This window comes from Acidicapsa borealis (assembly GCF_059115245.1).
The window spans coordinates 1,438,038-1,494,024 of sequence record NZ_JCACNY010000001.1 but is presented as its reverse complement, the minus strand read 5'-3'; the positions used below and the strand labels follow the sequence as shown (position 1 = coordinate 1,494,024).

At 59.1% G+C, this 55,987-nt stretch carries 62 protein-coding genes (2 of these 62 only partly in view); 13 read left to right on the top strand and 49 right to left on the bottom strand.

The window, feature by feature from the left end; all coding sequences use genetic code 11:
• The 3 genes from infB to rimP form a co-directional block, all read right to left on the bottom strand.
• Positions 1-1,766, bottom strand: the 5' portion of a protein-coding gene (gene infB / locus AC5S27_RS06025; protein WP_493933656.1) for a translation initiation factor IF-2. It extends 1,657 nt beyond the left edge of the window; the window shows 1,766 of its 3,423 coding nt (coding positions 1-1,766); the start codon lies at positions 1,764-1,766; the stop codon falls past the left edge of the window.
• A 117-nt stretch (positions 1,767-1,883) separates the two neighbouring features.
• On the bottom strand, positions 1,884-3,530 hold the full coding sequence (nusA, locus tag AC5S27_RS06020) for a transcription termination factor NusA (protein WP_493933655.1): 1,647 nt from the start codon (positions 3,528-3,530) through the stop codon (positions 1,884-1,886).
• A 111-nt stretch (positions 3,531-3,641) separates the two neighbouring features.
• On the bottom strand, positions 3,642-4,280 hold the full coding sequence (gene rimP, locus AC5S27_RS06015) for a ribosome maturation factor RimP (RefSeq protein WP_493933654.1): 639 nt from the start codon (positions 4,278-4,280) through the stop codon (positions 3,642-3,644).
• 375 nt (positions 4,281-4,655) lie between these two features.
• On the opposite strand from rimP, the gene AC5S27_RS06010 reads away from it, so the two are divergent.
• Genes AC5S27_RS06010 through AC5S27_RS06000 form a run of 3 tightly spaced genes read left to right on the top strand, consistent with a single transcriptional unit; the run spans position 4,656 to position 5,579 of the window.
• Complete coding sequence (locus AC5S27_RS06010) at positions 4,656-4,892, top strand: BrnT family toxin (protein ID WP_493933653.1); 237 nt, start codon at positions 4,656-4,658, stop codon at positions 4,890-4,892.
• Positions 4,876-5,172 (top strand): hypothetical protein, encoded by a 297-nt coding sequence (locus AC5S27_RS06005; protein ID WP_493933652.1) that lies wholly within the window; start codon positions 4,876-4,878, stop codon positions 5,170-5,172. Before AC5S27_RS06010 ends, AC5S27_RS06005 begins: the two co-directional genes overlap by 17 nt.
• Entirely contained in the window at positions 5,169-5,579 is a 411-nt protein-coding gene (locus AC5S27_RS06000; RefSeq protein ID WP_493933651.1) for a DUF4424 family protein, read from the top strand. Before AC5S27_RS06005 ends, AC5S27_RS06000 begins: the two co-directional genes overlap by 4 nt.
• Before the next feature lie 62 nt (positions 5,580-5,641).
• Here AC5S27_RS06000 and AC5S27_RS05995 read toward each other — a convergent pair whose 3' ends face one another.
• On the bottom strand, positions 5,642-6,253 hold the full coding sequence (locus AC5S27_RS05995) for a hypothetical protein (protein ID WP_493933650.1): 612 nt from the start codon (positions 6,251-6,253) through the stop codon (positions 5,642-5,644).
• Positions 6,254-6,282: 29 nt separating this feature from the next.
• The gene (locus tag AC5S27_RS05990) at positions 6,283-6,468 is read right to left on the bottom strand and encodes a hypothetical protein (RefSeq protein ID WP_493933649.1); all 186 of its coding nucleotides are present in this window, start codon (positions 6,466-6,468) and stop codon (positions 6,283-6,285) included.
• Between the two features lie 195 nt (positions 6,469-6,663).
• On the opposite strand from AC5S27_RS05990, the gene AC5S27_RS05985 reads away from it, so the two are divergent.
• The 6 genes from AC5S27_RS05985 (at position 6,664) to AC5S27_RS05960 (ending at position 14,216) form a co-directional block, all read left to right on the top strand.
• Positions 6,664-7,449, top strand: a complete 786-nt coding sequence (locus AC5S27_RS05985) for an SDR family oxidoreductase (protein WP_493933648.1) — start codon at positions 6,664-6,666, stop codon at positions 7,447-7,449.
• Positions 7,450-7,564: 115 nt separating this feature from the next.
• Positions 7,565-9,229, top strand: a complete 1,665-nt coding sequence (locus tag AC5S27_RS05980; protein WP_493933647.1) for a M20/M25/M40 family metallo-hydrolase — start codon at positions 7,565-7,567, stop codon at positions 9,227-9,229.
• 287 nt (positions 9,230-9,516) lie between these two features.
• Positions 9,517-11,040 carry an IMP dehydrogenase gene (gene guaB, locus AC5S27_RS05975; protein ID WP_493933646.1) on the top strand — a complete coding sequence of 508 codons (1,524 nt, stop codon included), beginning with the start codon at positions 9,517-9,519 and terminating at the stop codon, positions 11,038-11,040.
• Positions 11,030-11,533, top strand: coding sequence for a VanZ family protein (locus AC5S27_RS05970; RefSeq protein ID WP_493933645.1), 504 nt, complete (start codon positions 11,030-11,032; stop codon positions 11,531-11,533). Before guaB ends, AC5S27_RS05970 begins: the two co-directional genes overlap by 11 nt.
• Positions 11,534-11,754: 221 nt before the next feature.
• Positions 11,755-12,312, top strand: a complete 558-nt coding sequence (locus AC5S27_RS05965; protein WP_493933644.1) for an Abi family protein — start codon at positions 11,755-11,757, stop codon at positions 12,310-12,312.
• A 236-nt stretch (positions 12,313-12,548) separates the two neighbouring features.
• Positions 12,549-14,216: a DHA2 family efflux MFS transporter permease subunit gene (locus AC5S27_RS05960; protein WP_493933643.1), complete on the top strand. Its 1,668-nt coding sequence runs from the start codon at positions 12,549-12,551 to the stop codon at positions 14,214-14,216.
• Between the two features lie 75 nt (positions 14,217-14,291).
• Here the strand turns inward: AC5S27_RS05960 and AC5S27_RS05955 are convergent, their stop codons facing one another.
• The 40 genes from AC5S27_RS05955 to AC5S27_RS05760 form a co-directional block, all read right to left on the bottom strand.
• Entirely contained in the window at positions 14,292-14,522 is a 231-nt protein-coding gene (locus AC5S27_RS05955; RefSeq protein WP_493933642.1) for a hypothetical protein, read from the bottom strand.
• 189 nt (positions 14,523-14,711) lie between these two features.
• Positions 14,712-15,188: a 50S ribosomal protein L17 gene (gene rplQ / locus AC5S27_RS05950; RefSeq protein ID WP_493933641.1), complete on the bottom strand. Its 477-nt coding sequence runs from the start codon at positions 15,186-15,188 to the stop codon at positions 14,712-14,714.
• A gap of 100 nt (positions 15,189-15,288) precedes the next feature.
• Entirely contained in the window at positions 15,289-16,380 is a 1,092-nt protein-coding gene (locus AC5S27_RS05945; RefSeq protein WP_493933640.1) for a DNA-directed RNA polymerase subunit alpha, read from the bottom strand.
• 143 nt (positions 16,381-16,523) lie between these two features.
• Entirely contained in the window at positions 16,524-17,153 is a 630-nt protein-coding gene (gene rpsD, locus AC5S27_RS05940; RefSeq protein ID WP_493933639.1) for a 30S ribosomal protein S4, read from the bottom strand.
• A gap of 209 nt (positions 17,154-17,362) precedes the next feature.
• On the bottom strand, positions 17,363-17,782 hold the full coding sequence (gene rpsK, locus AC5S27_RS05935; RefSeq protein ID WP_493933638.1) for a 30S ribosomal protein S11: 420 nt from the start codon (positions 17,780-17,782) through the stop codon (positions 17,363-17,365).
• Positions 17,782-18,162, bottom strand: a complete 381-nt coding sequence (gene rpsM / locus AC5S27_RS05930) for a 30S ribosomal protein S13 (protein WP_493933637.1) — start codon at positions 18,160-18,162, stop codon at positions 17,782-17,784. Before rpsM ends, rpsK begins: the two co-directional genes overlap by 1 nt.
• A 252-nt stretch (positions 18,163-18,414) precedes the next feature.
• Positions 18,415-18,528, bottom strand: coding sequence for a 50S ribosomal protein L36 (gene rpmJ, locus AC5S27_RS05925; RefSeq protein ID WP_263356837.1), 114 nt, complete (start codon positions 18,526-18,528; stop codon positions 18,415-18,417).
• 116 nt (positions 18,529-18,644) lie between these two features.
• A complete protein-coding gene (gene infA / locus AC5S27_RS05920; RefSeq protein ID WP_263354040.1) occupies positions 18,645-18,863 on the bottom strand; it encodes a translation initiation factor IF-1 in 219 nt (72 codons plus the stop codon).
• 56 nt (positions 18,864-18,919) lie between these two features.
• A complete protein-coding gene (gene map, locus AC5S27_RS05915) occupies positions 18,920-19,672 on the bottom strand; it encodes a type I methionyl aminopeptidase (RefSeq protein ID WP_493933636.1) in 753 nt (250 codons plus the stop codon).
• 89 nt (positions 19,673-19,761) lie between these two features.
• A complete protein-coding gene (locus tag AC5S27_RS05910; RefSeq protein WP_493933635.1) occupies positions 19,762-20,490 on the bottom strand; it encodes an adenylate kinase in 729 nt (242 codons plus the stop codon).
• Positions 20,490-21,875 carry a preprotein translocase subunit SecY gene (secY, locus tag AC5S27_RS05905; protein WP_493933634.1) on the bottom strand — a complete coding sequence of 462 codons (1,386 nt, stop codon included), beginning with the start codon at positions 21,873-21,875 and terminating at the stop codon, positions 20,490-20,492. Before secY ends, AC5S27_RS05910 begins: the two co-directional genes overlap by 1 nt.
• A gap of 175 nt (positions 21,876-22,050) precedes the next feature.
• Positions 22,051-22,533: a 50S ribosomal protein L15 gene (gene rplO / locus AC5S27_RS05900; protein ID WP_493933633.1), complete on the bottom strand. Its 483-nt coding sequence runs from the start codon at positions 22,531-22,533 to the stop codon at positions 22,051-22,053.
• A 133-nt stretch (positions 22,534-22,666) separates the two neighbouring features.
• On the bottom strand, positions 22,667-22,852 hold the full coding sequence (gene rpmD, locus AC5S27_RS05895) for a 50S ribosomal protein L30 (RefSeq protein ID WP_493933632.1): 186 nt from the start codon (positions 22,850-22,852) through the stop codon (positions 22,667-22,669).
• Positions 22,853-22,854: 2 nt separating this feature from the next.
• Positions 22,855-23,361: a 30S ribosomal protein S5 gene (gene rpsE, locus AC5S27_RS05890; RefSeq protein WP_493933631.1), complete on the bottom strand. Its 507-nt coding sequence runs from the start codon at positions 23,359-23,361 to the stop codon at positions 22,855-22,857.
• Positions 23,362-23,407: 46 nt separating this feature from the next.
• Positions 23,408-23,764: a 50S ribosomal protein L18 gene (rplR, locus tag AC5S27_RS05885; RefSeq protein ID WP_493933630.1), complete on the bottom strand. Its 357-nt coding sequence runs from the start codon at positions 23,762-23,764 to the stop codon at positions 23,408-23,410.
• A gap of 130 nt (positions 23,765-23,894) precedes the next feature.
• On the bottom strand, positions 23,895-24,434 hold the full coding sequence (rplF, locus tag AC5S27_RS05880; protein ID WP_493933629.1) for a 50S ribosomal protein L6: 540 nt from the start codon (positions 24,432-24,434) through the stop codon (positions 23,895-23,897).
• A gap of 136 nt (positions 24,435-24,570) precedes the next feature.
• On the bottom strand, positions 24,571-24,969 hold the full coding sequence (gene rpsH, locus AC5S27_RS05875; RefSeq protein ID WP_263356827.1) for a 30S ribosomal protein S8: 399 nt from the start codon (positions 24,967-24,969) through the stop codon (positions 24,571-24,573).
• 163 nt (positions 24,970-25,132) lie between these two features.
• On the bottom strand, positions 25,133-25,318 hold the full coding sequence (locus AC5S27_RS05870; RefSeq protein ID WP_493933628.1) for a type Z 30S ribosomal protein S14: 186 nt from the start codon (positions 25,316-25,318) through the stop codon (positions 25,133-25,135).
• Positions 25,319-25,473: 155 nt separating this feature from the next.
• Entirely contained in the window at positions 25,474-26,022 is a 549-nt protein-coding gene (gene rplE, locus AC5S27_RS05865) for a 50S ribosomal protein L5 (RefSeq protein ID WP_493933627.1), read from the bottom strand.
• A 155-nt stretch (positions 26,023-26,177) separates the two neighbouring features.
• Positions 26,178-26,510, bottom strand: coding sequence for a 50S ribosomal protein L24 (gene rplX, locus AC5S27_RS05860; protein WP_493933626.1), 333 nt, complete (start codon positions 26,508-26,510; stop codon positions 26,178-26,180).
• A 76-nt stretch (positions 26,511-26,586) separates the two neighbouring features.
• On the bottom strand, positions 26,587-26,958 hold the full coding sequence (rplN, locus tag AC5S27_RS05855; RefSeq protein WP_493933625.1) for a 50S ribosomal protein L14: 372 nt from the start codon (positions 26,956-26,958) through the stop codon (positions 26,587-26,589).
• Positions 26,959-27,025: 67 nt separating this feature from the next.
• Positions 27,026-27,373 carry a 30S ribosomal protein S17 gene (gene rpsQ, locus AC5S27_RS05850; protein ID WP_493933624.1) on the bottom strand — a complete coding sequence of 116 codons (348 nt, stop codon included), beginning with the start codon at positions 27,371-27,373 and terminating at the stop codon, positions 27,026-27,028.
• A gap of 2 nt (positions 27,374-27,375) precedes the next feature.
• On the bottom strand, positions 27,376-27,648 hold the full coding sequence (gene rpmC / locus AC5S27_RS05845; RefSeq protein ID WP_493933623.1) for a 50S ribosomal protein L29: 273 nt from the start codon (positions 27,646-27,648) through the stop codon (positions 27,376-27,378).
• Between the two features lie 92 nt (positions 27,649-27,740).
• Positions 27,741-28,184 (bottom strand): 50S ribosomal protein L16, encoded by a 444-nt coding sequence (gene rplP / locus AC5S27_RS05840; protein WP_493933622.1) that lies wholly within the window; start codon positions 28,182-28,184, stop codon positions 27,741-27,743.
• A 107-nt stretch (positions 28,185-28,291) separates the two neighbouring features.
• Complete coding sequence (gene rpsC, locus AC5S27_RS05835) at positions 28,292-28,966, bottom strand: 30S ribosomal protein S3 (RefSeq protein ID WP_493933621.1); 675 nt, start codon at positions 28,964-28,966, stop codon at positions 28,292-28,294.
• A gap of 68 nt (positions 28,967-29,034) precedes the next feature.
• Positions 29,035-29,502, bottom strand: a complete 468-nt coding sequence (gene rplV, locus AC5S27_RS05830) for a 50S ribosomal protein L22 (protein ID WP_493933620.1) — start codon at positions 29,500-29,502, stop codon at positions 29,035-29,037.
• Between the two features lie 82 nt (positions 29,503-29,584).
• Positions 29,585-29,872: a 30S ribosomal protein S19 gene (gene rpsS / locus AC5S27_RS05825; RefSeq protein WP_493933619.1), complete on the bottom strand. Its 288-nt coding sequence runs from the start codon at positions 29,870-29,872 to the stop codon at positions 29,585-29,587.
• Between the two features lie 18 nt (positions 29,873-29,890).
• A complete protein-coding gene (gene rplB / locus AC5S27_RS05820; RefSeq protein ID WP_493933618.1) occupies positions 29,891-30,715 on the bottom strand; it encodes a 50S ribosomal protein L2 in 825 nt (274 codons plus the stop codon).
• Between the two features lie 115 nt (positions 30,716-30,830).
• Positions 30,831-31,124: a 50S ribosomal protein L23 gene (locus AC5S27_RS05815; RefSeq protein ID WP_493933617.1), complete on the bottom strand. Its 294-nt coding sequence runs from the start codon at positions 31,122-31,124 to the stop codon at positions 30,831-30,833.
• Positions 31,124-31,813 carry a 50S ribosomal protein L4 gene (rplD, locus tag AC5S27_RS05810; RefSeq protein WP_493933616.1) on the bottom strand — a complete coding sequence of 230 codons (690 nt, stop codon included), beginning with the start codon at positions 31,811-31,813 and terminating at the stop codon, positions 31,124-31,126. Before rplD ends, AC5S27_RS05815 begins: the two co-directional genes overlap by 1 nt.
• A gap of 114 nt (positions 31,814-31,927) precedes the next feature.
• Positions 31,928-32,656 carry a 50S ribosomal protein L3 gene (gene rplC / locus AC5S27_RS05805; protein ID WP_493933615.1) on the bottom strand — a complete coding sequence of 243 codons (729 nt, stop codon included), beginning with the start codon at positions 32,654-32,656 and terminating at the stop codon, positions 31,928-31,930.
• A 166-nt stretch (positions 32,657-32,822) separates the two neighbouring features.
• On the bottom strand, positions 32,823-33,140 hold the full coding sequence (gene rpsJ / locus AC5S27_RS05800) for a 30S ribosomal protein S10 (protein ID WP_493933614.1): 318 nt from the start codon (positions 33,138-33,140) through the stop codon (positions 32,823-32,825).
• Between the two features lie 137 nt (positions 33,141-33,277).
• Positions 33,278-34,465: an elongation factor Tu gene (gene tuf, locus AC5S27_RS05795; RefSeq protein ID WP_493933613.1), complete on the bottom strand. Its 1,188-nt coding sequence runs from the start codon at positions 34,463-34,465 to the stop codon at positions 33,278-33,280.
• A gap of 93 nt (positions 34,466-34,558) precedes the next feature.
• Complete coding sequence (gene fusA, locus AC5S27_RS05790) at positions 34,559-36,643, bottom strand: elongation factor G (RefSeq protein ID WP_493933612.1); 2,085 nt, start codon at positions 36,641-36,643, stop codon at positions 34,559-34,561.
• 107 nt (positions 36,644-36,750) lie between these two features.
• Positions 36,751-37,221 (bottom strand): 30S ribosomal protein S7, encoded by a 471-nt coding sequence (gene rpsG / locus AC5S27_RS05785; protein ID WP_493933611.1) that lies wholly within the window; start codon positions 37,219-37,221, stop codon positions 36,751-36,753.
• A 50-nt stretch (positions 37,222-37,271) separates the two neighbouring features.
• Entirely contained in the window at positions 37,272-37,679 is a 408-nt protein-coding gene (gene rpsL, locus AC5S27_RS05780) for a 30S ribosomal protein S12 (protein WP_263358927.1), read from the bottom strand.
• A gap of 575 nt (positions 37,680-38,254) precedes the next feature.
• Entirely contained in the window at positions 38,255-39,193 is a 939-nt protein-coding gene (locus AC5S27_RS05775) for a toll/interleukin-1 receptor domain-containing protein (protein ID WP_493933610.1), read from the bottom strand.
• Positions 39,194-39,707: 514 nt separating this feature from the next.
• Positions 39,708-42,215, bottom strand: coding sequence for an ABC transporter permease (locus AC5S27_RS05770; RefSeq protein ID WP_493933609.1), 2,508 nt, complete (start codon positions 42,213-42,215; stop codon positions 39,708-39,710).
• Positions 42,216-42,452: 237 nt separating this feature from the next.
• Positions 42,453-44,324: a S8 family serine peptidase gene (locus tag AC5S27_RS05765; RefSeq protein ID WP_493933608.1), complete on the bottom strand. Its 1,872-nt coding sequence runs from the start codon at positions 44,322-44,324 to the stop codon at positions 42,453-42,455.
• 103 nt (positions 44,325-44,427) lie between these two features.
• On the bottom strand, positions 44,428-44,886 hold the full coding sequence (locus AC5S27_RS05760) for a DUF3617 domain-containing protein (RefSeq protein WP_493933607.1): 459 nt from the start codon (positions 44,884-44,886) through the stop codon (positions 44,428-44,430).
• A gap of 159 nt (positions 44,887-45,045) precedes the next feature.
• Here AC5S27_RS05760 and AC5S27_RS05755 point away from each other — a divergent pair, with 159 nt between their 5' ends.
• A complete protein-coding gene (locus tag AC5S27_RS05755; RefSeq protein ID WP_493933606.1) occupies positions 45,046-47,199 on the top strand; it encodes a winged helix-turn-helix domain-containing protein in 2,154 nt (717 codons plus the stop codon).
• A 15-nt stretch (positions 47,200-47,214) separates the two neighbouring features.
• Here the strand turns inward: AC5S27_RS05755 and AC5S27_RS05750 are convergent, their stop codons facing one another.
• The 4 genes from AC5S27_RS05750 to AC5S27_RS05735 form a co-directional block, all read right to left on the bottom strand.
• The gene (locus AC5S27_RS05750; protein WP_493933605.1) at positions 47,215-47,625 is read right to left on the bottom strand and encodes a DUF1801 domain-containing protein; all 411 of its coding nucleotides are present in this window, start codon (positions 47,623-47,625) and stop codon (positions 47,215-47,217) included.
• 22 nt (positions 47,626-47,647) lie between these two features.
• Positions 47,648-48,076: an SRPBCC family protein gene (locus tag AC5S27_RS05745; RefSeq protein ID WP_493933604.1), complete on the bottom strand. Its 429-nt coding sequence runs from the start codon at positions 48,074-48,076 to the stop codon at positions 47,648-47,650.
• Positions 48,076-48,399 carry an ArsR/SmtB family transcription factor gene (locus AC5S27_RS05740; RefSeq protein ID WP_493933603.1) on the bottom strand — a complete coding sequence of 108 codons (324 nt, stop codon included), beginning with the start codon at positions 48,397-48,399 and terminating at the stop codon, positions 48,076-48,078. Before AC5S27_RS05740 ends, AC5S27_RS05745 begins: the two co-directional genes overlap by 1 nt.
• A 118-nt stretch (positions 48,400-48,517) precedes the next feature.
• Positions 48,518-49,201, bottom strand: a complete 684-nt coding sequence (locus AC5S27_RS05735) for an HD domain-containing protein (protein WP_493933602.1) — start codon at positions 49,199-49,201, stop codon at positions 48,518-48,520.
• A 271-nt stretch (positions 49,202-49,472) separates the two neighbouring features.
• On the opposite strand from AC5S27_RS05735, the gene AC5S27_RS05730 reads away from it, so the two are divergent.
• The 3 genes from AC5S27_RS05730 to AC5S27_RS05720 all read left to right on the top strand — a co-directional run.
• Positions 49,473-52,265 (top strand): chitobiase/beta-hexosaminidase C-terminal domain-containing protein, encoded by a 2,793-nt coding sequence (locus AC5S27_RS05730; RefSeq protein ID WP_493933601.1) that lies wholly within the window; start codon positions 49,473-49,475, stop codon positions 52,263-52,265.
• A 10-nt stretch (positions 52,266-52,275) separates the two neighbouring features.
• A complete protein-coding gene (locus tag AC5S27_RS05725) occupies positions 52,276-52,824 on the top strand; it encodes a chitobiase/beta-hexosaminidase C-terminal domain-containing protein (RefSeq protein ID WP_493937276.1) in 549 nt (182 codons plus the stop codon).
• A gap of 109 nt (positions 52,825-52,933) precedes the next feature.
• Positions 52,934-55,987, top strand: the 5' portion of a protein-coding gene (locus AC5S27_RS05720; protein WP_493933600.1) for a sensor histidine kinase. Its footprint extends 288 nt past the window's final position; the window shows 3,054 of its 3,342 coding nt (coding positions 1-3,054); its start codon is at positions 52,934-52,936; its stop codon lies beyond the right edge, outside the window.

Sequence of the window (55,987 nt, the reverse complement as noted above, 5' to 3'; positions counted from 1 at the left end):
TCGAGAGCCTGGTTGGCGATTTCATCTTCGTAGCTGATGACGGTAGCGCCAGCGCCAAAGCGCGCTGCCACATCCTTCACCATCTCGGCGTCCATCGACTGGTTGACCGTAACGAAGATACCGCGCATGAGCAGCGTGCCAACGAGGTCCTTCGCGCGAATCTCCAGCTTCTCAGCCAGATCCTTGACGCTGATACCCTCAGTGACCGTGATCTGCCGCGTAATCGGCGGCGGCTCGTTGCCCATATACGCCCCACCAAAACGCGGCGGTGGCGTAAAGCCCTTCATCGGGCCTTCCTTGGTCTTCGGATATTGCTGACGGCCACGGCCACGCGACGGTCCCGTAGGACGAGGCGCGCGAGGCGCTTCACCCGGTGCAGGCGGTGCGCCACCGGGGGCTCCAAAGCCACCAGGACGAGGTCCACCGAATCCACCCGGACGTGCGCCAAATCCAGGACGTGCGCCCGGACCACCCGGGCCACCAGGACCACCCGAGCTTACAAAGCCCGGACGAGTCGGATGCTTGGGACGCGGACCGCCGGGGAACTGCCCCGGAGCACCCTGTCCCTGGAACTGATTCGGATACCCGCCACCCTGGGGCCGCGGCGTAAATCCGCCACCTGGAGCGCCCGGTCCACCAGGACGCTGGAAGATAGGGCGGCCGCGCTGAATACCAGGACCACCCGCCATATTCGTGCCCATGGAACCAGGCGCCGGAGCAGCCGAAGGCGGTGGCGGCGGAGGAGCCTTGTACACAGGACGAGGCCCGGTCTGCGGCATGACTACCTTACGCGGCTGAACCACGGGAGCAGCAGGCACAACCGGAGCAGCCTCAACCACGGGCTCAGCCTTGGTCTCAACTACAGGTGCAGCAGCAGGAGCTTCAGCTACAGGAGCAGCAACTGGGGCCGCAGCAACAGGTGCAGGCGCAGCCTCAACAACAGGAGCCGCAGCCGCGACAGGAGCAGCAGGTTTGACCGGCTCAGCAACAGCAGCAGCCTGCTGAACTGGAGCTTCAGGCTCAGCAACTACAGCCTTTGCAACTGGCGCAGATGGCGCAACCGTAACCGGCGGAGCTACCGTCGCGGCCTGAGTCGGCGCAGCTGCCGGCTTGACCACAACCGCACCCGAAGGTGGAGCCACAGCCACAGCCGGACGAGGCGCTACAGTCACCACGCCACCCGTCGGACGAGCCACAACAACACCCGAGGGCGGACGTACACCAATGGCAGGCGTAGCCGGCGGAGGAGCAACGATCGGAGGAGCCTGACGCGGCTGAGGCACAATCTTGCGCGGCTCAGGGCGCGGAGCCTGCGGCGGAGGAACAACCACACGCGCCGGCGGCACTCCCGGACGAGCAAATCCACCCGCAGGTGCCGCAGTTTGCGACGGAGCACCGGAAGGCGGACGAACGACTATAGTCGGCGGCTGCGACCCGGACTGAGACCCAGCAGGGCGCTGCGGATACTGCTGCGCACGCTCCGCTTCCTGCTTACGCGCCAGGATCGCCTTCATCACATCGCCAGGCTTCGAGATATTCGAGAGATCAATTTTAGGACGATTGTCCTGTTCGACACGCGAGTTCGAAGACGAGGACGACCGCGATCCCCGCTCGAAATACCCACGGACCTTCTCAGCCTCGCCTGCTTCAATGGAGCTCGAATGGGTCTTGCCGTCGCCCAAACCGAGACTGCCCAGAGCATCGAGAATCTGTTTACTTTTGACTTCCAGCTCACGCGCCAGATCGTTAATTCGAACCTTACTCATCCGCCTCTTTTCGTTGTCTTGCCCTATGTCGGTTAACTGGTCATAGCAACCTCGCGGCAATTCAAGCCCTGCCTATTGCTATTATCCTCTGAAACAGTGTTTATGGGGCGCCGCATGCTATGCGTCGCCCTTACTTTCGCCGGAATCGATCGTTCCCTCTTCCGCTTTTTCGGTCTCTTCAAGAATTGCTTCCGCGTTCACTTCCTCGGTATCGGGGTCTGCCGTCGGGATTACATCGTCATCATCCACCGGCCGTGCGCGCTCTGGATCAGCCTCAAGCTCCGCTTCCAGAGTTTCCGTGGCTTCGGTTCCCGGTGTTGAATCCGGCTTCAAATCAGTCGTCGCTTCCTTAGTCGGCTTGTCCGGAGTACCGGGCTCGTCGACCTCAGTTGAGATATCGCCTTCAACACCTTGAGCTTCTTCGATATCCGCTGGTGATTCGGCTGTTGTCGGGTCTGCTGCGTTGGGATTCACTTCACCCTCCTCGTACTGGCCGAAGTAGTGGCGAACCGCCACACTGATGCGCTCCAGCGTCTTTTCGCCGATGCCCGGAATCTCTTCCAGCTGCTCGGGGGTCATGTCGGCCAGATTCTCGACGGTCGTAATGCCCGCCGCCACCAGCTTCTGGATAATCGTCTCGCCCAGCTCCGTAACAGCCTCGATCGGCGTCGAAGGGCCACCGGAGAAGCCCGTCATCTGCTGCTCCACTTCCTGGCGCTTCTCTTCCTCGCTCTTGATGTCGATCTTCCAGCCCAGCAACTTCGCAGCCAGGCGAACATTCTGGCCCTTCTTGCCGATCGCCAGCGAAAGCTGCGTGTCGTCCACGATCACTTCCAGTTGCTTGTCCTGCAGATCCACAATCGAAACGCGGCTAACCTTGGCCGGCTGCAAAGCCTTCTCCGCAAAGGTCGTAATCTCCTCGTTGTACTCGATGATGTCGATCTTTTCGCCGCGCAGCTCGCGAATAATCGACTGCACGCGCATACCCTTCATGCCCACGCACGCGCCAACCGGATCCACATCCTTGTCGCGCGACATCACAGCAATCTTGGTCCGCTCGCCAGCCTCGCGGGCAATCGCGCGAATCACTACCGTGTTGTCGTAAATCTCCGGCACTTCCGACTGGAACAGGTTCGAAACCAGCTCCGGAGCCGCCCGCGAAACCACGACCTGCGGTCCCTTGGCCGCACGATCCACCTTCAGCAACACCACGCGAATGCGCTCGCCCACCGTGAACGATTCCAGCCGCGACTGCTCGCGCTTCGGCATGCGTGCTTCCGCCTTGCCCAGATCGATAATGATGTCCTGGCCTTCGATCCGCTTCACCGCTGCCGAAAGCACTTCCTTTTCGCGATGCGCATACTCGTTGAAAACCGTATCGCGCTCCGCCTCGCGAACCTTCTGGAAGATCACCTGTTTCGCCAGCTGCGCGGCAATGCGGCCCAGCGGACGCGTGTCCTTGTACAGCCGGATCTCGCTGCCCGGCTCCAGCTCCGCGCCAGCGGCCAGCGCCTGCGCCTCTTCCAGAGTGATCTGGTTGACCGGGTCTTCAATCTCTTCTTCGTCGCCCATCACCGTTTTGAACGCATAGACGGCAATCTCGCCCGTCTCCTTGTTCAACTCACCACGCATGTTCTCCTGCGTTTTGTAGTACTTGCGGGTAGCGAGGGCGATTGCCTCCTCCACTGCGGAGACGATGATTCCCGGGTCAATGCTCTTCTCACGGCTCAGAGCTTCAATGCTTTGATACAACGAGCTGGACATATCTCTGACTTTCCTTCCACGGCCGCTGCTTACCAGCCATGGCCTGCTGAACGTACTGGGGGATGGCTTTCGATGCGTTGCCGCCGAAAGCAAATTCGATAGGAACCCGGACTAGAACTCGGGAACCAGATGCGCCTTCTCGATGTTCGGGAAGGCAATTTCCACGGTGCTCACACCGGTCTTGCGCGCCTTGCTGTTCTGCTTCGTCGCGGTCAGGTCAAGCGTGATCGCGTCCGCGCTGGCCGCTGTCAAACGGCCCTGCCAACTGCGGTTGTTGGCAATCGGCTCAAAGGTCTGCAACTTCACCAGCGAACCCAGGAACCGATGAAAATCTACACTCTTCGTCAGCTTCCGGTCCAATCCCGGCGAACTGGCTTCCAGGACATACTCGCCATCCGGGCCCAGGTCCTCGACGTCGAGCAAAGTGCCAAAATCCCGGCTGAACGCAGCGCAATCTTCATGCGTAAGCCAGGAAAGATGCTCCGGATCAAGCTCGCCCTTCGCAAACTTGTCCGGCACTGAAACCAGCTCTTCCGCCGGAATTTCACTCTCCGGATTTGCCGTCAAAGCCGCCAGCTGCGACTGTGCAACCTTCGCCTGCGCCGCCCGCCCGGCAGCATTCTTCTCCAGATAGACGCACAGTACCCGGGATTTCGCTTGGCCGGTGAACTCGACGTCCACCACATCCAGCCCCAGCGTTCCCGCCACCCGTTCCGCCACCTTGCGAATTTCGTCCAGCTTCACTGCCATTTACAAACTCGATTATCGGGCCCCAAACGCCCGTTCTGCTGGTCAACTTTGTGCAATGTGGGGCTGAACGGAAGGGGTCAACAAGTACAGTGCCGAGCCCAAAGTTTAGTCCAAAGAAAAAGTGGGCTGTAAGCCCACTCCTCTCTCCGCCACCCGGATTGCACACAGCGCGGCGGACAAATTCGTCTGCATATATAGAATACGGCCAATCCGCCGGAAATTCAATGCGATCAGCGAATCAGCGCCAGCAATTGCTCTACTCTTGACTTCATCCATACAACGTATATACGTTAGCGCTTGTGGACTTTCATTTTCTCTACCAAGGACAGCGATTTGTATGGAACCTGGACAAGGCTGCTGCCAATGTAGCCAAACATGGCATCCGAATTTGAGGCCGCCTGTCAGGTGTTTCTAGATCCGTTGGTAGAGTTCGAAGATGCAACTGCATCTTCGAATCCAGAGTCAGAATCGCGAGAGGCCGCCATAGGAATGAGCAAAGATTGGAAAGTTTTGTATGTTGTCCATGTCGTGCGAGAAAACGGATTGATACGCATCATTTCTGCACGGGAGGCCACGCCGTACGAACGGAGACGCTATGAAAACAATGAGTGAACGTATCAAGTTACGCATGCGTAAAGACCGGCCAATGACAATGGTAAGCATTCGTCTGCCTGAGGACGTTATCGACGATCTTAAGGAGATTGCCCCAGCGCTTGGCTTTTCCGGCTATCAGCCTTTGATTCGTGCCTACATTGGGCAGGGCCTTCGAAAACATCTGGAGTTGCTGGAGAACTCTCCTGAAAGGTTGTTGACTGAAAGCCTGCGAAAGCACGGTGTAGACGATGAGGTGATTGCCGCAGCAATTGCAGATGCGCAACTAAAATCCGCATGACCTCAATGGAACTTCCTTTGCATCCCAAATTTGGTAAAAGCAGCCTCGGCAGCCTACTGCTCTGTCTGATAGTTGCATTGTCACCCTGCGCATCCTTTGCCGATGACGGAGCGGCATCCATCGCCGCTGGCGGCCTCGTCGCCCGCCGAGAAACTCGTGTCGTCATGGCCAAAGAGGTCCTGACGATCAGCTTTCAGAAAGTTATCGTCGATTACGACTTCCGCAATGACACCGCTGACGACGTAACCACCGAAGTCGCAAACTCTAGTCAGCTTCTGTTCCCCCGGCCCGGTCGAAAAGCTCGATGCCGATCGCTTCCGGGTACATCTCACCAACTTCATTCCGAAAGACGAATTGCACATCGGCTTTTTCGGTATGCCGACAATGAATACTCAGCCAACAGGTAAAGAAACTCCGAAGAAGTAGCAAACTTCGTAGCGGCATCGCCGGAATCTCAAGACCTTACCGCTTATTTCTGCGGCCTCCGAACCACATCACCCGGCTTCATCGAATATGGCCCAGCATTGCCGTCAATACTACTCAACATCGTATTGAAAACGGATTGCATACGATCGTCGTACCCAGCCGCATTCCCAGTGAGGTGAGGCCAAGCCACCCGCACCGTCACAGTCTCTCCCGCGATATCTTTTCTGGCGTCCAGGATCGTGTAAACCATCTGATTTTGATGCGCCGTCTGCGAGTAACAATCCCAGCCCGCGCTTTCGTGTTGCTCGACTTTGCCCTCATAACTTTTTCCCACCCGGCCCAGAGCGCGTTTGCCTTCTTCCGTATCCTTGTCGATCACGCTGACAACCGCATTCGATGAATCCGCGGTCTTCTGATCAGCCGCATTCGCCACCTGAAACGCCGTGACAGTCACAGGCGGCTTGCTCTGCATCGCAATCACCGACCACTCCCCCGGAACCGCAAAATGGACATAGCCAGTGGCAGAAATCAACGTGAATTCAACGATGGAAGCATTTGCCGACTTCGAAACCACCACATCTCCAACAGCAGGACCGTCCGGAGCCTGGAAGAACGAAGTGAAGAGGAATGCTGCAGCAAGCAAAAAGCGATACATCGGGTAACCTCGGCATTGACCGTGCCATTCTAGCTTGCGGATTGAGAGAGTGCATAGCCATGGCTCTCACGCAAAACTGCGATCACCAGCATCGTCCACTTGTCCGCCACCCGCCCGATAATCTCACGCACCAGCGCCTCGACAGCCGGATCAGTCTGTATCTCGGCCCCATGCGCAGCCCGGGAAGCAGCCAGCCGATCCTGCATCTTCCTCACCTCGGTCTCCCGCTCCGTCCAAACGCCATTGATCAGCTCATTTCAGGCCTCGCACCGCATCCACGCACTGAAAGGTAAGTAGGAATCTTTCAAGTGCCTACTTCCCCTTTGCCTCACACCATCCTACCCTTGCATCAGTGCCGGCCACCGCGCAATGCCGCACGGCGATCCCGGCCACAGGAGATTTCCCATTTCATGAAAACCACAGGCAATACCATTCTCATCACCGGCGGCGGCTCCGGCATCGGCCGCGGACTCGCCGAAGCCTTCCATAAACTCGGCAACAAGGTCATCATCGCCGGCCGCCGCAAGCAGGCGCTCCAGGAAACCGCAGACGCCAATCCCGGCCCAAACGCAATCGACACCGTAGAGCTGAACATCGAAGACCCGGCGAGCATCACCGCCGTAGCCGCGCAGCTAGCGATATCGCACCCGACGCTGAACGCAGTCATCCACAACGCAGGCATCATGCGCATAGAAAATCTATTAGCGCAGGCAGGCGACCCCTCCGCGCTTGCTTCCGCTGAGGCCATCCTGAACACCAACGTCCTGGGGCCCATCCGCCTGACCAGCGCCCTACTGCCGCAGCTCCAAAAGCAGCCCTCAGCCACCATCCTCACCGTCAGCTCCGGCCTGGCCTTCCTTCCGCTCGCTCTGACCCCCACCTACAACGCCACCAAGGCCGCCATGCATTCCTGGACGCAGTCGCTCCGCTTCCAGCTCCGCGCAACCAAAATCCAGGTCATCGAAATCATCCCTCCCTACGTCCAGACCGAGCTGATGGGCGCAGCACAGGCCGCCGACCCGCGCGCCATGCCTCTGCCGGACTTCATTACGGCAGTCATGCAAATCCTGGAAACCCAGCCGGAAGCACACGAAGTGCTGGTCGAACAGGTCAAACCCCTCCGCTTCGCCGAACACAACGGAATCGAGAACTACGAAAAATTCTTCATCCAGTTCAACGAAGCCATGACCCACTAAAAGGAATCCGGTGGCTGGACTCAATCCAGCCGCTATTCCCTATTCCCTATCCCCTATTCCCTCGTCCCTATTCCCTGCTTTCCCACGTGTATCCTGCAAGTCAGGAAACCGCCCAATGAAAACTTTCCGCGCCAGCCTTTCCGCCCTCGCCATCGCCGCCGTCACCCTCAACGCCGCATCGCAGTCTGCAACTGAATCGGACGACGCCGCCGGAAAGCAGTGGTGGGCGCATGTGCAGGTGCTCGCCGATGACTCGATGCGCGGCCGCCAGACCGGCAGCGCTGAATACATCAAAGCCGCCGACTACGTCGTTTCCCAGTTCAAAGCCGACGGCCTCGAACCGGCTGGCGTCAACGGCGGCTGGTTCCAGCCCGTAAAGTTCGACGTACAGCGCATCCTTGCCGACAAATCCTCGCTCAGCCTTGTGGCCGACGGCAAGATCACTCTGCTAGCGCTCGGCGAAGACGCCATCCTCGGCAGCCGCCTCGCCCAGCCCAAGACCATCGACGCGCCGCTGGTCTTCATCGGCTACGGCCTGCACCTGCCTGAGGCGAAGTACGACGATTTCGACTCGCCCGAACTCCCCGCCGCACAGCTCAGAGGCAAGATCGTCGTCTACATCAACGGCGGCCCCGCCGACCTGCCCGGCCCGCTCAAGTCATTCGCGCGTACGTCGCCATTTTTGAAGGCTTTACGCGATGCCGGGGCGGTTGGCGCCGTCTCAATCCCTACACCAAAATCGATGGACTTTGGCTGGCAGCGCGTCGCATCGAGCGCATCGCAGCCAGGCATGCGCCTCGCTCCATCGCCCGGCGCGGAAGCTCTCGCCAGGCGCCACCCAGCGCTTGCCGACGATCACGGCGAAATGTTCACCGCCACCTTCAACCCAGCGCAGGCCGAAAAGCTTTTCGCAGGCACAGGTCACACATTCGCCGACATCCTCGCCCTGGCAGACGCGCAGAAGCCGCTGCCCCGCTTCGCTCTTGGCAAGTCATTGAAAGCAAAGGTCGTAGCCGAGGTCTCGCATGTCGAGTCGCCGAACATCGCCGCCAAACTGACTGGCTCCGACCCGTCCCTGAAGTCCGAATACGTCCTCGTCTCCGCCCATCTAGACCATCTCGGCGTCGGCGAGCCGATCAACGGCAAAACCATCTACGCCGGAGCCATGGACGACGCTTCGGGTGTAGCCACGGTACTCGAAGTAGCCCGCAAATTCAGCGCCGCCAAAGAACGGCCGAAGCGCTCTATCCTCTTTCTTATCTTCACCGCAGAAGAAAAAGGACTGCTCGGGTCACGCTACTACGCAGGCCATCCGACCGTTCCGGAAAAGGACATTGCTGCCGACCTCAATCTCGATATGTTCATGCCCATCTTCGCGCTCAAGAAGCTGCATGTGCAGGGCTTGGAGCAGTCCACCTTAGCGAATCAGGCTAAAGCTGTCGGCTCGCAGCATCATATCGAGATCGCTACCGACCCGGAACCGGACCGTAACTCCTTTATTCGCACCGATCAGTACAGCTTCGTGCAAGCCGGAATTCCTGCGCTGGCCTTCAAATTTGGCTGGGCTGCCGGGTCGCCGGAGTACAAGGCCTGGCGCCAATGGCTGGCCCAGCGCTACCACTCGACCGATGACGACCTCACCCAGCCCGTCGATCTGACCGCCGCCGCGCAGTTCAACAGCTTCCTCGCCGACCTCGCCCGCACCGTCGCCGACAACCCCACCCGTCCGCACTACCTAGATTCCAGCTTCTTCAAGCGATTCGAGACAGTGCAGCCGTAGGACTTTGCGCAATCATCGTTGTGCAATGCGCAATCCGTGTCCATCATTGCGCAATCGGTGTTAGGACAGAGCGCAATCGGCGTCCGACGATGCGCAATATGCGCGCAGGTATTCCCCCAAAACGGACGACTGGTAACGGTTTGCAGAATTCCACTGCCATTCATCCCTTCCCTTGACGGCTCCGCTACAATAACCAGAAGCTCCTGCCACGCGCGAGGCTCGTAGCCCTACTCAACCCTGAAGCCTCCATCTTGAAGCGTCCACGATGCCAGGAGCATCTGATCCTTATGTTGACTCATCCTCTCCCGGAAGCACTGACTTTTGACGATGTCCTGCTCGTCCCTGCCCACTCGGATGTAGTTCCGACGCAGGTAAGCACCCAGACCCAGCTCACCAAGCACATTACTCTGAACACGCCGCTGATCTCGGCCGCCATGGATACCGTGACCGAGTCGCGCATGGCCATCGCCATGGCGCAGCAGGGTGGCATTGGCATTGTGCATCGCAATCTCTCCATCGCCGAGCAGGCCGGGGAAATCGATAAGGTCAAGCGCTCGGAAAGCGGCATGATCGTCGATCCCGTGACGATTGAACCCGATCAGCCCATTGCGGCAGCTCTCGAAGTGATGCGCCGCTACAAGATTTCCGGCGTTCCTGTGACGCGCGGCAAGCGCCTGGTAGGTATCCTGACCAATCGCGACCTGCGCTTCGAGACCCGCACCGACGTTCCCATCGACGAAGTGATGACCAAGACCGACCTGATCACGGTCCCGGTCGGCACCACGCTCGAAGAAGCCGAGCTGATCCTGCACAAGTACCGCGTGGAAAAGCTGCTGGTCGTTGACGATCAGTACCACCTCAAGGGCCTGATCACCGTCAAGGACATCCAGAAGAAACTCAAGTATCCCAACGCCAGCAAGGACTCCAAGGGCCGCCTGCGCGTCGGAGGAGCCATCGGAGCCACGGGCGACTTCCTCGAACGCGCCGCCGAACTGGTTCGCGCCCGCGCCGATTGTCTGGCAATCGACTCGGCGCACGGCCACTCGAGCCGCGTGCTGGAGGCTGTCCGCGAAGTGAAGAAAGCCTTCCCCAATGTGGGCCTGCTTGCGGGCAACGTAGCAACCTACGACGGCGCACTGGCCCTGATCGACGCCGGCGCGGATGCGATCAAGGTCGGCTTCGGCCCCGGATCGATCTGCACCACACGCATGGTCACCGGCGCTGGAATGCCCCAGGTCACTGCAGTCGCCGAAGCCTACCGCGCAGCCAAAGAACGCGGCATCCCGGTCATCGCCGACGGCGGCATCAAGTATTCCGGTGAAGTTACCAAGGCCATCGCCGCCGGCGCCAGCTCGGTCATGATCGGCTCGCTCTTTGCCGGTGTAGACGAGAGCCCGGGCGAAACCATCCTCTACCAGGGCCGCAGCTTCAAGTCCTACCGCGGCATGGGTTCGCTCACCGCGATGGCGCTCGGCTCCAGCGAACGCTACTTCCAGGCCAGCGACGATGCCGGCGAATCTTCCGAGAGCGTCGAGAACGTTGTCCAACGCGAGCGCTCCAGCCAGAACCGTCTCGCCAAGTTCGTTCCTGAAGGCATCGAAGGCCGCGTCCCCTATCGCGGACCGCTCGAAGGCATGGTCCTGCAACTGGTCGGCGGCCTGCGCTCCGGCATGGGCTACCTCGGCTGCTCCACCATTACGGAGCTGCAGGAGAATGCCCGCTTCGTGCGGATCACGGGCGCAGGACTTCGCGAGAGCCACGTCCACGACGTGATCATCACCCGCGAAGCGCCAAACTACCATGTCGAGTAGTTCGCCTGCTGAGGCGACGAATGAACCAGTCCGAAGGTCAGGCGCAGCTGCTTACCAGCTCAGCGCCTGGATCCCGGTGCTGATTTGTATCGGTGCCATCGCACTCGAATCTACAACGACATTTGGCGCGGATCACACCACCGGGCCGCTCCAACGCTTCTTTGAGTGGGTGCTGCATCGCCATTTCACCCAGCCGCAATGGTGGCGTCTGCACCTGACCATCCGCAAGGCCGGCCACTTCACCGGCTACGGGATCCTTTCCATTGCCTGGTTCCGCGCCTTCTGGATGACGTGGCGTACGGCGGCCCCGTTTTCGCGCCGGCTCTGGATCAGCCACGGCCTGGCCATGTTGGGAACACTGCTCATTGCTTCGAGCGACGAAGTACACCAGCTCTTTCTACCCAACCGCAGCGGCTCCATCGTCGATGTCGGCATCGACTGCCTCGGCGGGTTGACCATGCAAATCCTCGTCACGCTCTGGATGCGCAGATAAGAACAGTTCGGTTTGTGCAAAGTTGCCGGTACAGTTCGGAGATTGGCTATAAATAGCGTTGCCCCGGGCACGTGCTTCACTTTCGTGAAGTAGGGGCGACACCGGGGCTTACAAATCTAGTATAGTACGTTTCAAATTCAATGCAATCTCATTTCGCTTACAGCCCAACTCAGTTGGCAAGTATTGAGCAGCTTCTGTCAAAGGAGCGGCTGGGGCCCTATATGGCACTCGCTTCATTCGATATGCAGCAGGCGATCATGCTGTACGAGCGGAATACAGCACTCTCTGAAGCATTGTATGGCCTGCTTCAAGGGCTAGAAATACCGCTGCGCAATGCCATGCACCTTGTTCTTTCAAGCGGGCTTGGCAACGAAGAGTGGTACGACTTCATTGTCTGGCGGCCCGCACAGCAAGATCAAGTTGACAACGCCAAAGAAAGCCTGCGTGCAAAGGGGAAGCCAGTCAGCGCCGGGAGAATGGTAGCTGAACTAACCTTCGGCTTCTGGGTAGGCCTCACTGGTCCGAAATACTCAGTCGATCTCTGGGAAAAACACCTATACAAAGCATTTCCGAATGCTAAGCTCGGTCGAAAACTCCTAAATCGGCGGCTTGAAAGCATCCGGCTGCTACGCAATCGGGTAGCTCATCATGAACCAATTCTCGCTCGCGACCTTCCTAAAGGTGTGGAGCGAATTCTAGAGACAATCGGATGGATCAACACCGACCTGAAACTTTGGACATCAAAAACAAACTGCTTCAGCGAGCGCTATGCCCGCTGACCGATAAATTAATCACCCCTTCTGGCTTGAGCGACCGATTGTTGTGTTGACCGGTCATCCATTGCATCTCTTGCGATCCTCCTCATCTTTCCGTAGTGGCTGCTTTTGCCTGCATTTATGCATCCCCCGGCGCGCTTTTGCCATCTGCTACAAGACAGGCATTTGCAGAGATCGTTCATCTCGCACAGATCCATGGGCTCTCGCCCGCGCAGCAAAACAAACCAAAGGGGAAATGCATGGGCAGTAATGCTGGGGTTCTGACCGGCGGGGATTCAGTCCCGGATTCGCCGTCGCAAGAGAAGACAGTCAAGAATCCGAACATCTCCTCCGACAGCCATGCCGGCTGGAAGCCGCGCGCCAACCCCTGGGCGATTGCCGCCACGGTCGCGCTGGCCGCATTCATGGAAGTGCTCGACACCTCGATCGCCAACGTTGCGCTCCCTCACATCTCGGGCGATCTCGGAGCCAGCACCAACGAGGGCACCTGGGTCCTGACCAGCTATCTGGTGGCTAACGCGATCGTTCTGCCGCTCGGCGGCTGGGCCTCCAACGTGATGGGCCGCAAGAACTTCTTCCTGCTCTGCATCACCATCTTCACTATCGCCAGCTTTGCCTGCGGCATTGCGCCCTCCCTTCCCATCCTGCTGCTTTGCCGCGTGATTCAGGGCGCGGGCGGCGGCGGACTGCAACCGATGGCCCAGGCCATCATGGCCGACTCGTTCGAAGAGAAAAAGCGCGGACAGGCTTTCGCTCTCTACGGCCTGGTAGCCGTGCTGGCGCCGTCCATCGGCCCATCGCTCGGCGGCTGGATCACGGACAGCTACTCCTGGCGATGGATCTTCTACATCAACATCCCGGTCGGCATACTGGCCTACTTCATGACAGTGCGCATGGTCGACGATCCACCGTGGATCAAGCCTGACCGCAAGCATCTGCGCAACATGGACTACATCGGCCTCGGCTTCCTGACGCTGGCCATGGCCGGTCTGCAGATCATGCTCGACAAGGGCGAGGAAGACGACTGGTTCGGCTCCCGCTTCATCATCAGCTTCGCAGTCATGTTCGTTGTCGGAATCGTGGGCCTGATTTTCTGGGAGCTGCAGAAGAAAGATCCGCTCATCAACCTACGGCTCTTCAAGTTCAAGAACTTCGCCATCTGTTGCTTCCTGATGATGCTGGTCGGCGGCGTGCTGAACGCCAGTACAGTGCTGCAGCCGCAGTTCCTGCAGCAACTACTCGGCTACACCGCGACCAACGCCGGACTGGCGCTGACCGCCGGCGGTTTTTCGCTGCTGTTTGTCATGCCCTTCGCCGGATGGGCCACCGGCAAGTTCCCAGCGCGCAACGTGGCCGCTTGCGGCTTCGTCATCTTCGCCTTCTCCTTCTGGTACAGCACGACGCAGCTCAGCCTGGACATGAGTTTTGCCAACGCCAGCATCCTGCGCGTCATTCAACTGGCTCCAATTCCGTTTGCCTTCATTTCGATCACGACAGCGGCCTACGTCGGCATGCCGAAGGAAGCCAGCAATCAGGTCGCCGGCCTCATCAACTTTGTGCGAAATATTGGCGGCAGTATCTTCATCGCTGTCACCGGCGCGCTCGTCACGAACCGCAGCCTGCACCATGAAGCCCTGTTGCAGGAGCACATGACGCCACTCAATATCCCCTACGCGCAATCGGTACAGGGGCTAACAGCCGGGCTCAGCAATGCCGTCGGCGCACCGAACAGCCAGGGCATGGCCGCGGGCAGTATCTATGAGCAGCTCCAGCGCCAGGCCGCGATGCTTGGCTACCAGGATGTCTACAAGATGCTTTTCTGGATGGCTGCAGGCATGGTGGTGCTCGCCTTCCTGCTCAACAAGAACAAACCCGGCGCGGGCGGTGGCGGCGGAGCCATGCACTAGACCGCACTTCTACCGCAGGGTCAAACCTGCCGTTGACCGAATCGACGCACCAAATCCGCGCAATCCATTCTCCCGCTACACTTGAGTTTCTGCCGGGAAGATCACCTCCGATGCGCGCAACTGCTCCCAGGTCACGCCGGAGATTGGCATCACTTCCACACCGGTAATCCTCTCAGCCATTGCCATTGCGCCAAGAACCGAGCAAAGCATGGTCACCTCAGCCTCGTACAACGTGCTGACACCCGCGCCTGTGCTGCACCCGGCTACCAGAGACATCACGCTGGATGCAGCCGGAAATTTGTACATCCTGGAACTTGGCCAGATACAGAAGGTTTCTCTCGCAACGGGTCCAGCACCGGCGTTCTAACGAACCGCAAGAGCGGAAGCCTGGGTGCTACCTGTCTCCACTTCCAAGCGCCCAACAAAAAAGCAGCGAACACGGTTCCATGAACCGCGTTCGCTGCGCTCTTTTCGAGAGTTTTGGAGAAGATGAGCTTAAGCGGCTGCGTCGTCGGCGCCGGGAGCGTTCTTTTCCTTCTCCATGGCTTCTTCGAGCTCGGCGCGCTTCTTGGCCTTGACGTCGGCGCGCTTCTGGCGCTTCTCGTCCAGCTGCTTTTCTGCTCCGAGGAGTTCGATGAAAGCCTTCTCGGCGCCATCGCCCTTCTGGAAGCCGGTCTTGACGATGCGCAGGTAGCCGCCCTGGCGATCGCCGTAACGCGGCGCAACCGTGTCAAACAAGCGCTTGACGGAGGTGTCGGTCATCAGGAACGCGAGTGCCTGACGGCGCGAGTGAAGATCGCCCTTCTTGCCGAGGGTAATCATTTTTTCAACCAGCGGACGGACAGCCTTCGCCTTGGCGATGGTCGTCTCGACGCGGTCTTCGATGATGACAGACGTGACCAGGTTGCGCAGCAGAGCGCGGCGGTGGCTGGTGTTGCGTCCGAGTTTGGTTCCTGCATTGCGATGGCGCATGATGTTGCTCTCTTTCGAAAAAGTGGGCAGTGGTTAGTGGCAAGTGATGAGTGGAAAAGCAGGGATGACCTGCCAATCACTAACCACTAACCACTCGTCACTAAAAGTTCTCTGTCTCAGTCGGCAACAGCATGTCCACGGAGTCGAGCAGCTCGTCCTCGTCGTCAAAGCGGCTGAAACCAGCAGCCAGGGCGGCGGAGGGTAGAATGCTCGTCGGTCCGGGAACCGCATTGCCGTTTTCGTCGATCTTCATTCCGAGCGACAGACCCATCTGCGCCAGGATTTCCTTGATTTCGTTCAGGCTCTTGCGGCCAAAGTTCTTGGTCTTGAGCATCTCGGCTTCGGTCTTTTGAACCAGCTCGCCGATGGTCTGAATGTTGGCGTTCTTCAGGCAGTTGTAGCTGCGAACCGACAGCTCCAGCTCTTCGACAGAACGATTCAGGTTGTCATTGCGCAGCGGAGCGAACTCGCTGTGGTGACCCTCTGCTTCGATTTCTTCTTCGAAGTTGATGAAGATGTTCATGTGGTCCTTGAGCAGCTTGGCGGCCAGGCCGAGTGCGTCGGCCGGAACCACAGCACCGTTGGTCCAGATGTCCAGGGTCAGCTTGTCGTAGTCGGTGATCTGTCCGAGACGGGCAGCTTCCACGAGGTAGTTCACGCGGCGAACCGGCGAGTGAACCGAATCCACGGGGATGAAGCCAATGCCCAGGTCAGCGTCGAAGTTCTTGTCGGCGGAGACATAGCCACGGCCGCGCTTCAAGCGCATTTCCATGTCCAGACGGCCACCTTCAGAGACGGTCGCGATGTACACATCCTTATCGAGGATCTCGACGTCGCCGTCGGCCTCGATCATGCCTGAGGTCACGATGCCGGGCTGGTCCGCGCGCAGGTAAAGCGCCTTCGGGCCATCGCCGTTGAGCTTGAACGGAATCTGCTTCAGGTTCAGGATGATGTCGGTCGCGTCTTCAACCACGCCGCCAATCGACTGGAACTCATGCAGTACGTCTTCGATGCGAACCGCAGTCACTGCCGCGCCTTCGATCGAGCTCAGCAGGGTACGGCGCAGTGCGTTGCCGATCGTGGTACCAAAACCACGCTCGAACGGCTGTGCGCTGAACTTGCCAAATTTCTCAGTGAGTGTCTCGGCATCGACTGCCAAACGCTTGGGCTTTTGAAAACCTCTCCACAACATTGCTGTTTCCTTTTCCTGCGCGGGATGTACGCCGCGAAGCATTCTGCGGCGGCCACGCTGGTTGTGCTGCGCTAGTGGTTAGTGATTAGTGGTGAGTGATCAGGGCTGTTAACCACTAACCACTGACCACTAACCACTCGGTCTTACTTGGAGTAAAGTTCGACGATCAGCTGTTCGTTGACCGGCAGCGAAATCTCTTCGCGCTTGGGCAGCGAAACAACCTTGCCCGAAAGCTCGGCAAAATTGACGTCCAGCCAGGTCGGGGTGTGGTTCTGCGCCGCGTAATCGCGCGCCGACTCAACCACAACCAGCTTCTTCGCGTTCTCGCGGATGGCGATGGTGTCACCAACCGAAACCTGGAAGGAAGGAATGTTCACCTTGCGGCCATTCACTTCAACGTGTCCGTGACGAACCACCTGGCGGGCCTGACGGCGGCTGATGGCGAATCCGAGACGGAAGGCAACGTTGTCGAGACGGCGCTCAAGCTGCTGGATGAGCAGGTCGCCGGTCACGCCGGTGGCCTTGTTCGCCTTCTCGTAGTAAGCGCGGAACTGGCTCTCGAGCGTGAAGTAGATGCGCTTGGCCTTCTGCTTTTCACGAAGCTGCAGACCATAACCAACAATCTTGGCCTTGCGGCTCTGGCCATGCTGACCGGGGGCGAAGTTGCGCTTCTCGATGGGGCACTTGTCGCTCAGGCACTTGGTGCCTTTGAGGAAAAGCTTGGTGCCTTCGCGACGGCAAAGGCGGCATACGGGGCCGGTGTAACGTGCCATGATTTCTCCAATTTCAGATGTCGATCGCTTTACGCGCTGGCTGCGCTTCGTCACGATCCAAGTTAGTGAGAGATAAGAGAATAGCTTACAGAGAACAGTAAGTTTTGCTAAGTTCGCCTGCTTGCGTTCCACTCTCAAAAATCGATAAGGTGCCAGAGAACGGAAAAACAGTAAGACTGTTCTCTGTTCTCTGACAACTGTTCCCTGTCTTACACGCGACGGCGCTTGGGCGGACGGCAACCGTTATGCGGCACCGGCGTAACATCCCGGATGCTGCGCACATCGATGCCCGCTGCTGCAAGGGCGCGGATGGCCGACTCACGGCCGGAGCCGGGACCGGAAACGCGCACGTCGACAGCACGAAGGCCGTGATCGCGAGCGGCGTTGGCGGCGTTCTGCGCAGCCTGCTGGGCCGCGAAAGGAGTTCCCTTACGCGAACCGCGGAAGCCGAGCGAACCGGAGCTCTTCCAGCTCAGCGTGTTGCCCACCGGGTCGGTGATGGTGACGATGGTGTTGTTGAACGTGGCTTGGATGAAAACGAGACCAAATGGAACGTTTTTCCGCTCACGCTTTTTGAACTTCTTGTTCTTGCTCGCTTTTCCAGCGGCGCTTGCCTGTTGCTTAGCCATTACTTCGTCACCTTCTTCTTGCCGGCAACGGTGCCCTTACGGGGTCCCTTGCGGGTGCGAGCGTTGGTGCGGGTGCGCTGACCGTTGACCGGCAGCGAACGCTTGTGCCGCGTTCCGCGATAGCTTTGGATGTCCATCAGGCGCTTGATGTGCATCGAGACGTCCTTGCGGAGATCGCCTTCGATGTTGCCTTCATCTTCAATGACCTGACGAATGCGGTTGACCTCGTCTTCGCTCAGATCCTGGATCTTCTTGAAGGCATCGACATCCGCCTTCACCAGAATCTTTACGGCGCGGGGATTACCGATCCCGAAAATGTATGTGAGCGCGATGCGTGCCTGCTTGTTGCGGGGCAGATCGACTCCAGCAATACGTGCCATGTGCTTCCTTCATGCTCCCGTTGAGGAGTGTTGCTGTGTGCTTCCGGCATCTATCCGGCTGGCACGGGGTGAAACGGTTGTCTCCGGGGTTCATCGCAAGCCTTCCTAAACATCCAGGTGGCTAACTCGCCCTTGCTTGAGAGAACAGTTGACAGATAACAGCGAGCAGTTAAATTTCAGTAGCTTTGCTGTTCTCTGTTCTCTGTTTGCTGGTCTCTTCTCAGGAAACTCCGCATAAATCAGGACTTCAACTTATCCCTGACGCTGCTTGTGCTTGGCGACTTCACAGATCACGCGGACCTTGCCGTGACGGTGAATGACCTTGCACTTGTCGCAAATCTTCTTGACTGATGCACGAACCTTCATTGCTTGCTTCCCTTCGGCTCAAAGAGCCTTTGCAGCTAACCACTCAGTTGAATGATTAGTGATTAGTGGTGAGTGAACGCAGGAATCACTAACCGCTAACCACTAGCCACTAACCACTACTTGTAGCGGTAGACGATGCGCCCGCGATTCAGGTCGTACGGGCTCAGTTCCACAGCCACGCGGTCGCCCGGCAAGATGCGGATGAAGTTCTTCCGCATGCGGCCTGAGACATGAGCCAATACCTGATGCTCATTCTCCAGCTTGACCTTGAACATGGCGTTGGGAAGTGTTTCCACTACCACTGCCATTACCTCAATCGCGTCTTCCTTCGACAAACCGTGTTTCCGCTTCCGCTGGACTTGCGTTCATCCAGCCTGTTAGACCGCCCAATTTAGGCGGTTAAAATCATCGCTCCGGTCGCGGTCACCGCTACCGTGTGCTCAAAATGAGCGCTCATGCTGCCGTCCTGCGTAATCGCGGTCCAGCCATCTTTCAAAACTTCCACTTCGGGCTTGCCGGCATTGACCATCGGTTCAATCGCCAGCACCATGCCCTCGCGTAGCTTCATGCCTTTGCCCCGCGAACCGAAGTTCGGAACCTGCGGGTCTTCATGCATCCGTGTTCCAATTCCGTGTCCAACAAAATCCCGTACCACCGAGAAGCCTTCCGCCTCAACCAGCTCCTGGACCGCCGCGCCGATATCGCCCAGCGTCGCTCCTGGCTTGACCGCATCGATAGCAGCCTGCAGCGAAGCTTCCGTAGCCTTCAACAGCCGCTGCGTCTTGGCATCAATCTTCTCGCCGACCGCAACCGTGATTGCCGAATCGCCGTAAAATCCGTCCACGATAGCGCCGCAGTCGATCGAGACGATATCGCCTTCCTTCAGCACCCGCTTCTTCGAAGGGATGCCGTGGACTACCTCGTGGTTGATCGAGGTGCAGAGCACCGCGGGAAAACCGTGGTAGCCCTTGAAGGCAGCCTTCGCGCCCAGCTCTTTCAGCTTCGCTTCAGCAGCATTCTCGAGATCCTGAGTCGTCGCTCCGGGTTTGACAGTCTCGCGCACAACGTCCAGCACCTGGCGCACAACGCTGCCTGCGCGGCGCATATGTTCCACTTCCCGAGCTGACTTCAGAATGACGGCCACGATCCCACTTCCAAATCTTGAATTACTGCCCTAACTGCACACGCAACAACGCCGAGACGATTCGAAGCTAACCCCTTCAATACGGGAGGTTAAGCTCGCAACCGCTCGACCGAAGACACAATACTGGCAGCCACATCGGCCACCGGCTGATCTCCATTGACCTCGGTAAACCTGCTCAGAGCCCGGTAGTGTTCAATCACCGGCGCAGTCAGGGTCTCGTAGGTATCCATCCGTCCAACAAAGCATGTTTCTGTATCGTCGCTTCGCTGTACCAGAGTCGCATCCTCTAAATCGCAAATGCCTTCGACCTTCGGAGGCTGCAAATAGATGTTGTAGATCGTCTGGCAGACAGGACAGTTTCTGCGCCCGGTAATACGGCGCAAAAGATGATTGTATTCCACTTGAATCTTCACTGCAACTACCGGCAGTGAACCCGGCTGATTGGCAATCCGCTCGTCCAGCCAGTTCGCCTGGTTCAGCGTCCGCGGAAAGCCATCGAGAATGTATCCGTTGGCGGTATCCGGCTGCGTCAGGCGGTCGGCAACCATATCGTTCACCAGCGAATCCGGCACCAGCTTACCCTGGATCATCAATTCATGCGCCAGCTTGCCCAGATCCGTACCCCGGTCGCGATGGGAACGAAGCAGGTCCCCGGTCGAGATCTGTGGGATACCCCACAGCTTGACCAGCTCCTTGGCCTGCGTTCCCTTGCCCACACCGGGCGCTCCGAGAAGAAGGATGGGACCAGGCTTTACCGGGGTCGCATGACCTACGCTGATACCTGTCTCCGGAGCTGCCGCTGAAACTGCCGTTACCATTACCAGCTCTTCCTTCCGCGAATACGTCCCGAGCGGGGCGAGAAGCCGTCATAGTGCCGCATGATCAACTGCGATTCGATCTGGTTGGCCGTATCCATCGCCACACCGACCACGATCAGCAGCGAAGTACCACCAAAGGCGAAGTTCAGTCCCAGACCGCTCGTCACCCATGTCGGCAGCTTTTCGAAGATGCCGCCCACCAGCCACAGATGGTTCAAGTGAATACCGGCAATCAGGAACGTCGGCACCAGCGAGATCAGGATCAGGTACAACGCGCCGACCAGCGTAATGCGGGTCAGGATGTCATTGATGTAATCCGAGGTCCGCTTGCCCGGGCGAATGCCGGGGATAAACGAGCCACTCTTGCGCATGTTGTCGGCAATGTCATCCGGACGGAAAACGATCGAGATGTAGAAGTAGGCGAAGAAAATAATCGCCGCCATGTACAGCAACTCGTACCACGGCTCACCCGGCTGCAAACCCTGCAGGATGTTGGTAATCCGCGAATTCGACTTCACGAACTCCATCTGGCTGAAGAGCAGCGGCGCCGAAAGAATCGAACTGGCGAAGATGACCGGCATCACGCCGCCCGAGTTCACCTTGAGGGGCAGGTGCGAGCTGACTCCGCCCATCTGCCGGCGGCCGACGATGCGCCGTGCCGACTGGACAGGGATACGGCGCTCCGACCGCTCCACGTACACGATGAAGGCGACCAGGCCGACCATCGCTGCGACCAGGATCAATACACCGATGCCGGTAAATGGTCCCCATTTGTTGTCGCGAATCGCAAGGAAGATGGTTTCGATACCGCGCGGCAGACCCACAATGATACCGGTGAAGATCAGCAGGCTCATGCCGTTGCCGATACCACGGTCCGTAATCTGCTCACCCAGCCACATGATGAAGGCCGTGCCAGTCGTCAGCGTCAGAACGGTCATCAGGATGAACGCCGGAGCGGAGATGATCGTCATGCCCTGCGAAGTGAGGCCGAAAGCAATCGCGATCGACTGGAAGGCAGCCAGGATCACAGTGAGGTAGCGGGTCCACTGCGTGATCTTGCGGCGGCCCAGTTCACCCTCTTTTTGCAGGCGCGCCAGCGGCTCGTAAACCACCGTCAGCAGCTGGAAGATGATCGACGCCGTGATGTACGGCATGATGCCCAACGCGAAGATGGTAAAACGGCGCAGGTTACCGCCCGAGAACATATCCAGCAGGCCAAGCGCCGATCCACCCTGAGTGTTGAAGAAGGTGTCGAGGGCCTTGCTGTTGACGCCGGGGGTGGGGAGCTGGGCACCCAGGCGGTAAATCGCCAGCAGGCCGAGCGTGAAGAGAATGCGCTTGCGCAGGTCCGGGACGCGGAAGATATTCAGGAACTTATCAAACATAGGAAAAGAGGCCACTCCACCAGAACTGCGATTCTTAGGCTGCGAATACTGGGATTACGAAACTGAGCTGCAAATCTGAACTTGCCGAGTCTGGTACTACCATCGTAACTCCGAAAGCCCCCGCCTGTCCTGTCTCCGGAAGGAGATAGTCAGCGCGGAGGCTATTCGAGGGAAGTTACTTGGCTGCTTCTACGACGACGCCGCCTACCAGGGTGGCCTTGCCGCCAGCCTTTTCGATCTTCTCCTGCGCCGACTTCGAGAACTTGTGCGCAGTGATGCTGATCGCGGAGGTCAGTTCGCCATTGCCCAGGATCTTGACCAGTTCCTTCTTGCTCGAAACCAGGCCAAGCTTCTTGTAGTCGTCCAGGCCGATCTCGGAAACGCCCTTCTCGGCGGCGACGGAAGCAATGCGGGTCAGGTTGATGACCGTGTACTCCACGCGGAAGATGTTGGTGAATCCGCGCTTGGGAAGACGGCGATGCAGCGGCATCTGGCCGCCTTCAAAGCCACGCATCAGGCTGGAGCCCGAACGCGATCCCTGGCCCTTGTGGCCGCGGGTGGAAGTCTTACCCATGCCTGAGCCCATACCGCGGCCGACACGCTTGCGCCCAGTGTTTGCATTCTTGGGGGCGCGCAGATTTGAAAGATTCTTTGCCATGATTTTCCTCGCTCATGCGCCGGTTGAGCGTCAGCTCAAGCGACTCGCGTTTGTTGTCGAGTGTGAGTGTGAAGTGTGAGTGTGAAAGACAGATTGCTTTTCACACTCACACTTCACACTCACACTCGAAGCATCAGTCAATGATGCGAACTAAGTGGGGAACAGTCTTGACCATTCCACGAACCGACTCATTGTCCACCCGCTCGACGATCTGGTTGAGCCGGGTAAAGCCCAGGCCCTTGATCACCAGCTTGTGCTTCACCGGGGTCGAGATCTTGGACCGGTAGTATTCAATACGGATTTTCTTGACTTCCGCCATGATTAAAGCTCCTCTACAGTCTTGCCGCGCATCAGGGCAACTTCTGCCTTGTCGCGCAACTGGGTCAGTGCGTCAAAGGTGGCCTTGATCACGTTGTGCGGGTTCGCCGTGCCGAGCGACTTGGTCAGCACGTTCTGCACGCCAGCCGAGGTCATCACAGCGCGAACGGCGCCGCCGGCGATCACACCGGTTCCTTCAGGAGCCGGCTTCAGCAGCACGTGGCCGGAGCCGTAACGGCCCAGCACCTGGTGCGGAATCGTCGTCTCGGTCAGGTTGATCTTGACCAGGTTCTTCTTCGCCGATTCGATTGCCTTGCGGATCGCCTGGGGAACTTCCTTGGCCTTGCCTGCGCCATGGCCAACCACGCCGGCAGACGCATCCCCAACCACCACCAGCGCTGCAAAGGACATGTTCTTACCGCCCTTGACGACCTTGGTGACACGGTTGATCGACACGACCTGGTCGGTCAGCTTGAAATGATTGGCGTCGAGTTTCTTGATGAATGCCATTGCTTCTTATTCCTTCCAAGGGGCCTAAGCCCCAAGAACCCTTTGCTTAGAATTCCAGTCCGGCTTCACGCGCGGCATCGGCCAGCGCCTTGATGCGTCCGTGGTACAGGTAGCCGCCACGGTCAAACACAACCTTCTTCACGCCCTTGGCAACGGCCTGCTCGGCCACCAGCTTGCCAACTTCCTTGGCTGCCGCCACATTGCCACCGGCATTGATCTTGCCGGCAAGCGTGGAAGCGGAGGCGATGGTAACGCCCTGCGAATCGTCGATGATCTGGGCATAAATGTGGTTCAGCGAACGGTACACGTTCAGCCGGGGCCGCACTGAGGTGCCCGAGATCTTCTGCCGGATGCGGAAATGAACCCGTCCGCGAATCTGATTTCGTTCAATCTTTGCAATCATGTTCGTCTCTTCCTATCAGCGGAACGGACCTACCGCCCCGTTCGGTTGTTAGAGCTCAGCGTACAGAGAACAGAGATCAGTCAAATCTCACCGATGCTTCACTGTTCTCTGCCTGCTGTTCTCTGATCTCTTACTTGCTACCCGACTTGCCGGCCTTCTTCTTCAACTTCTCACCGGTGTAGCGAACGCCCTTGTTCTTGTACGGATCCGGCTTACGCAGCGAACGCATATCCGCAGCAACCTGGCCAACCTGCTGGCGGTCGATGCCGGCAATGGTCAGATGGGTCTGCTTCGGATCGATCGTTACTTCAATGCCCGTAGGCAGCGGGAACTCGATCGGGTGCGAGTAGCCGAGGGTGAACACCACTGTGCCCTTGCCCTTCAACTCGGCACGGTAACCGATACCGACAATGTCCAGGTCCTTCGTCCAGCCCTGGGTCACGCCGTGAACGGCGTTGTAGACCAGAGCGCGGGTCAGGCCGTGGAACGCGGCGGCCTTGTCGCTGTCACGGTTCACATTCAGGAATCCATCGGTCTTCTCAAGCGTGATGCCAGGAGCGATCAGGGCGGAAACCTTGCCCTTGGGACCTTCGACCAGCACGGTGTTGCCGCTCACGGTGTACTTCACATTTGCAGGCAACGGAATCGGCTTCTTACCAATACGCGACATTCTTAATCCTTAGATGGCTTGCGAGTCCCGGACCGGATCTCTCCGTCGTTCCACTGCAGCCCTTACAACAGCTTCCAGCTTCTAGCTCTTAGCCCCTAGCTAAAGGCTAGAAGCTGGCGGCTAGGAGCTATCTTTACTACCAGACTTCGCAGAGGATCTCGCCGCCAACGCCTTCGCGGCGTGCCTGACGACCGGTCATGACGCCCTTGGGGGTGGTCATGATCGAGATGCCAAGTCCGCCCTGGACGCGCTTGATCTCGTCGCGGCCGATGTAAACGCGGCAGCCGGGACGCGAGATGCGGGCCAGATCGCGGATGGCAGCTTCAGAGCCCGCGCCGTACTTCAAGTACACGCGCAGAACCTGCTTGCCCTCTTCTTCCTGGGTCTTGTAGTTCGAGATGTATCCCTCTTCCTTGAGGATGCGGGCAATCTCGGCCTTCAGCTTCGAAGCTGGTACGTCCAGCTTCTGGTGACGTGCGCGGATAGCGTTCCGGATGCGCGCCAGAAAATCGGCTACTGGGTCAGTCAGACTCATTCCTTCTCCTTCATCCCCCGTTCGCTCCACCTATCCGGTCGAGAACCTGCGGGAATGCTTCAAACAGCTTCTAGCCTCTAGCTACTAGCCTTCAGCTTTCTTGATCACACTACGAACTTCCGCCACCTTAGCTAGGAGCTAGCGGCTAGAAGCTGGCAGCTTACTACCAGCTGGACTTCACAACGCCGGGGATCTCTCCACGATGCGCAAGGCCACGGAAGCACAGACGGCACATGCCGAACTTGCGGAGGAACGCACGTGGACGTCCGCAAAGCTGGCAGCGATTATGTTGGCGCGACTTGAACTTGGGCTTGCGCGCGTCTTTAACTCGTTTTGCAGTGGTTGCCATATTTCCTCTTCACAACAGCTACTAGCTTTCAGCTACTAGCTTCTAGCTCTTCTCGCAGAGCGCTTGCGCAGCTCGTAAAGGAGATCGAATTTGTTTTGGCTTCGTGCTTTTGCGGGTCTCGCTAAAAGCCTAAAGCTAGAAGCTAAAAGCTGCTCTTAGGCGCCCTGCCGGAAAGGCATCCCGAACTGGCGCAGCAGAGCGCGAGCCGAGTTGTCATCCTGAGCGGTCGTCACGATGGTGATGTTCATGCCCTTCAGCTTTTCAACCTTGGAATAATCGATTTCCGGGAAGATCAGCTGATCGCGCAGACCGAGCGTGTAGTTGCCGCGCCCGTCAAAGCTCTTGGTCGAAACACCCTTGAAGTCGCGCACACGCGGCAGGGCGGTCGAGATCAAGCGGTCCAGGAACTCGTACATCTTGTCCTGCCGCAGCGTGACCATCGCGCCAATCGACATGCCGGCGCGCACCTTGAAGGCCGCGATCGACTTCTTCGCCTTGGTCGTCACCGGCTTCTGTCCGGTGATCTGGCCGAGGTCGGCAACCAGTGGATCGAGCAGCTTGGTGTTCTGCGTCGCTTCACCCAGACCCATGTTGACCACAATCTTTTCGATCTTCGGCACGGCCATGATGTTGTCCAGGCCAAGCTCCTTCTGGAGCGCTACGCGAATCTCGCTATTGTACTTCTCTTTCAAACGTGCTGCCATTGGTGTTGCTCTCTTTCTTCCGGTCCCGGAGTGGGCTTCAAACCTGCCCGTTTACCGTTGCGGAGGGTGCTCCGTTGGTTCAATTCCTACTAAGACAAAAACCGCTTAGCCACAACCACTTAGGATACCTGAACTTCAGGTAAATTGCTCAGTAATTACTTGGCCTTAACAGGCTGAGTCGCACCGCACTTCTTGCAGATGCGGACCTTGGTATCGCCTTCAACCTTGTAGCCAACGCGGGTCGTCTTGCCGCAGCTCGCGCAGACCAGGGCCACGTTCGAAACATGCAACGGCGACTCCTGCTCGGCGATGCCGCCCTTGGTGTTCTTGCCCGACTTCGAGCTGACCGTCTTCTTGACGATGCGAACGTGCTCAACCAGAACCCGGTCCTTGTCCGGGAATACCCGGAGAACGCGTCCCTGCTTGCCGGCGTCCGAGCCAGACAGCACCTGGACCTTGTCGTTACGATGAATATTCAAACCAGCCATGTTCTTCTCTCACCTGGCCATTGCTCAAAACCAACGGCCTAATTCGTCTGTTGCTGTACCCGAGCTAGTCGCGAAACTAGATGACTTCCGGAGCCAGCGAAACAATCTTCAAAAACTTCTTGTCACGGAGTTCGCGGGCAACCGGCCCGAAAACGCGCGTCCCAACAGGCTCGCCGGCTTCGTTGATCAGCACGGCCGCGTTCTCGTCGAAGCGGATATACGTGCCGTCGCGACGACGATATTCCTTGCGCGTGCGAACGATAACCGCCTTGACAACCTTGCCCTTCTTGACCGTGCCGTCCGGGGAAGATTCCTTCACCGCTGCCGTCACGACATCGCCAAGACCAGCCTTCTTGCCCGAGGATCCGCCCAGGGGGAGGATAACCTGCAACTTGCGCGCGCCGGAGTTATCGGCAACCGCAAGCATTGTTCTCATCTGTACTGCCATATGCCTACTCTCTTTCCTGTGCTACCGGCGAACTAACGCCGAAGGCTTCCGCCTGTCCGGCGAGGACCTAGACAGCCTTTGGGGCTGCGTCTTCAATCTGGCTCAGCGACGAACGCCGAACAATCTCTTCCAGGGCCCAGCGCTTCAGCTTGCTCAGCGGACGGGTTTCGCGGATGCGAACCACATCGCCGACGCGCGCGGAATTCTGCTCGTCATGGGCATAGAACTTCTTGTTGCTCTTCACAATGCGCTTGTACTTCGGGTGCGCCTTGCGCATTTCCACTTCCACCACGATGGTCTTCGACATCTTCGTCGAGACGACGTTGCCAACCTTCTCATTACGGCGGGCGCCCGTTGTCGATTCCGGCGTGGCTTCAGGGGTTTCAGTCTTAACAGTCTCAGTCGTGGCCGTCATAATTACTTGGCCTCCTTCTTGGTCGTCTTAGCCTTCTTGGCCTTCACAGGAGCGGCCGAAACAGCCACCGGAGCAGCGCCGCGAACACCCAGCGAGCGCTCCTTGGCAACCGTCTTGATGCGGGCGATGTCCTTGCGCAGTTCGCGCAGCTTCTTCACGCCCTCGTTCTGCCCCAGCTTGGCCTGGAAGCGAATGCGAAACAGCTGCTCGGCGGCTTTGACTTCTTCCGTCTTCAGCTCGTCGTCGCTCCAGTTACGAATCTTTGTCAGTTCCATCGTGTTCTCTCCGGGAGGGGCTTTCTAGCCCCTTAACCCTAGTGGGCATTCAGCCCGGTCCAAATTCTTAAAGCCTGTCGTACAGAAGCTGATTAAGCTTCTACTTCCTCGACAGCGTTCTTGATGATCGCCGGACGCTGCACAAACCGCGTCTTCAACGGCAGCTTGTTCGAGGCCAGACGCATAGCTTCCTGCGCGATCTCGACCGGAACGCCTTCCATCTCGAAGAGGATCTTGCCGGGGCGAACAACTGCCGCCCAGTGATCCAGAGCGCCCTTACCCGAGCCCATTCGGACTTCGGCCGGCTTCTTGGTGACCGGCTTATCCGGGAACAACCGCAGCCATACCTTGCCGCCGCGCTTGATGAAGCGCGTCATTGCGATACGGCTGGCTTCGATCTGGCGGTCGGTGATGTAGCCGCACTCCATGACCTTCAGCCCATACTCGCCAAACGAGAGGGTCGAACCGCGCCAGGCCTTGCCGCGCATCTTGCCCTTCTGCTGCTTGCGAAACTTGACCTTCTTTGGCATCAACATAGCGAAATCCTCTTCAAAATAGCTACTAGCCTTCAGCTACTAGCTTCTAGCTCTTTCGTTAACTTCGTGCCTTAGCTAAAAGCTAGAGGCTGGAAGCTAGCCGCTGGTTACAGCTGGAACGCACCCGCACCGGCAACCACCGGCTGGCGGCGCTTCTGCTCATAGATGTCGCCGCGATAGATCCAGGTCTTCACACCGATGATTCCGTAGGTGGTGTGCGCCTCGGAGAAACCGTAGTCGATGTCGGCGCGCAGCGTGTGCAGCGGCAGACGGCCCTGGAGATACCATTCGGAACGGGCGATTTCGTTGCCATTCAAACGGCCCGAAACGCGAACCTTGATGCCCTTGCAACCGAAACGCAGAGCCGAATCCACGCTCTTACGCATCGCGCGGCGGAAACCAACGCGCTTCTCGAGCTGCAGTGCAATCGCTTCCGAGACCAGCTGGGCGTCGAGCTCAGGCTTGTTCACTTCCAGAATATCAATGAACACGTCGCGGCCGGTGCGCTTGGCGAGATCGGCCTTGAGCTTTTCAATCTCCGAACCCTTGCGGCCGATGACAATACCCGGACGCGCGGTGCGGATGATGAAGCGCAGCTTATTGCCCGGACGCTCAATCTCCACCGAGCTCACGCCGGCAGCCTTCAGCTTGTCCTTCAGCTCTTCCTTCAGCTTGACGTCTTCGACCAGCAGCTTGGCGTAATCGCGGGTGGCGAACCAGCGCGAGCGCCAGGGCTTGTTGACTCCGAGCCGAAATCCATAGGGGTGGACTTTCTGTCCCATACTTTGCCTCTCAAATCCCTGTTACAAAATTCGTTGCAAAACCGTTTGTTTCAAAACTTGCTGAAAGCTTACGCAGCCTTCGTCGTCTTCGCCGCGTTTGCCTTTCGCACTGCCTTGGTCGCCCGCTTCGGCTTCGAAGAAGTCACAACTTCTTCTTCCGCCGGAGCCTCGGCAATCGTCACAATGATGTGCGTGAGGCGGCGCTGGTAGCGGAACGCACGACCCATGGGGGCAGGGCGGATACGCTTCATGCGCGGGCCTTCGTTGGCAATCGCGTTCTTCACGATCAGGTTGTCAACATCCAGATCCAGACCGCGCTCATCGGACAGGTACTTCGCATTGTCCAGCGCCGAGGTCAGCACCTTGTGAACCACCGGAGCAATCCGCTTCTTGGTGAAAGCCAGCGTCTCCAGAGCCTTCTGCACGCTCAGCCCCTTGACCAGGTTCAGCACCAGCCGCGCCTTCTGCGGCGAAATGCGCTGGAACCGCGCCTCAGCGCGATATTCAGGTTGGCTTGTTTTCGTCTCGACTGCCATGTTCTACCCTTTCAATCTCTCGGGAATTTGCGGAACCTGCCTTTGCCGGCTAATCCCTATTCCCTAGTCCCTATTCCCTGCACTACCGCGCTTTTGCGCCCGACTCGGATGCCTTCTGCGTGTGGCCCTTGAAGGTGCGGGTCGGCGAAAACTCACCAAACTTGTGTCCCACCATGTTCTCCGTCACGTAGACCGGGATGAACTTCTTGCCGTTATGCACGGCAACGGTGTGGCCGATGAACTCGGGGAAGATGGTGGAGCGCCGCGACCAGGTCTTGATGACCTTCTTGTCGTTGGCGGCATTCAGCACTTCCACTTTCTTGATCAAATGCTCGTCCACAAAGGGACCTTTTTTCGTTGACCGTGCCATGATTCTTCTCCAGATCCCTTATTTGCTGCGACGAGTGACGATCATGCTGTCCGTCCGCTTGTTGTTACGCGTCTTGTAGCCGCGTGTCGGCTGGCCCCACGGGGTGACAGGATGACGTCCGCCCGAGGTCTTGCCTTCACCACCGCCGTGCGGGTGATCCACAGGGTTCATCGAGACACCGCGGTTGGTCGGGCGAATGCCCTTCCAGCGATTGCGTCCTGCCTTGCCGATCGCGACATTCTCGTGGTCCGTGTTGCCGACCTGGCCAATGGTCGCCATGCAGTCGATCAGCACCCGGCGGGTTTCACCGGAGGGCAGCTTCAGAAGCGCGTATTCGCCTTCCTTGGCCACCAGCTGAGCCTGTGCACCAGCGGATCGCGCCATCTGCGCGCCCTTGCCGGGACGAAGCTCAATGTTGTGCACCACGGTGCCGGAGGGGATGTTCTTCAACGGCAACGCATTGCCGATCAGAATGTCGGCTTCCGGGCCGCTCATGATCTTCTGTCCAACCTTCAAACCAATCGGCTGAATGATGTAACGCTTTTCGCCGTCCAGGTAGTGAATCAGCGCAATGCGCGAGGAGCGGTTCGGATCGTATTCGATCGTGGCCACGGTTCCCGGAACGCCAAACTTGTCGCGCTTGAAGTCGATCAAACGGATCTGCTTCTTGTGTCCGCCGCCATGGTGCCGCATCGTCAGGTCGCCCGAGTTACGACGTCCGCCCGTGCGCTTGCGGGTCGTCAGCAGCGGCTTGTAGGGCTCGTTGGTGGTGATGTCATCGTTCACCAGCGAAGTCTTGAAGCGGAGCGTCGGCGTAATCGGTCTGTATGTCTTGATTGCCATCGTCTGTTTCCCTAAGAGTCTCGGACTCGGCGTTTGCCTGATCCGTCTCTCACGTTTCTCCGGGGCTTAACGCAACCCCGATAATTCCTGCGGCTTGCTTGCAATTGCCAAGTGCCTAGTAGTTGCTCACGTACTCCGGCATCTTTTCGCCAGCCTTCAGGCGAACATAAGCCTTCTTCCAGTCCGGCTTGTAACCGGAGAACTTGCCACGGCGGCGTTCCTTACCGAGCACGTTCGAGGTACGCACGTTGAGCACCTTCACCTTGAACAGAGCCTCAACGGCCTGCTTGACTTCGGTCTTGCTGGCAGTCGGAGCTACATCGAATACCAGAGTCCCTTCGGTCTCTTTCGCGGCCAGGCCCTTTTCCGTAATGAGAGGCCGGCGGATCACGTCATAGAGTGTCGGCATTATGCGACCTCCTTCTCAGCGGCAGCCTTGGCTGCCAGTTTCCGCTTCGAAACAGTCTTGATCAGCGACTCGCCGAGGAGCTCAATCGCATCCTTCGAGAAGATCGCGCGCTCGTAGCGAAGCAGGTCATAGGGGTGAACCTCGTTGTTCAGCATCAGCTCAACCTTTTCGAGGTTGCGCACGCCGAGGAACAGGGCTTCCGAGAGGCCCTTGCCGCTTTCGACGATCAATGTCGTGCGGTTGGCACCCAGCTTGTCGAGAGCCGAACGGTAAAGCTTCGTCTTCGCTTCCTTCAGTTCAAGCGAGTCGACGATCGTCAGCTTGCCGTCAGCCAGCTTCGAAGCCAATGCAGAACGCAGAGCGCCCAGCAGCTTCTTGCGCGGGAAAGCGTAATCGTAGCTGCGCGGCTGAGGTCCGTGAACCGTGCCGCCGTGACGCCACAGGGGCGAGCGCACCGAACCGATACGCGCACGGCCCGTTCCCTTCTGCTTCCAGAGCTTCTTGCCCGAACCGGCAACCAGCTTGCGATTCTTGGTCGCGGCCGTGCCCTGGCGCAATGCGGCGCGATAGTGCTTGACCGCTTCCCACAGGAGAGCTTCGTTCACTTCCGAGGCTGCGAACACTTCGTCCGCCAGCTCGATCGTGCCGACCTTATCTCCGTTCAGATTGACTACATCCACGTTTGCCATCGTCTTCTTCTTTCCCCGGCAATACTTTGGCTACCGGGTCAAATCTCGTCTTGCTACTACTCAAATCGTTTCAGCAGATCCGGCCCGAAGGGCGTCTGCCTGGACGGCAGGTCCCTACTTCTTCTTGGAACCGGAAGCCTTCTTCGAAGCCTTCAGCGGATCGACCGTGCCGGAACCGGCGAAACCACGACGCTCACGCGGCGGAGCCTTGGCCTTCGAAATCAGCACATAGCCATCCCGAGGTCCGGGTACCGCGCCTTCAACCATGATCAGGTTCTCTTCCAGATCAATGCCGCGGATGCGCAGGTTGCGAACCGTTACCTGGTCCACGCCCATGTGACCCGGCATGCGCTGCCCAGGAAACACACGCGACGGGAAGCTCGAGGCGCCGATCGAACCCTGCACCTGGAACATATGTCCGTGCGACTTGGGACCGCCGCCGAAACCGTGCCGGCGAACAACGCCCGCAAAACCACGGCCCTTGGAGGTACCAATCACATCGACAAATTTTTCGCTCTCAAAGATGTCAACCAGGACGCGATCGCCCGCCTTGACATTCGCTTCGCCTTCCGCGGGAAGTTCGAGACCGACTTCGCGAATCTCGCGAACCGGCGGCGCATCCGCCTTGGCGAAGTGGCCTGCGAGGGGCTTGGTCACGCGCGAAGCCTTGACGAACTCAACGAGGCCGATCTGCGCGGCTTCGTAGCCGTCCTTGGCTGCGGTCTTGAGCTGCGTAATCACGCAGGGACCAGCCTGCAGGACCGTGATCGGGTGAACATCACCCTTCTCATCGAATACCTGCGTCATGCCGATTTTCTTACCTAGAATTCCAGTAACTGACATATTTTCCTTTCCTCATCATGCGAAGCTATTTCTCAATGCCCGCACTGCCGGAGTTATTGTTAGCCGCTAGCTGCCAGCTTTTAGCCTCTAGCTCGATCCCTACATCTCAGGTCTTCGTCGCCTTAGCTAGTAGCTAAAAGCTAGCGGCTAGAAGCTGCTTTCGAAGCTATTTCTCGAAAGCTTTGATCTCTACATCGACGCCAGCCGGGAGGTCGAGCTTCATCAGCGCGTCCACGGTCTGCTGGGTGGGTTCGAGGATGTCGATCAGGCGCTTGTGCGTCCGGATCTCGAAGGCCTCGCGGGACTTCTTGTCGACGTGCGGCGAACGCAGCACGCAGTACTTGTTCTTGATCGTCGGCAGCGGGATCGGTCCTGCTACCTGCGCCCCGGTGCGCTTCGCGGTTTCTACAATCTCACCCGTCGAAGTATCCAGTACGCGGTAGTCATACGCCTTCAGCCGAATTCGAATTCTCTGTCCTACCATGTGCTTCCGTCTTCCCCGCGATGCTCGTGATCGATGTCCACGGTCGCGATATGTACAAACTCTTGCTAGTGGTTAGTCTTTAGTGATGAGTGGTTTGTGCTGTTAAACACTAACCACTCATCACTAACCACTCGTATTTAAGCGATGATTTCCGAGATCGCGCCGGCGCCCACAGTGCGGCCACCTTCGCGGATCGCGAAACGCAGACCCTTTTCCATCGCGACTGGAGTGTGAAGCTCGATCTCCAACTGGATGTTGTCGCCCGGCATCACCATCTCGGTGCCTTCCGGCAGCTTCGCGGTGCCAGTTACGTCCGTGGTGCGGAAGTAGAACTGAGGCCGGTAGCCGTTGAAGAACGGAGTGTGACGTCCGCCTTCTTCCTTCGACAGGACGTAGACTTCGCCCTTGAACTTGGTGTGTGGCTTGATCGAGCCGGTCTTGGCCAGAACCATGCCGCGCTCGACATCTTCCTTGGCCACGCCGCGGAGAAGAAGACCAGCGTTGTCGCCGGCCAGACCTTCGTCCAGCTGCTTCTTGAACATTTCCACGCCCGTCACAACCGTCTTGCGCGTTTCGCGGAAGCCGACGATCTCAACTTCTTCGCCAACCTTCACCTTGCCACGCTCGATACGGCCCGTAACAACCGTGCCACGGCCGGAGATCGAGAAGATGTCTTCGATCGGCATCAGGAACGGCAGGTCGACCATGCGGTCAGGCTGCGGAACATAACGGTCGACTTCGGCCATCAACAAATCCACGCTGGCTTCCCACTTGGCTTCGCCGTTCAGAGCGCCGAGCGCCGAACCACGAATGACCGGTGTGTCGTCGCCGGGGAACTGATACTTGTCGAGCAGTTCGCGAACTTCCATTTCAACCAGCTCGATCAGCTCTTCGTCCTCAACCGCGTCGCACTTGTTCAGGAACACCACCAGCGAAGGAACGCCGACCTGGCGAGCCAGAAGCACGTGCTCCTTAGTCTGGGGCATCGGGCCGTCGGTGGCCGCAACCACCAGGATGCCGCCGTCCATCTGCGCCGCGCCGGTGATCATGTTCTTGATGTAGTCGGCGTGGCCGGGGCAGTCGACGTGAGCGTAGTGACGGTTCGCCGTCTCATACTCAACGTGGGCTGTCGCGATCGTGATGCCGCGCTCGCGCTCTTCCGGAGCGTTGTCAATCGTGTCGAACGAACGGAAGGTGTTCTTCGGGTTGTGCTTCGACAACACCTTCGTGATCGCCGCCGTCAACGTCGTCTTGCCATGATCGATGTGACCGATCGTTCCTACGTTTACGTGCGGCTTGCTGCGATCAAATTTTTCCTTCGCCATAAGTTCCCCAAATCCTTTTCAATGCTGGTGTTACTTTTTGCTCTCGGGGCGCCGGCGTTCCGGCTCCAGCCCCCAAACCTGTACAGCTAAAACTTAGGCCTTGCCCTGAGCGCGTCCGATAATCTCGTCCGCAATCATGCGCGGAGCCTCTTCGTAGCGGGCGAACTGCATCGAGTACGAAGCACGTCCCTGCGTGGAAGAGCGAATATCGTTCACGTATCCGAACATTTCCTTGAGCGGCACGATCGCCTTGACCAGCTGCGAACCCGCAGCATGCTCCAGGCTTTCGATACGGCCACGGCGGGAGTTGATGTCGCCGATGATCGTTCCAACGAACTCTTCCGGCACCGTCACTTCAACAGCCATTACTGGCTCCAGAAGAACAGGGCTGGCTTTCTTCGCGGCTTCCTTGAATGCCATCGAACCGGCAATCTTGTACGCCATTTCGTTTGAATCGACGTCGTGGTAGCTTCCGTCGTACAAGGTCACCGTGACATCGACCACAGGGAAGCCGGCCAGGATACCGCCATCCAGCGCTTCGCGGATGCCCTGATCGATCGGCTTGATGTATTCCTTCGGAATCGAGCCGCCCTTGATGTCGTTGATGAACTCGTAGCCCTTGCCTGGCTCGCTCGGCTTCAGGCGAATCTTGCAGTGCCCGTAGTTACCCGAACCACCGGTCTGACGAATGTACTTGCCTTCGGCTTCCGATTCCTTGCGGATGGTCTCGCGGAACGCAACCTTGGGCTCGCCCACATTGGCTTCGACCTTGTGCTCGCGCTTCATGCGGTCGACCAGAATTTCGAGGTGCAACTCACCCATACCGCTGATGATGGTCTGGCCCGAATCCTCGTCGGTCTTCACCTTGAAGGTAGGATCTTCGTCGGCCAGCTTGCTCAGCGCGACGCCCATCTTTTCCTGGTCAGCCTTGGTCTTCGGCTCAATCGCCACCGAGATAACCGTGTCCGGGAAAGTGATCGCCGAGAGCGCAATCGGAGCGGAAGGCGCGCAAAGCGTGTCGCCCGTCTTCAATTCCTTTAAGCCCACGCAGGCGCAGATATCGCCGGCCATGATCTCGGTAATATCCTCACGCTTGTTGGCGTGCATCTTGACCAGACGGCCAATACGCTCGGTCTTACCGGTACGCGGATTCAGAACCGTATCGCCAGTGCGAAGCTGACCCGAGTACACCCGGATAAAGCCCAGCTTGCCGAACGGATCGTTGATCAGCTTGAAGCCCAGTGCCGAGAACGGCTCGCTGTCATCAGAATGACGAACGAACTGCTCTTCGAGATTGTCAGGGTTCAGGCCAATGATCGGAGGAATGTCGAGAGGGCTAGGCAGGTAATCGACAACCGCATCGAGCAGCGTCTGAATACCCTTGTTCTTGAATGCCGAACCACAGAGAACCGGGAACAACTTCAGTTCGAGAGTCGCCTTGCGCAGACCAGCCTTGAGCTGAGCAGACGTCGGCATATCGCCGTCCAGGAACTGGATCAGGATCTCGTCATCGGTCTCGGCAACCATCTCCACCAGCTGCATACGGAAAGCTTCCGCCTTCTTCAGCAGGTTCTCGGGAATCTCTTCGACCGAATACTTGGCGCCCATCGTCTCGTCATGCCAGAGAATTGCCTTCATGTCCAGCAGATCGATAACGCCCTTGAAATTTGCTTCCGCGCCGATCGGAATCTGAATGGCAACCACACGAGCTCCGAGACGCTTGCGCATGGTATCCATGGCCAGCTCGAAATCCGCACCGTTCTTGTCCATCTTGTTCACGAAGCAGATACGGGGAACGCGATACTTGTCGCCCTGGCGCCAGACGGTTTCCGTCTGCGGCTGTACGCCCGAAACCGAATCAAACAGCGCAACCGCACCGTCCAGAACACGCAACGACCGCTCAACCTCAGCGGTAAAGTCCACGTGACCCGGGGTATCAATAATGTTGATGCGAATGTTGTTCCACATGCAGGTCGTGGCGGCGGATGTAATGGTGATGCCGCGCTCCTGCTCCTGCTCCATGTAATCCATGGTCGCAGTGCCTTCGTGCACTTCACCGATACGGTGCGTGATGCCCGTATAGAAGAGAATGCGCTCAGTGGCAGTCGTCTTTCCGGCGTCGATGTGCGCCATGATTCCGATGTTCCGGCAACGATTTAAAGGTACTGTGCGAGCCACGGTATATCTTCCCTGCGAACTGACGTCCGCTGTTCTGTTGCACTTCTTACTTACGGCTGGCCCCGACTCAAGCCAGCCTTACTTCAATCCCGACTGAGAAAACCGAACTACCAGCGATAATGCGCGAAAGCCTTGTTGGCTTCAGCCATGCGGTGAACGTCTTCCTTCTTCTTCATCGCCGCGCCGCGACCGTTGGCCGCGTCCAGCAACTCATTCGTCAACTTGTCGATCATGCCCTTCTCACCACGGGCGCGCCCGTAGGTGATCAGCCAGCGAATCGCCAGTGACGTGCGCCGCTCAGGAGCCACTTCGATCGGCACCTGGTAGTTGGCGCCGCCCACACGGCGGGACTTCACTTCGAGCAGCGGCTTGCAGTTCTCAACCGCCTTCTTGAAGAGCTTGAGGGCTTCGTCGCCGCCGCGCTGCTCCAGGTTCGTCATCGATGTGTAGAAGATTCCCTGGGCAGTCGACTTCTTGCCGCCCCACATCAGTGAGTTCACAAACTTGGTGACCAGCGTGGATCCGTAAATCGGATCAGGCGCTACTTCCCGCTTCGCAATGTGACCTTTTCTAGGCATGTTCCAAAATCCTTAGCCCTATCCGGGCGGTTACAACTGAATCGTCGAAACTACTTCTTCTTGCCGCCCTTGACAGGTGCCGCGCCAGCCTTGCCACGCTTGGCTCCATACTTGGACCGGCTCTGCTTGCGGTTGGCCACGCCGACCGAGTCAAGCGTTCCGCGAACCACGTGATAGCGCACGCCCGGCAGATCCTTCACACGGCCGCCGCGGATCAGCACAATCGAGTGCTCCTGCAGGTTGTGGCCGATGCCTGGGATATAGGTCGTAACTTCGATCCCGTTGGTCAGGCGGACACGGGCTACCTTACGCAGCGCCGAGTTCGGCTTCTTGGGGGTCTGGGTGTAAACACGCGTGCAAACTCCGCGACGCTGCGGCGAGGCCTGCAGCGCAGGAGAGGCCGTCTTGTACCGTGGCGCCGTGCGCCCCTTGCGAACCAGCTGATTGAATGTAGGCAAACCGCAACTCCTCAAACTCGTAAAACAAAAACCGTTCAAATCGACAAGCGCGCACAGCTTCTAGGCTTCCCATCGCGCTTTTACACGCATGGAAGCCCCAATTAGCTGCTTCGCGTCTGCCCTCGTACCAAAATCAGACGAAAACCAGGACGGTGACCGTACGCTTTGCCCTTTTCAGGGAAGGTCGATTCCGTTTCCGCGGTTTCGGCTTGCATAGCCTTCTAGGAGAAGGGGGTCGCAAGCACCGTAGCGAACAAGTCCAACTCGCACAAGATCGAGTCTTTTCAAGGACTTCTGGGGAATCCGGCTATTCAACCCGGACCATAATCCCAACGATTTCCCAACCACCCGTCACCGAAAACCACTTCCAGTAACCGACTCGGGAACCGCCTGCCAGCTTCGCCGCTTACAACACACGCGCAAAGCCGCTCTTGTGGAACCTTCTTACGATATCAAGAACTCGCCCGGAATGCAATGGATTGGCACTCGGGTTTGCCTCCGATATCGAAAAAACTTTGAAAAATTACTACTTCTGAATATCACCTCATTACTTTTGCAATCCCTACCCTAGAGAGTCATCGTTTTGCCACCTTCTCGCGCAACCTTTTGATCTCTACGTTCTTAAATTCACTGCACTCTGATAGCAAGATTTTTGCTGCGCGCAGTGCTTCTTTTTGGAATTCCTCTTCTTGGATTTTAGAGAAATCAACGACAACCAACTGACGGCGTGTCATGTCAAGGGGCGGTTCCCATTTGAATCGACGTAGACCGACGTTTGGGAAGGACGAGGAACGGTGATCTATTTTGAAGTGTACTGGTCGTTCAGAAACAATGAGCGCGAAATCGCACTGCGTATCCTCGACGCCTCTCTCGAACTCTGTCAGCCAATTCTCATCAAGAGGTTCAGGATCGCCCCAACTCTTCCTGTAATCAGGAATAACGTCATAAAAGGCGTCTTGGTAGTCGCCATCTAGATCAGGAATAGGGACAGCGACGACTTCCCAGTCGCGCCCTCTATACTCTGTAGTGCTCACAAAACTGTGGCCTTCGAATATTTCCTCGACGAGTTTATCTATGCGTGCAGTGAAGCTAGCCTGCATTTCAGCTCGTCGAGCCTCATGTTTTAGAGCGGTGAGGATAGATGAAACGCCCGTCGCTAGCCCTTTACGGCAGTCCGCATAGAGGAGGCCGCGAACTTCAGGAGGCAATGGTGCGTCGTCGATTACGATTGGAATTACGCGGCACTCGCCTTTGATCATCTTCTCGGTCGCGATGTTGAGTTCATATCTCAGCCATTTCGATGAGACAGACGCATTCGATACCACTACGAGGATCACCTTCGCCGCCTCTAAGGCTCTACTGATCGTCTCAGATAAAGGGTCACCGGCAAGAAGGTCATGTTCATCAAGCCAAACGCTAAACTGCTCCTTGCCCAGACGTGAGGCCAGACGGCGAACGAATGGCTTGTCGACTGACGTATGTGAGATAAAGACCTTGCCAAGTTGGAAATTCATATATTCCCTGTTCCCGATATGTTAAATCCTCTCCGATTGCACAAATAGCTTTTTATATAAGGTCACCGCGCGAAGAAATCTCAATAAAATTGAGGCTACTAGGGGAGGTTCATGACATTAACGACTAATCTGATGCCAATCCAGCCTTCCTCAACGAATACAGCCTTTTTTTCTATCAGGAAATCCAACTTGTTGCGCATCGCGACCGCGATGGCATTGCCAAGTGGGCTAGATCAACGGCCAAGACGCGCGGCCTATCTGTTCGTCGCTTGCACAACGATGAGTTCATTAAGGCAGTTTGCCGCATTTCAGATGGTGTCATCGATCTATATCCGGTGGAGCAACTCCTGGTTGCCCTCAGAAGAGTAGGCGTCATCAGCTCTTACCAACAAGCCCTTCTGCAGGTCCATTACCTCCGGCAATGAAATAGCTAACCTCGTCGCCCATTACACAAAAGACGGCATCCTCTCAGAAGCCATAACCGCTCGCCGGCTTCGGGGGCACGTTGAGCCCCCTAATCCCTCCGCAAAGCATCCATAGGCTCATACCGCGAAGCCCGCATCGCAGGCAACCACACCGCGAACAGCGCCACGATCCCCAGCGCCAGCGGCACAGCGACAAACGTAACCGGATCCCACGGCTTCACCCCAAACAGAAACCCGGCAAGAAAGCGATTGAGCGCGAACGAAGCCGGAATTCCCAGCGCAATCCCCGCAATCGCCAGCGTCATCCCCTGCCCCAGAATCATCCTCAGAATCGCCCGGCGATCCGCCCCCAGCGCCATGCGAATCCCAATCTCCTGCGTCCGCTGCGCGACAGAGTAAGCCAGCATCCCATAGATGCCGATCGCCGCCAGCACCAGCGCCACCCCGCCAAAGATCATCAGCAGCAACATGTGAAAGCTCTGCCGCGCCGTCGACTGCTCCATCACCTCATCCATCGTGCGGATATGCGCCACCGGCAACCCCTTCCCGGCCAGCCGCAACTGCTCCGAAACGGCAGCCACCACCTGGTGCGGATCCCCGCGGGTACGCGCCACCCACAGCAGCGCCGAAGTATCCGAATAGGCCGCAGCGTAGGCGCTCACCACCTGCGCCGTCGGCACCATCATCATTGGATCAGCCGGCTGAGCGAGCCCCGTATTCCGCGTATCCCCCACCACGCCAATGATGGTCCGCGCCGGCTCGTCGGTCTCCGGAGACATTCCCCTGGCCACAATAATCTGCCTTCCCACCGCATCCTGCGCCGGCCAGAATTTCTTCTCCATCGCCTCATTAATCAGCACCACCCCCGGCGCAGCCAGATCGTCCGTCTCCCGGAAATCCCGCCCCCGCAGCAGCGGAATCTTGAAGACACTCAGATACCCCGGCGAAACGCTCATCCACCGGCTGGTGGAATAACGCCCGTCCCCCGACCGCCCCACAATCTCAAACGGCAGCGCGTCATCCACCTTGTTGGGCAGCCAGACCGTGGTAGCGGAAACCTCAACCCCCGGCAGTCCATTCAGCCGCTGACGGCCCTCCCGCGAAAGCCTCGCAATGCCCGCCGTCGTATGCAGCGCCTCCCCGGTCATCGACATCTCAAGCGTAAGCACATGCCCGGAATCAAAGCCCGGATCCACCCCTCGCAGCGCAGCAAACGTCCGCATCAACAAAGCAGCGGCAACCAGCAGCACCAGCGCCAGCGAAACTTCGCTGATCACCAGCAATCCGCGCACTTTCCCCTGGCGGAATCCCGTCCCTGCGCGGCTGCCACCCTCTTTCAGCGCGGAGTTCAAGTCTGATCTCGCCACCGAGACCGCTGGCAGCAGCCCAAACAGCACAGCCGTCAGCACGGAAATCCCAAGCGTAAACACCGTCACCCGCCAATCCAACACCACCGCCGCACCGTTTTCGCCGATCCGAGGCAGTCCCGCGGGATTGATGAGGAGCAGACCCCGCACCCCCAGAAATCCCAGCGCCAACCCGGCAATCGCCGAGCAAAGCGAGAGCAGCAGGCTCTCCATCAGCAACTGCAGCGCAATCCGCGCCCGGCTCGCCCCCAGCGCTGAACGAATCGCAAACTCCCGCTTGCGCCCCGTAGCCTGCACCAGCAGCAGATTGGCCACATTCGCGCAGGCAATCAGAAGCACCAGCCCCACCGCCCCCAGCAGCGTCAGCAATGATTTGCGAGCGTCCCCAATAATCAGGTCACTCAACGGCTCCACGGCAAAGACCGCCTGATAGTTCTCCGGCGTCGGATGGAGCCGGTAATACTCCTGCGTGGCCAGCTTCATCTGCGCATTGGCCTGCGCCAGCGAGACTCCCGGCCTCAGCCGTCCCGCAACCTGAAAGAACGAATTGAAGTTGCTGCTCGCCAGGTCAAACTGGAAGGGCAACCAAATATCCGCCTCAGGATCGGAAAAGAACTCCGGCCCAATCACGCCCACAACCGTATAAGGCTCCCCGCCCAGCGGCAGCGCCGTTCCCACAATCGCAGGATTGCCGCCCAGCCGCCGCTTCCAGAATCCATAACTGAGCACCACGGCCTTCCCGCCATGCGGCGCATCCTCCTCCGGGGTAAACGTCCGCCCCAGAATCGGCTTCGCCCCAAACAGCCGAAAGTACGCCTCCGTCACATGAATGCCCCGCAACTGCTCCGGCCTGTCCCCCGTCAGGTTGAATCCAGGACTGGTGAAGTCGTAAGCAGCAATATCATGCATCACACTGGTCTGCTCGCGGTACACGCGAAACGCCGGAATCGAAGCCAGGTTCGAGGCCAGCACGTCGGTGCCCTTTGGCGACACATGGTAGAACTCCACCATGCGATCCGAGTCCGGATAGCTGAGCGGCTTCAGCACGACCGTATTCACCACGCTGAAGATGGCAGTGTTGGCGCCAATACCCAATGCAAGGCATGCGATGGCGGCCAACGAGAACCCCGGGTCCTTGAGCAACATCCTTAAAGACTGTTTCCAGACCTGCGCAAAATTACCCATCAATGCCCGCACCGTCGTGTCAAGAAACCGGTCCAATTGCTTCATCGGGACCGGTCTTGCACTGACCATAACAGGTCGACACCGGATCACTTCCCCGTTGCGTGGACAGTTGACGTCAATCGTTGACGTGAATCAATGGTGTGAATCAATGGTGTGGATTGATGGTGTGAATAGTTCGCCCGGATCGATGGCATGGACAAGCCGCCAGCGCCAGGTCAGTCCACGATCGAACCAGGCCGGCGTTCGAGAACCCAACGGATTCTCAAACGCCGGTCGTACCACTCAATGCATCTTTGCTTCCGCAAGTTCGACCGACTTCTTCGGATTCAGCAGCCGAAGCCTTCCATCCGCGCTCTTATCGGACCCATCCCGGATCAGCGCCACCAGCTCCGTAGGCGAAAGCCTCGGGTCAATCGCCAGCAGCTTCGCCGCCAGATTCGTCACCTGCGGCGCAGCCATGGACGTGCCGGACATCTTCACCGTAGCCCCTCCCGGAACGAGACTCTCTACCGCATTCCCGTCGGCGTCCACCAGAACGTTCTCGCCCACCGTGGTAAAGCTGGTCTCATCCCCAGCCTGATCCACGGCTCCGGTAACGATCAGGTTCGGCAAGCGAAACGACGACGGACAATCCTCCTCAAAATCATTGTTCTGGTTGCTGTTGCCCGCAATCGTCACGAACAGGATCTCAGGAGCGCTCTTGAGCGCCGCATACAGCGAATCCCGCTCCAGTTGAAAGAAGTGCATGGCCATCTGCTTTCTCTCCGCCGCATCCTTGCCGATCCCATTATCGGCAAGATCCTTTTCCATGTTGGCCGGCCGGTCCCACCAGCTCATGTTGACCACCCGGATATGGTGCGCCCGGAACCACGCCACCGCCGCAGCATACGAATCCGCCGTATCCTTCAGCAGCTGCTCGGTAGGCGGCATGTGAGGATTGCCATTGTCATAGGTCATGCGCGCATACGCCAGCCGGATCGCCGGGTTCCCGCGAGCGGCAATTCCAGTCACGTGCGTGCCATGCGCAAACCCGTCAAGGATCGCGTTCTCATCGAAAAACGCCTTAGCCTCCGCAGGAGAAAGCTTGCCGATCTTCTCCTTCAACGCCGTCGCTCCCGGGCTGTCAACACCGCTCTCAATATCGCCAAACGCCTTCATCTGCTCGACAGACGCCGCGTAATTCTTCTTCTCCTGCGCGGTCAGTGGAATCAGTTCCCCATGCGTAGGCCGCGAAAAGACATCGAACGCCACGCCATGCGGATCGCCGTCCGCAGGATCAGGATTGACGTACAGCCGTCCAGGAAACAGCGACGTATCAAACCCCGAATCCCAGATCGCCACGTTGACCGGCGTAAGCTTCTCCACGGGCGGCAGCACAGCCTCGCGCTCCGCCCAGATCGAAGGCTTGGCGACATCGTTCTTCAGGATGTACGCGCTCAGCACCTTCAGCGTCTCCTGTTTGCATGGCAGCGTAATCTGCAGCTGCACCCGCGCTCTCGCGAGCAACTCAGCCGCGCCCAGGCCCACGGCATGTTCTTTGGCAAAAGTCGGTCCCAGCACCGATTCCGCCAGACCCGCCATGAACGATGGGCTCATCAGCTCGACAAAGCTCTTCGACTCTTTCTGGTCCCCGCCAACCGCCGCCCACGGCAACGCTTCCGTCGCAGCCTGATAGATCGGCTCGTAGCCCACCGGACACCCCGAAGCGCTCACATCCTTCGACTTCATCCGCGCCTGCAGATACGCCTGCTGGCTCAGATTCCCCACCAGCTTTGCCGTAGCTTTATCTTCCAGATCACGAATCTGCGCAACGGTCTTCAACGCATCCGCATCGTTCCCGCCAAGAATAATCTCCAGGTCAACCCTAGCCTGCAGCAGCTTCCGCAGCGCAGCATGGTCATCAATCTGGTACTTCGCAAGCGTCGCATCGATATCCGAGAGCACCGGGCGGGCAAAATCGGCAAACTCCGCAGGCGAAGAGTTCAGGAACTCCTGAATCGTGCCGTGTACAGGGTAACTGAAACGCGGCAGGTCAGCTTCCGTGGTGATGCGCTGCTTCTGGGCCGTCAGAGAATGAGCAGCGGAAAGCGCAAAGCAGGCGCAGAAACAGGCCGGCCACCAGCCTGCCCGGGAAATAAGAGAGCGGATCGACATGCATCACCTCAACCATAGTTAGGAAAGTGGACTGCTTGCCCACAGCGCAGAGCCTCAAGGGCTACCTGAGGGTCCAGAACGCGGGCCGAATGACAGTGACCCGTTAGCGAACCAGCACCGGATGATCCGGCGAAACGTCGCCGCACTCCGCGCCCACCCAGTGCCCCTCAAATTCCGAGTGCATCTTCAGCGGCGTCCCATCCGGCATCGCGGACAGGTCCATGCTCCCGTGCTGGCTGTCCTGGCTGTCGAAGTGAACTCGCACACTCGCCATCTTCGGTTTTCCCGAGCACTCCACATCAAAGCTGTAGTCGTCCTTCGACCAGGCCTCGTTCACCTTCGGACAAGCCTCGCGAGCAGTCGGCCCCATCATCTTCAGCCAGTTCGCCGGAGTCACGCAGTTGCGATAGACGCTGGACGTAGCTTTGTCCGTCCCATCCGGCAGAATTCTCTTCGAGGTTCCAGTCATCTCCCACAGCCCCATCTTCATCGGCGGCTTGGCAGGCGCTTGAAACATGGCAATGGCGAGCATCGGGGCTACAGACTTGAGCAGCATTTTCATGGGAATCGTCTCCAGATCAATTTGTGACGGCCTCAGCGCGCCACATCTGGATCCTTTATCCCCCGCCGCGTCCCTCGCCGTCCTCAATCCGAGTCATGTTAGGATCAAGCCGTATCAATTGTTCTCAACCGGCAAGTCCGCAAGCACAATCCCCCTGTTATGAGCGCTTTATACAAGCTGGGTGAGTACGAGGTCGACGTCACGCGCCGCCAGATCCGCCTCCGCGGCGAGCAGATTCCGCTCGCGCAAAAGCCGTTTGAGGTCCTTCTCGCCCTCATCGCCCGCCCCGGAGAAGTCATCCCCAAGGAAGAGCTCATGCAGGCCATCTGGCCGGACGCCTTCGTCGAAGAGTCCAACCTGACGCAAAGCATCTTCCTCCTGCGTAAAGCCCTCACCGACAAAGCCACCGGTGGCCGCTTCATCATCACCCTGCCCGGCATCGGCTACCAGCTCGGCGTAACCCCGGTCGCCCTCGACGCTCCAGCTCCCGAACAGCTCCCGGAAAGCCATCCCGCCCCAGCACCGCCCGCACCGGAAAACCCAGCCTCCCCAGCGGCAACCGCAGCCAGCACCTTGCAGGCCAGCCCATTACGAGCGAAGAAGATCGTCGTAGCTGGCATCCTCGCCGCAGTCCTGATCCTTCTTGCCGGCTGGCAAATCTGGCGTATCTTCCGCCCGGCGCCGTTCAGCAACGCGTCCATGCGCCGCCTCACCAACTCAGGCGATGTCCAGCTCACCGCCATCTCGCCCTCCGGCAAGTTCCTCGCCTTCGTTTCCCAGAACGCCCCCGGTACCCAGTCCCTCTCCGTCCTCGAACTCCACAGCGGCAACTCCCGCGTCATCGTCCAGGGCGGCAGGACGCTCTTCAGCGATATCACTTTCTCGCCCGACGACAGCTACCTCTACTACCGCGGCCATCCCCAGGGCACCTCGGCTCAAACCACCCTGGAGTATCGAATTCCGCTCCTCGGCGGCGAACCCACCACCATCCTCAACGACATCGACGGTCCAATCACATTTCTCAACAACGGCGAACAGATCTGCTTCTTCCGCAGCAACGGAGAAGACCAATTCGCAGTCCTCGCCGCCGACGCCGACAGCGGCAGGAACGAAAAGACATTAGCCAAAGGCGGACGCCCCACGCCGAACACCGTCGTCTGCTCCCCCGATGGGCAAAGAGCCGCACTCTCCGCAGAAGTCGGCGGCATCTCCATCCTCGACTTCAAAACCGGCCAGCGGCAGCCGTTCTATGAATCTCCCCAGGGCACGGAGATCTACATCACTCTCTCCTGGAAGGCAGACGGCAGCGGAATCCTCGCCGATGCCGTGACTCCTTTCAATCTGTATCCGTCGCTCGTCGCGATCTCCTACCCCGGCGGCGTACACACCCAGATCACCCATGACCTGAACTCCTACGTAAGCCCCAGCATCACAGCCGACGGCTCCACGATCGCCGCCCGTCAGTCCGACAACAACGCTCACTTCCAGAGCTTCGAACTCCCCCTGCTCGCAGCCAGCCCAGAAGTCATCTCTTTCCCTTGGTCCGACTTTCTGGGCTGGAGAAGCGAGACAGAGATCATCGGCTCAACCACCGCAGGCGGCCTCAAGATCAAAAACCTCGCCACCAGCCAGGAAACCTCAATCCAGACCCCGCGAGGCATGCAGTTCCTGCAACCCAGCGGCTGCGGCACGTCCTCTTTGGTCGCCTCCGGCAGCCGTTCGCCCGAAAAGAACATCGGCATCTGGCACATGAACGCCGACGGCTCCAATCTCAAACAGCTTTCCCAGGGCCCGGAAGACATCCTCCCCGTCTGCACTACGGACGGCAAATGGGTCGTTTACGCCGATAACAGCGAGATAAGAAAAGCAGCCATCTACCGCGTGTCAGCCGAAGGCGGCACTCCGCAGAAGATTGGCGAAGGCTCCGTCTGGTTCGCGATCTCGCATGACGGCAAGCAGGCCGCCTGGACCGACCACTCGGGTAGCCAGCAGTCTCTCATCCTCGCCGACCTCGCAACCGGCAAGCAGACCGCAACTCTCCCCATCCCGCCAACCCTGAAGGTATCTCGCTCCCTCACCTTCGCCCTCAACGACCAGCACATCTTCTTCATCGTGCGCGGCAACGCTTCGGACTCCATCTACGACCTGCCCCTGAACGGACCCGACGCAAAAGAAGCATCCCCGACCAAGCAGATCGAATTCCGCAACTCGCATCTGGCAGCCATCATGGTCAGCCCATCCGGAAAATACCTCGGCGCAGTCACCGTAAAGCCAGTCTCAGACGCAGTCCTGATCGAAGACCACAGCCGCTAGCGGTTCACCAGCCAACTACTTACCCTTCGGCTTGCTCTTCGATTTACCCGCAAGATTCAGCGCCACCGCCGCGCGAATCAGCGCCTTCAAGGCCGCCTCATTCACCTTCTCGCCCTCGTGAATGTCGATAGCCCGCCGCACATTCCCCTCCAGGCTCGAATTGAACAGCCCCGCCGGGTCCTCAAGCGATGCCCCCTTGGCAAACGTCAGCTTGACCACGCTCTTGTACGTCTCCCCCGTACAGACAATCCCGCCACGGGAAAACACCGGCGTCCCAGCAGGCGAAGAAGGCTTGACCCACTTCACCTCTTCCACAATCTCCGGGTCCGCCGCATGAATGATCCCACGCACCTTCGCCAGCATCTCCCCACGCCAATCGGCAAACCCCTTGACCTTCGCATCAATCAATTCGGAAGCATCCATCATCACTCAAATCCTTTCAGAGCCCTCACAACCCACCTCCGTCCAGCAACCTCTCCAAACCGCCAAGAAAGTTCCGCCACCCGTAGCCCGCACCCTTGAATGCCTGCTCCTGGTCCGGACGAAAGCCCGACTGCTCCATGCGAAGATGCGTCCCGCCCTCCACCGGAGTCAGCGTGAATAGTACCGTCGAATCAAGCCCAAGAGCGTTCCAGGTATACGAGAGCTGCTTCAACGGCTCGACCACCAGCACCTCGCTCTCGATCACCCCGTCCCACTGCGGCATCGGCTCGTTTCTGAACTGGAACTTCCTACCAGCCACCGGCTCAAAGTCATTCTTCAGGAGCCACTGCGCGATCAGCGAACTCTCCGTCAGCGCCCGCCAGAGCTTTTCCGGCGCATGCCGAAACACCCGCTCGATCACCACACTCCGCGTACCGTCACCAGAGTCACTCATCACTCCATCCCCTCCAGCACCGCCTCAAGACGATCAAACCGCTCTCTCCAGAACGCGTCGTAATGCCGCAGCCAATCCACCATCGGCGCCAGCGCATCCGGGTGCGCGCGATAGTGCGTCTCGCGCCCCTCGCGCCGGTGCCGCACCAGGCTCGCCCGCTTCAACACCGTCAGGTGCTTCGAAACAGCCGGCTGCGAAACCCCCGAGAACCGCGTCAGCGCATGCACCGTCTGCTCCCCGCGCCGAGTCAGCTCCTCGAAAAGAGCCCGTCGCGTCGGATCCGCCAGCGCTCGAAAAACCGGATTGGCATCTACCGTCTTCACGCAGAAACCATAACCAAACGGTTATGGTTCTGTCAACACAATTCCAGCAATGCTTCACCGAAAGGATGCGGGCTCCGGGTCAGAAACGGTCACCCACTCCAGCGGCTACGACGCAGCGCTATTCCTCGAACGGACCGCCGGCAATCGCGTCGACACAGGAAGGTACCTTGTAGCCCGGTACGAATCGTTCGCCGTAGTCCCGAATGAAATTGTCGTACGTCGTCTCCGGCTTTGTCTGCGCGAGAGACAGAGCGCACGCAGCGAACTCCCGCTTCATGTTCAAACGCGGCACCGCGGCCACCACGGCATCGATCTCCGCGCGATCAAGCGCATAATAATCGGCCGTTCCAAAATCCACACCGATACCGCGCGCCGACAGCGCTACCTCCGTTTCCTTGAACAGGCTGATCGACTCCGTCGCGTGAAGCGCGATCCCATCCCATACAAGCTGCGCACGGCGATCATCGAACCCCAGTTCGCGTACGAATGCCCCGGCGATCGAAGCGCCATTGACCTCGAAGCGGTTCGGGCCGTCACCATGCGGCGTCAGCCCGATATCGTGCAGCAGGGTCGAGACCGCAACCACCTCGGCATCGAAAGCTTCCCTCCGGACAGCAGCGACCTTGGTGGCGAAGATCCACGACCGGGTCACATGGTTGAACAAAGTGTGCGACATGTGATCCCGCGCATACTCGAAAGCGCGCAGAATCACCGGCGTCTCCGGAAGCTCGGTGAAAATCGAACGTAACTCCGCATAAGCGAGCGCCGTGTGCTGCTGCAAAACTGGAACGGATGCGGACATGACAGTTCTCCTGCGCCCGCGGTTGCGGAGCGATCTAGCGTCGTGTGGAAAGTCGGAATCGGCGGGTTGCGGCCTTGCACCATTGCACATTCGGCCCGGAGCATCAGCCTAACCAGTTGCCGTAGCGTGCACAACCATGTCTTTCTGTTAGGACTCGCCACGCGAACTCAGCATCAGTGAGGGAAAATTGCGCCAAAACACGCAGTCTTAAGCAGAACGGTTGCGGGCACGGTCTCAATCCACCTTGCCCACCTGGCCGAGGAAACAGACGATGACGAAACATCCCGCAATACAAAATAGATGGAAAGCGCAGCACACGCTTCCTCTCCTTGCGCTCATCCTTCTTTCGCTGGCAACGCCAGCATTCCTGGCCGCGCAGGCAGCAACCACGACAGCCCTGTCTGTAACCGCAAACGGCCTCAGCGTTTCATCTGTGAATGGCGGCGCGGTAGTCACCCTGACAGCCACCGTCACCGCAAGAGGAAAAGCCGTCGCGCTCGGCCAGGTCAACTTCTGCGACGCCACAGCGAAGCTCTGCTCGGACATCCATCTGCTCGGCACCGCCGCGCTGAGCACCGCAGGAAAGGCCACACTGAATTTCGTCCCCCGCCCCGGCAGTCACAGCTATAAAGCGGAGTTTGTCAGCACCACAACCGACGCCGCCAGCACATCCACCGCCCAGCCTCTGCTCGTCTACGGAGCCACCACCACCACGATCGCCCAGACCGGCAGCGCCGGCAACTACACCCTCACGTCCACCGTAACCGGCACAGCAGTCTCAACCGCACCAGCCGGAAACGTCGAATTCCGCGACACCAGCAACAGCAACACCGTCCTTGCAACCGCCGCACTCGGCACAGGCACCGCAAAGTCCGTCTGGGTCAATACACAAAATCCCGCAACCAAGCCCCAGCCGCTATCCATCCTCACCGCCGACTTCAACGGTGACGGCATCCCCGACCTCGCCATCGGTACCAACGGCATTTCCACCGGAAGCGGCCAGCCGATCACCGGCTACCTCAGCATCCTGCTCGGCAACGGCAACGGCACCTTCAAGGCAGCAACCAACTTCACCAGCCTGCCCAACAACCAGGCAATGATCGCCGCCCCCTTCGTCACAGGCGGCCCGCTCGACATCCTCACCGTCGACAACACCACCACCGGCACAAACAACGCTGCCCTCTTCCTCGGCGACGGCAAGGGTGGCGGCACCGTGGGCGCCCCGTTCAGCCTCGGCGGAATAGCCAATGTTACGGCGGTTGCGGCAGGAGACTTCAACCGCGACGGCAACCAGGATTTCGTCATCACCGGGGTCATCTACGGCGTCTACTGTTTCGCCCCTGTTCTGGGCACCGGCAAGGGAACCTTCGGCGGTCCCACGCTCAATGCGGTGGGCAACTATCCCCTGGCCGTAGCCGTTGGCCCTTTCAACACCAGCGGCTACCCGGATATCGTCGTCGCGGACAGCGGCGCAGACAATGTCACCGTCTTCCAGAACAACAGCCAGGGATTCTTCTTCCCCGGCTCGGCATCGTACAACACCGGCACTACCCCCGTCGCCCTCGCCACCGGCGACTTCAACGGCGACGGCTTCCTTGATCTGGCCGTCGTCAACAACGGCAGCAACAACGTCTCCATCCTTCTCGGCCACGGCAACGAGACGCTCACCACCGGAGCCACCCTGACCACCGGCCACGCTCCCACTTCGATTGCCGTCGGCGACTTCAACGGCGACGGCATTGCCGACCTCGCCGTAGTCAACAGCGGCGACAAGAACGTCACCATCTTTCAAGGCAAAGGCGACGGCACCTTCACAGCCCAGCCGACACCGCTGCCAACCGGCATCAACCCGGTCAACGTAGTCAGCGGCGATTTCTCCGGCACCGGACTAACAGACCTGGCCGTCACCAATCAGGACATCGCAGCAACCACCGGCAGCACGCTCACCGTGGAAGCCGACGAGCTGACCCAGACAGCAAGCGCAACCGCCACCAAAGTCGCCCCAACCGGCTCAGGCGCTCACCTAGTAGATGCCGAGTATGTCGGCGACAGCCTGTACAACACCAGCACTTCAACCACCATCCGCCTGACCGGCACCACAACACCGACCGCAGCCACGCCCGTCCTCAGCCCCGTGGCAGGCACCTATTCCGTGGCTCAAACGGTCACCATCACCGATGCAACCAGCGGCGCAGCAATCTACTACACCACCAACGGAACCACTCCGACGACCGCCAGCACAAAGTACACGGCACCTATCACGGTCTCCGCCTCAGAAACCATCAAGGCCATCGCCGTCGCCACAGGACACACCAACTCAGCCGTAGCTTCCGCAGCCTACGTCATCCAAACCCCGGCAGCCACCCCGACCTTCTCGCCCGTAGCCGGAACATACACCGCAGCCCAATCCGTCAAACTCACCAGCACCACCGCCGGCGCAACCATCTACTACACCACCAACGGAACAACCCCGACCACCGCCGGCACCAAATACGCGGCACCTATCACCGTCTCCGCCTCAGAAACCATCAAGGCCATCGCAGCGGCCACGGGTTACACAAACTCAGCAGTCACCTCCGCCGCCTACGTCATCGAAACCCCGGCAGCCACCCCGACCTTCTCGCCGATAGCCGGAACCTACACCGCAGCACAATCCGTCAAACTCACCAGCACCACCACCGGCGCAGCCATCTACTACACCACCAACGGAACAACACCGACCACCGCCAGCACCAAGTACACAGCAGCCATCACCGTCTCCGCCTCGGAAACCATCAAAGCCATCGCCCTCGCCACAGGACACACCAACTCCGCCGTAGCCTCCGCTGCCTACGTCATCCAAACCCCGGCAGCCACCCCGACCTTCTCGCCCGCTGCCGGAACCTACACCGCACCCCAATCCGTCAAACTCACCAGCGCCACCACCGGCGCCGCCATCTACTACACCACCAACGGAACAACCCCGACCACCGCGAGCACCAAGTACACAGCAGCCATCACCGTCTCCGCCTCGGAAACCATCAAGGCCATCGCCGTCGCCACCGGACACACCAACTCCGCCTAGCCCAGCCGTCATCCAAACCCCGGCAGCCACCCCGACCTTCTCGCCCGCTGCCGGAACCTACACCGCACCCCAATCCGTCAAACTCACCAGCGCCACCACCGGCGCGACGATCTACTACACCACCAACGGAACAACCCCGACCACCGCAAGCACCAAGTACATAGCAGCCATCAACGTCTCCGCGTCGGAAACCATCAAGGCCATCGCCGTCGCCACAGGACACACCAACTCCGCCGTAGCCTCCGCTGCCTACGTCATCCAAACCCCGGCAGCCACCCCAACCTTCTCGCCGATAGCTGGAACCTACACCGCAGCACAATCCGTCAAACTCACCAGCACCACCACCGGCGCAGCCATCTACTACACCACCAACGGAACAACCCCGACCACCGCCAGCACCAAGTACACAGCAGCCATCACCGTCTCCGCCTCGGAAACCATCAAAGCCATCGCCGTCGCCACAGGACACACCAACTCCGCCGTAGCCTCCGCTGCCTATGTCATCACGACCAAGGCAGCCGCACCGGCTGGCAGTGAGTCCAAACGCTCAACCCACTAAGCTCTCAGCTCGTGAACAGTCCGATCGTTTCCAGTATGCTGGACTCGATGACGGCCCTTACCCAAGCCCGTGATGTGGAACCTCCAGTCATCTCTCCAAGCGGAGCGCGATGACCACCCGGAACCACACATCGTCCTGTACGTATCGGGCTTATCCTTGCTGGTCGAACGAAAGCTGCCAGACCCCGGCTCACCCGCAGTCCAGCCCGGAATCTCCCTCGCGCCCGAGCCGTGGCACGCCCCTCCGGCATTTGTGTCGCACCATCCTCCCGGCCATCGTGGCACTGCTCGCAGCCTCCGCCCCATCCCTTGCCGAAGCCGCCGACGTTCCTCCCGCAACCGTCGCCGCAACAGATTCCCTTCACCGCCAGGTTCTCACCACATGGACCACCGATCAGGGCCTGCCGCAAAACTTCATCCGCGCCATCACCCAGACTTCCGACGGCTTCCTGTGGATCGGCACCATGAACGGCCTCGTCCGCTTTGACGGCCTGCGCTTTCGTGCCCCCGGACCAGACCTGCCCGCAGCCCTCCACGGCAACATCGGCGGTCTGGCACCCGACGCCGGAAACGGCTTGTGGGCCGCCACCGGAGCCGGCCTCTTCCACCTGGAGCACCACCGCTTCGAGCAGATCCCCGTCGCCGGCAAGCCTCCCGCGTCACTGCATCGCCTCGATGCCATTGCGCGAAGCCGCACCGGAGAAGTCTGGGTCTACGGCGAAAAGCATCTCTACCTCACCCGCAACAACACCCTCGAACCCCACCCGTTACCCTCCGGCGCGCTCGCCATTCGCGATATCGCCGAGAGTACAGACGGCACCCTCTGGCTCGCGGACGGCGAATCAGTCTTCGCCATCAAAAATGTCGCCCACCCTTCGACTCCTGCCACGCGCTACCCGCTAACCGGAGTCCGCATGCTCTACGCCGACGACTTCGGATCGATCTACGCCGGAGACGGTCACAAGCTCTTCCGCTTCACCGGAAATTCCGCCGGTCATCCAGGATTTGTTGAGGTCCAGAATCCCGGCCTGGGGAACTTCGTCAACATCCTCGTCGACCACAAACATCAACTCTGGATGGCTTCCGGCGGCCTCCACGGCCTCAGCCGCAAAACCGATCCAGCCTCAGCCGCCGCAACCGGCATCGAAACCCTCACCGCCGACGACGGCATCGCCAGCAACGATGCCCGCGTCCTGTTTGAAGACCGCAGCCACGACATCTGGATCGGCACCATCTCCGGCCTGCAACGCCTCCATCACGGACTCTTCACCACCTACTCCGGCGACCAGACTGCTCCCAAATCCCACTTCGAATCCATCTTCGAGCATTCGGACGGCACGCTCTGGGCCGGCACGCTCGAGAGCGGCATCGCCCACGTTCCCGCCGATCCACTGCAACCCTGGCAACACTTCACCCGCACCTCAGGTCTGCGCATCGGCCAGGTAAGAGGATTTGCGGAAAACGAAACCTCAAAACCCGCATCCTCTACCCCGCTCGTCGCCATCGCCGACTACGGCATTTACGCCTTCCGCAACGGACACTTCTCAACCATTCCCGGCGTCCCACCCGGCTACGTCGGCTCGCCGATCACCACCCCGGACGGCACCCTCTGGTTCACGATCCAGCGCCGCGGCATCTTCCGGCGCGACCCTCCCGCCCCTGCTCAAAGCAGCGGCAAAATCACCCAACTCGGCCCACCCGAAGGCCTCCCCGCCGACCCCAATCTTCTGTGGACTCTCGCCCTCGACAGCCACGGCGACCTATGGGCAGCCGCCGGTCCCCAGCTCTATCGCTGGAACCAGCACCGCTTCGAATTGCTGCTCACCGCGCCGTCCCCCATCCTCTGCATTGCCCGCTCCCCCAAGCCCGACCCGGCCTTTGCAAGCGTCCTCGTCGGCACTCTCGACGGCGTCTTTTTCGTCAGCAGCTCCGCCGCCACGCACCCCCGCCTGCTCACCGAACAGGATGGCCTCCCCGGCAACACCGTCATGGACGTTCTCGAAGACGATGGCAACAATCTCTGGATCGCCACCGCCCGCGCCATCGCCCGCATCCCGTACGCGCAGTGGTCCGGCTTCGCCGCAGGCCGCTCCTCCCGCGTCCAGCCCGAGATCTACACCCACGACGACGGCCTCCGCAGCAACACCGTCCTCCCCTTGAACCAGATCACCGCGATCCGCGCACACGACGGCCGCATCTGGTTCGCGACCCCCGATGGCCTTTCCGTCCTCAATCCCGAGTCCGATCCAGCCCGCAGTCCGGAGCCAGCCGTGACCGCATCCATCGACTCGGTCACCGTCGACGATCACGAACAAGCCATCTCCGAAACCTCGCCCCTTACCGTCCCTCCCGGCCAGCATCGCATCACCTTCACCTTCACCACCCCGCCCGTCCCGGCCCCGGAGCAAATCCGCTTCCGCTACCGCCTCACCGGTTGGGACAATCACTGGATTGAAGCCGTCAACTCCCGCGAGGTCTCCTATACCGCACTGCCCCCCGGCACGTACTCCTTCGAAGTCACAGCCATCACGCGCAGCGGAGCCTCCAGCCCCTCGCCCGCGGGATTAACCCTCAGCCTCAAGCCATTTTTCTGGCAGACACGATGGTTTCTCGCGCTGGCCATCCTGGCCGCCGCCATCCTCATCGTCGAGATCACCCGCCGCCGCACCCGTGCCGGCGCCGAGCGTCTCAGCTTCCAGTTTCAGGAGCGTGCCGCCGAGCGCGAACGCATCGCCTACCAGATCCACGACACCGTTATTCAGGACATGGTGGGCACCGTCCTGCAACTCGAACTTCTCGGCTTCCAGATGGCCGAAAAGCCGGAAAAAGCCTCGTCCAATCTCGACATTCTCACCCAGCGCCTCCGCGAAACCGTCGCCCGCAGCCGCAACATGGTCTGGAGTCTGCACTCGACCGCTGTGGTACAGTACAGCCTCGTCGAGGTTTTACGTCATGCCGAAGCTGAGTTCCGCATTGGGGAACTGCCAGAATTCGAGTTGTCGAGCACCGGAGAGCCTCGCAATATCCACCCTCTCGTGCGCGACGAGGTCTATCGCATCTGCCGCGAAGCCCTCGCCAATGCCTTCCGCCACTCCAACGCGCAGAGCGTGCACGTCGCCGTACGCTTCCTCCCCGACCTCCTCGAAGTTGAGATCGCGGACGAC

Excerpts from the sequence above, each read along its gene's own strand:
- rpsK (WP_493933638.1), bottom strand. The coding sequence starts at position 17,782 with ATGGCTAAGCAACAGGCAAGCGCCGCTGGAAAAGCGAGCAAGAACAAG.
- rimP (WP_493933654.1), bottom strand. The coding sequence starts at position 4,280 with ATGGCAGTGAAGCTGGACGAAATTCGCAAGGTGGCGGAACGGGTGGCG.
- rpmD (WP_493933632.1), bottom strand. The coding sequence starts at position 22,852 with ATGGCGGAAGTCAAGAAAATCCGTATTGAATACTACCGGTCCAAGATC.
- tuf (WP_493933613.1), bottom strand. The coding sequence starts at position 34,465 with ATGGCGAAGGAAAAATTTGATCGCAGCAAGCCGCACGTAAACGTAGGA.
- rpmJ (WP_263356837.1), bottom strand. The coding sequence starts at position 18,528 with ATGAAGGTTCGTGCATCAGTCAAGAAGATTTGCGACAAGTGCAAGGTC.
- secY (WP_493933634.1), bottom strand. The coding sequence starts at position 21,875 with ATGTTTGATAAGTTCCTGAATATCTTCCGCGTCCCGGACCTGCGCAAG.
- rpsM (WP_493933637.1), bottom strand. The coding sequence starts at position 18,162 with ATGGCACGTATTGCTGGAGTCGATCTGCCCCGCAACAAGCAGGCACGC.
- AC5S27_RS05955 (WP_493933642.1), bottom strand. The coding sequence starts at position 14,522 with ATGTACAAATTTCCGGCTGCATCCAGCGTGATGTCTCTGGTAGCCGGG.
- rplR (WP_493933630.1), bottom strand. The coding sequence starts at position 23,764 with ATGATTGCAAAGATTGAACGAAATCAGATTCGCGGACGGGTTCATTTC.
- AC5S27_RS05965 (WP_493933644.1), top strand. The coding sequence starts at position 11,755 with ATGGCACTCGCTTCATTCGATATGCAGCAGGCGATCATGCTGTACGAG.
- rplV (WP_493933620.1), bottom strand. The coding sequence starts at position 29,502 with ATGGCAGTCGAGACGAAAACAAGCCAACCTGAATATCGCGCTGAGGCG.
- AC5S27_RS05960 (WP_493933643.1), top strand. The coding sequence starts at position 12,549 with ATGGGCAGTAATGCTGGGGTTCTGACCGGCGGGGATTCAGTCCCGGAT.
- guaB (WP_493933646.1), top strand. The coding sequence starts at position 9,517 with ATGTTGACTCATCCTCTCCCGGAAGCACTGACTTTTGACGATGTCCTG.
- rpsH (WP_263356827.1), bottom strand. The coding sequence starts at position 24,969 with ATGAGTCTGACTGACCCAGTAGCCGATTTTCTGGCGCGCATCCGGAAC.
- rpsD (WP_493933639.1), bottom strand. The coding sequence starts at position 17,153 with ATGGCACGTTACACCGGCCCCGTATGCCGCCTTTGCCGTCGCGAAGGC.
- nusA (WP_493933655.1), bottom strand. The coding sequence starts at position 3,530 with ATGTCCAGCTCGTTGTATCAAAGCATTGAAGCTCTGAGCCGTGAGAAG.
- rpsJ (WP_493933614.1), bottom strand. The coding sequence starts at position 33,140 with ATGGTAGGACAGAGAATTCGAATTCGGCTGAAGGCGTATGACTACCGC.
- AC5S27_RS05770 (WP_493933609.1), bottom strand. The coding sequence starts at position 42,215 with ATGAAGCAATTGGACCGGTTTCTTGACACGACGGTGCGGGCATTGATG.
- AC5S27_RS05910 (WP_493933635.1), bottom strand. The coding sequence starts at position 20,490 with ATGGTAACGGCAGTTTCAGCGGCAGCTCCGGAGACAGGTATCAGCGTA.
- rplC (WP_493933615.1), bottom strand. The coding sequence starts at position 32,656 with ATGTCAGTTACTGGAATTCTAGGTAAGAAAATCGGCATGACGCAGGTA.
- rplB (WP_493933618.1), bottom strand. The coding sequence starts at position 30,715 with ATGGCAATCAAGACATACAGACCGATTACGCCGACGCTCCGCTTCAAG.
- rplD (WP_493933616.1), bottom strand. The coding sequence starts at position 31,813 with ATGGCAAACGTGGATGTAGTCAATCTGAACGGAGATAAGGTCGGCACG.
- AC5S27_RS05995 (WP_493933650.1), bottom strand. The coding sequence starts at position 6,253 with ATGTATCGCTTTTTGCTTGCTGCAGCATTCCTCTTCACTTCGTTCTTC.
- rpsC (WP_493933621.1), bottom strand. The coding sequence starts at position 28,966 with ATGGGACAGAAAGTCCACCCCTATGGATTTCGGCTCGGAGTCAACAAG.
- AC5S27_RS05980 (WP_493933647.1), top strand. The coding sequence starts at position 7,565 with ATGAAAACTTTCCGCGCCAGCCTTTCCGCCCTCGCCATCGCCGCCGTC.
- AC5S27_RS05985 (WP_493933648.1), top strand. The coding sequence starts at position 6,664 with ATGAAAACCACAGGCAATACCATTCTCATCACCGGCGGCGGCTCCGGC.
- AC5S27_RS05945 (WP_493933640.1), bottom strand. The coding sequence starts at position 16,380 with ATGTTGTGGAGAGGTTTTCAAAAGCCCAAGCGTTTGGCAGTCGATGCC.
- AC5S27_RS05755 (WP_493933606.1), top strand. The coding sequence starts at position 45,046 with ATGAGCGCTTTATACAAGCTGGGTGAGTACGAGGTCGACGTCACGCGC.
- AC5S27_RS05760 (WP_493933607.1), bottom strand. The coding sequence starts at position 44,886 with ATGAAAATGCTGCTCAAGTCTGTAGCCCCGATGCTCGCCATTGCCATG.
- rpsQ (WP_493933624.1), bottom strand. The coding sequence starts at position 27,373 with ATGACGGCCACGACTGAGACTGTTAAGACTGAAACCCCTGAAGCCACG.
- AC5S27_RS05750 (WP_493933605.1), bottom strand. The coding sequence starts at position 47,625 with ATGATGGATGCTTCCGAATTGATTGATGCGAAGGTCAAGGGGTTTGCC.
- rpsS (WP_493933619.1), bottom strand. The coding sequence starts at position 29,872 with ATGGCACGGTCAACGAAAAAAGGTCCCTTTGTGGACGAGCATTTGATC.
- AC5S27_RS05775 (WP_493933610.1), bottom strand. The coding sequence starts at position 39,193 with ATGAATTTCCAACTTGGCAAGGTCTTTATCTCACATACGTCAGTCGAC.
- rplP (WP_493933622.1), bottom strand. The coding sequence starts at position 28,184 with ATGTTGATGCCAAAGAAGGTCAAGTTTCGCAAGCAGCAGAAGGGCAAG.
- AC5S27_RS05730 (WP_493933601.1), top strand. The coding sequence starts at position 49,473 with ATGACGAAACATCCCGCAATACAAAATAGATGGAAAGCGCAGCACACG.
- AC5S27_RS05815 (WP_493933617.1), bottom strand. The coding sequence starts at position 31,124 with ATGCCGACACTCTATGACGTGATCCGCCGGCCTCTCATTACGGAAAAG.
- rpsE (WP_493933631.1), bottom strand. The coding sequence starts at position 23,361 with ATGGCATTCATCAAGAAACTCGACGCCAATCATTTCAAGCTGACCGAC.
- AC5S27_RS06010 (WP_493933653.1), top strand. The coding sequence starts at position 4,656 with ATGGCATCCGAATTTGAGGCCGCCTGTCAGGTGTTTCTAGATCCGTTG.
- rplE (WP_493933627.1), bottom strand. The coding sequence starts at position 26,022 with ATGGCAGCACGTTTGAAAGAGAAGTACAATAGCGAGATTCGCGTAGCG.
- AC5S27_RS05870 (WP_493933628.1), bottom strand. The coding sequence starts at position 25,318 with ATGGCAACCACTGCAAAACGAGTTAAAGACGCGCGCAAGCCCAAGTTC.
- rplQ (WP_493933641.1), bottom strand. The coding sequence starts at position 15,188 with ATGCGCCATCGCAATGCAGGAACCAAACTCGGACGCAACACCAGCCAC.
- AC5S27_RS06005 (WP_493933652.1), top strand. The coding sequence starts at position 4,876 with ATGAAAACAATGAGTGAACGTATCAAGTTACGCATGCGTAAAGACCGG.
- rplX (WP_493933626.1), bottom strand. The coding sequence starts at position 26,510 with ATGGCTGGTTTGAATATTCATCGTAACGACAAGGTCCAGGTGCTGTCT.
- AC5S27_RS05970 (WP_493933645.1), top strand. The coding sequence starts at position 11,030 with ATGTCGAGTAGTTCGCCTGCTGAGGCGACGAATGAACCAGTCCGAAGG.
- AC5S27_RS05765 (WP_493933608.1), bottom strand. The coding sequence starts at position 44,324 with ATGTCGATCCGCTCTCTTATTTCCCGGGCAGGCTGGTGGCCGGCCTGT.
- rpsG (WP_493933611.1), bottom strand. The coding sequence starts at position 37,221 with ATGCCTAGAAAAGGTCACATTGCGAAGCGGGAAGTAGCGCCTGATCCG.
- AC5S27_RS05745 (WP_493933604.1), bottom strand. The coding sequence starts at position 48,076 with ATGAGTGACTCTGGTGACGGTACGCGGAGTGTGGTGATCGAGCGGGTG.
- rplO (WP_493933633.1), bottom strand. The coding sequence starts at position 22,533 with ATGGCAAAGAATCTTTCAAATCTGCGCGCCCCCAAGAATGCAAACACT.
- rpmC (WP_493933623.1), bottom strand. The coding sequence starts at position 27,648 with ATGGAACTGACAAAGATTCGTAACTGGAGCGACGACGAGCTGAAGACG.
- rplN (WP_493933625.1), bottom strand. The coding sequence starts at position 26,958 with ATGGCAGTACAGATGAGAACAATGCTTGCGGTTGCCGATAACTCCGGC.
- rplF (WP_493933629.1), bottom strand. The coding sequence starts at position 24,434 with ATGTCGCGTATTGGTAAGAAGCCGATTCCGTTGCCTGCAAATGTGAAG.
- AC5S27_RS05735 (WP_493933602.1), bottom strand. The coding sequence starts at position 49,201 with ATGTCCGCATCCGTTCCAGTTTTGCAGCAGCACACGGCGCTCGCTTAT.
- AC5S27_RS06000 (WP_493933651.1), top strand. The coding sequence starts at position 5,169 with ATGACCTCAATGGAACTTCCTTTGCATCCCAAATTTGGTAAAAGCAGC.